Source organism: Kineothrix sp. MB12-C1 (assembly GCF_030863805.1).
Taxonomy (GTDB): domain Bacteria; phylum Bacillota; class Clostridia; order Lachnospirales; family Lachnospiraceae; genus Kineothrix.
In genome coordinates, this window is the sequence record NZ_CP132957.1 from 1,211,100 (window position 1) to 1,268,770 (window position 57,671).

57 protein-coding genes (1 of these 57 only partly in view) are annotated in these 57,671 nt (G+C 40.7%); 7 read left to right on the plus strand and 50 right to left on the minus strand.

Annotated features, from left to right (window positions below; translation table 11 throughout):
- Nucleotides 1–180: 180 nt before the first annotated feature.
- Genes RBB56_RS05640 through RBB56_RS05650 form a run of 3 tightly spaced genes read right to left on the minus strand, consistent with a single transcriptional unit; the run spans nt 181 to nt 3,127 of the window.
- The gene (locus tag RBB56_RS05640; RefSeq protein WP_306721406.1) at nt 181–1,770 is read right to left on the minus strand and encodes an ABC transporter permease; all 1,590 of its coding nucleotides are present in this window, start codon (nt 1,768–1,770) and stop codon (nt 181–183) included.
- Nucleotides 1,767–2,492 (minus strand): ABC transporter ATP-binding protein, encoded by a 726-nt coding sequence (locus tag RBB56_RS05645; protein ID WP_306721407.1) that lies wholly within the window; start codon nt 2,490–2,492, stop codon nt 1,767–1,769. The genes RBB56_RS05640 and RBB56_RS05645 overlap by 4 nt, the downstream gene beginning before the upstream one ends.
- 2 nt (nt 2,493–2,494) lie before the next feature.
- Nucleotides 2,495–3,127, minus strand: coding sequence for a TetR/AcrR family transcriptional regulator (locus tag RBB56_RS05650; protein WP_306721408.1), 633 nt, complete (start codon nt 3,125–3,127; stop codon nt 2,495–2,497).
- Between the two features lie 161 nt (nt 3,128–3,288).
- Between RBB56_RS05650 and RBB56_RS05655 the strand changes: the two genes are divergently transcribed.
- Both RBB56_RS05655 and RBB56_RS05660 read left to right on the plus strand, forming a co-directional pair.
- On the plus strand, nt 3,289–3,735 hold the full coding sequence (locus tag RBB56_RS05655; protein ID WP_306721409.1) for an RrF2 family transcriptional regulator: 447 nt from the start codon (nt 3,289–3,291) through the stop codon (nt 3,733–3,735).
- On the plus strand, nt 3,732–5,162 hold the full coding sequence (locus RBB56_RS05660; RefSeq protein ID WP_306721410.1) for a redoxin family protein: 1,431 nt from the start codon (nt 3,732–3,734) through the stop codon (nt 5,160–5,162). The genes RBB56_RS05655 and RBB56_RS05660 overlap by 4 nt, the downstream gene beginning before the upstream one ends.
- 24 nt (nt 5,163–5,186) lie before the next feature.
- Here the strand turns inward: RBB56_RS05660 and RBB56_RS05665 are convergent, their stop codons facing one another.
- The 11 genes from RBB56_RS05665 to RBB56_RS05715 all read right to left on the minus strand — a co-directional run bounded on the left by RBB56_RS05665 (nt 5,187) and on the right by RBB56_RS05715 (nt 17,257).
- Nucleotides 5,187–6,299: a glycoside hydrolase family 53 protein gene (locus tag RBB56_RS05665; protein ID WP_306721411.1), complete on the minus strand. Its 1,113-nt coding sequence runs from the start codon at nt 6,297–6,299 to the stop codon at nt 5,187–5,189.
- Between the two features lie 308 nt (nt 6,300–6,607).
- Entirely contained in the window at nt 6,608–8,617 is a 2,010-nt protein-coding gene (locus RBB56_RS05670) for a beta-galactosidase (protein WP_306721412.1), read from the minus strand.
- A gap of 32 nt (nt 8,618–8,649) precedes the next feature.
- A complete protein-coding gene (locus tag RBB56_RS05675; protein ID WP_306721413.1) occupies nt 8,650–8,874 on the minus strand; it encodes a hypothetical protein in 225 nt (74 codons plus the stop codon).
- The gene (locus RBB56_RS05680) at nt 8,847–10,685 is read right to left on the minus strand and encodes a hypothetical protein (RefSeq protein WP_306721414.1); all 1,839 of its coding nucleotides are present in this window, start codon (nt 10,683–10,685) and stop codon (nt 8,847–8,849) included. The genes RBB56_RS05675 and RBB56_RS05680 overlap by 28 nt, the downstream gene beginning before the upstream one ends.
- A 92-nt stretch (nt 10,686–10,777) precedes the next feature.
- The gene (locus tag RBB56_RS05685; protein ID WP_306722100.1) at nt 10,778–11,569 is read right to left on the minus strand and encodes a carbohydrate ABC transporter permease; all 792 of its coding nucleotides are present in this window, start codon (nt 11,567–11,569) and stop codon (nt 10,778–10,780) included.
- A 10-nt stretch (nt 11,570–11,579) separates the two neighbouring features.
- Entirely contained in the window at nt 11,580–12,464 is an 885-nt protein-coding gene (locus RBB56_RS05690; RefSeq protein ID WP_306721415.1) for a carbohydrate ABC transporter permease, read from the minus strand.
- Nucleotides 12,465–12,492: 28 nt separating this feature from the next.
- Complete coding sequence (locus RBB56_RS05695; RefSeq protein ID WP_306721416.1) at nt 12,493–13,218, minus strand: sulfite exporter TauE/SafE family protein; 726 nt, start codon at nt 13,216–13,218, stop codon at nt 12,493–12,495.
- 85 nt (nt 13,219–13,303) lie between these two features.
- Entirely contained in the window at nt 13,304–14,686 is a 1,383-nt protein-coding gene (locus tag RBB56_RS05700) for an ABC transporter substrate-binding protein (protein WP_306721417.1), read from the minus strand.
- A gap of 264 nt (nt 14,687–14,950) precedes the next feature.
- Nucleotides 14,951–16,003: a LacI family DNA-binding transcriptional regulator gene (locus tag RBB56_RS05705; protein WP_306721418.1), complete on the minus strand. Its 1,053-nt coding sequence runs from the start codon at nt 16,001–16,003 to the stop codon at nt 14,951–14,953.
- Nucleotides 15,939–16,139, minus strand: a complete 201-nt coding sequence (locus RBB56_RS05710; protein WP_306721419.1) for a hypothetical protein — start codon at nt 16,137–16,139, stop codon at nt 15,939–15,941. Before RBB56_RS05710 ends, RBB56_RS05705 begins: the two co-directional genes overlap by 65 nt.
- 80 nt (nt 16,140–16,219) lie before the next feature.
- A complete protein-coding gene (locus tag RBB56_RS05715; protein ID WP_306721420.1) occupies nt 16,220–17,257 on the minus strand; it encodes a LacI family DNA-binding transcriptional regulator in 1,038 nt (345 codons plus the stop codon).
- A gap of 216 nt (nt 17,258–17,473) precedes the next feature.
- On the opposite strand from RBB56_RS05715, the gene RBB56_RS05720 reads away from it, so the two are divergent.
- From RBB56_RS05720 to RBB56_RS05735, 4 genes are all read left to right on the plus strand, one after another.
- Nucleotides 17,474–17,626, plus strand: a complete 153-nt coding sequence (locus RBB56_RS05720) for a hypothetical protein (protein WP_306721421.1) — start codon at nt 17,474–17,476, stop codon at nt 17,624–17,626.
- A gap of 97 nt (nt 17,627–17,723) precedes the next feature.
- Nucleotides 17,724–18,170, plus strand: coding sequence for a cupin domain-containing protein (locus tag RBB56_RS05725; protein WP_306721422.1), 447 nt, complete (start codon nt 17,724–17,726; stop codon nt 18,168–18,170).
- A 298-nt stretch (nt 18,171–18,468) separates the two neighbouring features.
- On the plus strand, nt 18,469–18,825 hold the full coding sequence (locus RBB56_RS05730) for a cupin domain-containing protein (RefSeq protein ID WP_306721423.1): 357 nt from the start codon (nt 18,469–18,471) through the stop codon (nt 18,823–18,825).
- Nucleotides 18,826–18,908: 83 nt separating this feature from the next.
- Complete coding sequence (locus RBB56_RS05735; RefSeq protein ID WP_306721424.1) at nt 18,909–19,547, plus strand: DUF3298 and DUF4163 domain-containing protein; 639 nt, start codon at nt 18,909–18,911, stop codon at nt 19,545–19,547.
- 79 nt (nt 19,548–19,626) lie between these two features.
- Here the strand turns inward: RBB56_RS05735 and RBB56_RS05740 are convergent, their stop codons facing one another.
- From RBB56_RS05740 to RBB56_RS05910, 35 genes are all read right to left on the minus strand, one after another.
- Entirely contained in the window at nt 19,627–20,196 is a 570-nt protein-coding gene (locus RBB56_RS05740; RefSeq protein ID WP_306721425.1) for an N-acetylmuramoyl-L-alanine amidase family protein, read from the minus strand.
- A 129-nt stretch (nt 20,197–20,325) separates the two neighbouring features.
- Nucleotides 20,326–21,492, minus strand: a complete 1,167-nt coding sequence (locus RBB56_RS05745; RefSeq protein WP_306721426.1) for an amidohydrolase — start codon at nt 21,490–21,492, stop codon at nt 20,326–20,328.
- 70 nt (nt 21,493–21,562) lie between these two features.
- Nucleotides 21,563–21,766: a holin gene (locus tag RBB56_RS05750; protein ID WP_306722101.1), complete on the minus strand. Its 204-nt coding sequence runs from the start codon at nt 21,764–21,766 to the stop codon at nt 21,563–21,565.
- Nucleotides 21,767–21,990: 224 nt separating this feature from the next.
- Nucleotides 21,991–22,722, minus strand: a complete 732-nt coding sequence (locus RBB56_RS05755; protein ID WP_306721427.1) for a hypothetical protein — start codon at nt 22,720–22,722, stop codon at nt 21,991–21,993.
- Nucleotides 22,723–22,991: 269 nt separating this feature from the next.
- Nucleotides 22,992–24,101: a M23 family metallopeptidase gene (locus tag RBB56_RS05760; RefSeq protein WP_306721428.1), complete on the minus strand. Its 1,110-nt coding sequence runs from the start codon at nt 24,099–24,101 to the stop codon at nt 22,992–22,994.
- A 223-nt stretch (nt 24,102–24,324) separates the two neighbouring features.
- Entirely contained in the window at nt 24,325–24,852 is a 528-nt protein-coding gene (gene hpf / locus RBB56_RS05765; protein ID WP_306721429.1) for a ribosome hibernation-promoting factor, HPF/YfiA family, read from the minus strand.
- Between the two features lie 395 nt (nt 24,853–25,247).
- Nucleotides 25,248–25,694 (minus strand): cupin domain-containing protein, encoded by a 447-nt coding sequence (locus tag RBB56_RS05770; RefSeq protein ID WP_306721430.1) that lies wholly within the window; start codon nt 25,692–25,694, stop codon nt 25,248–25,250.
- A gap of 120 nt (nt 25,695–25,814) precedes the next feature.
- Complete coding sequence (locus tag RBB56_RS05775) at nt 25,815–27,140, minus strand: C40 family peptidase (RefSeq protein ID WP_306721431.1); 1,326 nt, start codon at nt 27,138–27,140, stop codon at nt 25,815–25,817.
- 120 nt (nt 27,141–27,260) lie between these two features.
- Nucleotides 27,261–28,487, minus strand: a complete 1,227-nt coding sequence (locus tag RBB56_RS05780; RefSeq protein WP_306721432.1) for a polysaccharide pyruvyl transferase family protein — start codon at nt 28,485–28,487, stop codon at nt 27,261–27,263.
- Nucleotides 28,488–28,688: 201 nt separating this feature from the next.
- The gene (locus tag RBB56_RS05785; RefSeq protein WP_306721433.1) at nt 28,689–29,741 is read right to left on the minus strand and encodes a glycosyltransferase; all 1,053 of its coding nucleotides are present in this window, start codon (nt 29,739–29,741) and stop codon (nt 28,689–28,691) included.
- 17 nt (nt 29,742–29,758) lie between these two features.
- Nucleotides 29,759–30,724 carry an NAD(P)/FAD-dependent oxidoreductase gene (locus RBB56_RS05790; RefSeq protein ID WP_306721434.1) on the minus strand — a complete coding sequence of 322 codons (966 nt, stop codon included), beginning with the start codon at nt 30,722–30,724 and terminating at the stop codon, nt 29,759–29,761.
- Between the two features lie 37 nt (nt 30,725–30,761).
- Nucleotides 30,762–31,481 carry an elongation factor P 5-aminopentanone reductase gene (gene ymfI / locus RBB56_RS05795; RefSeq protein WP_306721435.1) on the minus strand — a complete coding sequence of 240 codons (720 nt, stop codon included), beginning with the start codon at nt 31,479–31,481 and terminating at the stop codon, nt 30,762–30,764.
- Nucleotides 31,482–31,571: 90 nt separating this feature from the next.
- A complete protein-coding gene (locus RBB56_RS05800) occupies nt 31,572–33,500 on the minus strand; it encodes a PfkB family carbohydrate kinase (protein WP_306721436.1) in 1,929 nt (642 codons plus the stop codon).
- Between the two features lie 122 nt (nt 33,501–33,622).
- A complete protein-coding gene (locus tag RBB56_RS05805; RefSeq protein WP_306721437.1) occupies nt 33,623–34,624 on the minus strand; it encodes a nucleoside hydrolase in 1,002 nt (333 codons plus the stop codon).
- Nucleotides 34,625–34,665: 41 nt separating this feature from the next.
- Complete coding sequence (locus RBB56_RS05810; protein ID WP_306721438.1) at nt 34,666–35,310, minus strand: YczE/YyaS/YitT family protein; 645 nt, start codon at nt 35,308–35,310, stop codon at nt 34,666–34,668.
- Between the two features lie 77 nt (nt 35,311–35,387).
- The gene (locus tag RBB56_RS05815; RefSeq protein WP_306721439.1) at nt 35,388–36,347 is read right to left on the minus strand and encodes a nucleoside hydrolase; all 960 of its coding nucleotides are present in this window, start codon (nt 36,345–36,347) and stop codon (nt 35,388–35,390) included.
- Nucleotides 36,348–36,441: 94 nt separating this feature from the next.
- The gene (locus RBB56_RS05820; protein ID WP_306721440.1) at nt 36,442–37,380 is read right to left on the minus strand and encodes an ABC transporter permease; all 939 of its coding nucleotides are present in this window, start codon (nt 37,378–37,380) and stop codon (nt 36,442–36,444) included.
- Nucleotides 37,380–38,486 carry an ABC transporter permease gene (locus RBB56_RS05825; RefSeq protein ID WP_306721441.1) on the minus strand — a complete coding sequence of 369 codons (1,107 nt, stop codon included), beginning with the start codon at nt 38,484–38,486 and terminating at the stop codon, nt 37,380–37,382. Before RBB56_RS05825 ends, RBB56_RS05820 begins: the two co-directional genes overlap by 1 nt.
- Nucleotides 38,483–40,036, minus strand: coding sequence for an ABC transporter ATP-binding protein (locus RBB56_RS05830; protein WP_306721442.1), 1,554 nt, complete (start codon nt 40,034–40,036; stop codon nt 38,483–38,485). Before RBB56_RS05830 ends, RBB56_RS05825 begins: the two co-directional genes overlap by 4 nt.
- 80 nt (nt 40,037–40,116) lie before the next feature.
- Nucleotides 40,117–41,259 carry a BMP family ABC transporter substrate-binding protein gene (locus tag RBB56_RS05835; protein WP_306721443.1) on the minus strand — a complete coding sequence of 381 codons (1,143 nt, stop codon included), beginning with the start codon at nt 41,257–41,259 and terminating at the stop codon, nt 40,117–40,119.
- 71 nt (nt 41,260–41,330) lie between these two features.
- Nucleotides 41,331–42,260, minus strand: coding sequence for a ribokinase (rbsK, locus tag RBB56_RS05840; protein WP_306721444.1), 930 nt, complete (start codon nt 42,258–42,260; stop codon nt 41,331–41,333).
- Between the two features lie 266 nt (nt 42,261–42,526).
- The gene (locus RBB56_RS05845; RefSeq protein ID WP_306721445.1) at nt 42,527–43,030 is read right to left on the minus strand and encodes a GreA/GreB family elongation factor; all 504 of its coding nucleotides are present in this window, start codon (nt 43,028–43,030) and stop codon (nt 42,527–42,529) included.
- Between the two features lie 285 nt (nt 43,031–43,315).
- Nucleotides 43,316–44,254 (minus strand): tRNA dihydrouridine synthase, encoded by a 939-nt coding sequence (locus tag RBB56_RS05850; protein ID WP_306721446.1) that lies wholly within the window; start codon nt 44,252–44,254, stop codon nt 43,316–43,318.
- A gap of 24 nt (nt 44,255–44,278) precedes the next feature.
- Nucleotides 44,279–45,028 carry an alpha/beta fold hydrolase gene (locus RBB56_RS05855; protein WP_306721447.1) on the minus strand — a complete coding sequence of 250 codons (750 nt, stop codon included), beginning with the start codon at nt 45,026–45,028 and terminating at the stop codon, nt 44,279–44,281.
- Nucleotides 45,029–45,072: 44 nt separating this feature from the next.
- Complete coding sequence (locus RBB56_RS05860; protein ID WP_306721448.1) at nt 45,073–45,744, minus strand: LD-carboxypeptidase; 672 nt, start codon at nt 45,742–45,744, stop codon at nt 45,073–45,075.
- A gap of 356 nt (nt 45,745–46,100) precedes the next feature.
- On the minus strand, nt 46,101–48,104 hold the full coding sequence (locus tag RBB56_RS05865) for a methyl-accepting chemotaxis protein (protein WP_306721449.1): 2,004 nt from the start codon (nt 48,102–48,104) through the stop codon (nt 46,101–46,103).
- 209 nt (nt 48,105–48,313) lie between these two features.
- Complete coding sequence (locus RBB56_RS05870; RefSeq protein ID WP_306721450.1) at nt 48,314–49,795, minus strand: phytoene desaturase family protein; 1,482 nt, start codon at nt 49,793–49,795, stop codon at nt 48,314–48,316.
- A gap of 8 nt (nt 49,796–49,803) precedes the next feature.
- On the minus strand, nt 49,804–50,379 hold the full coding sequence (locus tag RBB56_RS05875) for a TetR/AcrR family transcriptional regulator (protein WP_306721451.1): 576 nt from the start codon (nt 50,377–50,379) through the stop codon (nt 49,804–49,806).
- A gap of 864 nt (nt 50,380–51,243) precedes the next feature.
- The gene (locus RBB56_RS05880) at nt 51,244–51,444 is read right to left on the minus strand and encodes a hypothetical protein (RefSeq protein WP_306721452.1); all 201 of its coding nucleotides are present in this window, start codon (nt 51,442–51,444) and stop codon (nt 51,244–51,246) included.
- A gap of 237 nt (nt 51,445–51,681) precedes the next feature.
- A complete protein-coding gene (gene rpsI, locus RBB56_RS05885) occupies nt 51,682–52,077 on the minus strand; it encodes a 30S ribosomal protein S9 (protein WP_306721453.1) in 396 nt (131 codons plus the stop codon).
- Nucleotides 52,078–52,105: 28 nt separating this feature from the next.
- On the minus strand, nt 52,106–52,534 hold the full coding sequence (rplM, locus tag RBB56_RS05890) for a 50S ribosomal protein L13 (protein ID WP_306721454.1): 429 nt from the start codon (nt 52,532–52,534) through the stop codon (nt 52,106–52,108).
- A gap of 464 nt (nt 52,535–52,998) precedes the next feature.
- Entirely contained in the window at nt 52,999–53,739 is a 741-nt protein-coding gene (gene truA / locus RBB56_RS05895; RefSeq protein ID WP_306721455.1) for a tRNA pseudouridine(38-40) synthase TruA, read from the minus strand.
- Nucleotides 53,736–54,542 carry an energy-coupling factor transporter transmembrane component T family protein gene (locus RBB56_RS05900; RefSeq protein WP_306721456.1) on the minus strand — a complete coding sequence of 269 codons (807 nt, stop codon included), beginning with the start codon at nt 54,540–54,542 and terminating at the stop codon, nt 53,736–53,738. Before RBB56_RS05900 ends, truA begins: the two co-directional genes overlap by 4 nt.
- Nucleotides 54,543–54,622: 80 nt before the next feature.
- Nucleotides 54,623–55,471, minus strand: a complete 849-nt coding sequence (locus tag RBB56_RS05905; protein ID WP_306721457.1) for an energy-coupling factor transporter ATPase — start codon at nt 55,469–55,471, stop codon at nt 54,623–54,625.
- A 118-nt stretch (nt 55,472–55,589) separates the two neighbouring features.
- Nucleotides 55,590–56,435 carry an energy-coupling factor transporter ATPase gene (locus RBB56_RS05910; RefSeq protein WP_306721458.1) on the minus strand — a complete coding sequence of 282 codons (846 nt, stop codon included), beginning with the start codon at nt 56,433–56,435 and terminating at the stop codon, nt 55,590–55,592.
- Nucleotides 56,436–56,694: 259 nt separating this feature from the next.
- Here RBB56_RS05910 and RBB56_RS05915 point away from each other — a divergent pair, with 259 nt between their 5' ends.
- Nucleotides 56,695–57,654, plus strand: coding sequence for a M15 family metallopeptidase (locus tag RBB56_RS05915; RefSeq protein WP_306721459.1), 960 nt, complete (start codon nt 56,695–56,697; stop codon nt 57,652–57,654).
- 2 nt (nt 57,655–57,656) lie between these two features.
- Here the strand turns inward: RBB56_RS05915 and RBB56_RS05920 are convergent, their stop codons facing one another.
- Nucleotides 57,657–57,671 carry the 3' portion of a DUF7916 family protein gene (locus RBB56_RS05920; RefSeq protein ID WP_306721460.1) on the minus strand. It continues 912 nt past the right edge of the window, so only the last 15 of its 927 coding nucleotides appear in the window; its start codon lies off the right edge, out of view; it ends in the stop codon at nt 57,657–57,659.

The window sequence follows — 57,671 nt, forward strand, 5'->3', positions numbered from 1 at the left end:
TTTCTTCCTCCATACAATAATGTGTCTGCCGAAGCAGGTGAGTCTTAATTCCAACGATTGTTAATTTTTTATCATTGTCAACATTCCTATTATATCATAGGGTTTTTTATTTTGCAACGGGAATATACCATCTAAATAAATTTCCTTTTTTGTAACAAAGTATTGTATTTATTATAGTGTCTAACCGATATCCCTTTGCCGATATCCCACAATACCGATAGCAAGAAACAAAATGGAAACTAATATCATAACAAGGAGAGGTGCTGCAGAGAATTCCTCTACCGGCAACTGCGGAATGTTTCCGAACGGCGAAAGCTTATGAACCCATTCCGGTATATCGAGCAGCCGTCCAAAATACATCATGATGAAAGAAAAGGAAAATACTGCCCAGACAAGAGAAGTTATCTTGGGGAATACTCCTATGAACAGAACACATAATCCAAGCATGATCCAAAGGGCCGGCAGATACACGAGAGCAGCCTTCATAAGTATCTTAAGTTCCACTGCTCCGCTACCCTGCGTTACTGTATAGAAGCCGAGCACCATAAGAACCGGAGCTGCTATGCTTTCCGCAAAGGCGAGAAAAATATAGGACAAATACATCCGTTCCCTGGGAACCGCTTTGGAAAACAACTGTTCCAACCGCTCATATTTTTCTTCGGAGTGGATTTTGCATGCCAGCATAATTACGGGTACCGTAGAAAGAAGCGCTCCGATTGCCAGTATGAGAACGATATAATTGCTCGCAATATCATAAGAGCCCGCCGCATTCAGAATCTTTTGGAACATTTCATTTTCATTAACAAATGTATCAATCTGGCCGAGCACCGAACCGTAGGTGAGACCCATCACAAACATTCCTATTCCCCAGGCAAATATCGTACCACGGGTAAGTCTCCACGCCAGCCCCAATTCCCCTTGTAAAAAGAAGGATGCATGCTCTCTTCCTTTTCGGGCCGGAAGTATCCCCTCCCCAAGGTCTCTTCCTGCACAGACGAAAAGTGCGATCAACCCGATAACAATTGCTTCCATGAGCAGAATCCACAACGGAACATAATCATTCTCATAAAAAGCCAATACCTTAAGCCCTAATCCCATCGGCGAAATATAACTAAGTATATTGTCCGCAATATCACCGGACATTCTCATAATATAAAATATCCCAAGAACCGTAAACGCACTGCCTGACACAGCTCTGGAAGTGGAGAACAACTGTGCCATCAATAAAGTAAGGGCGGCAAAAAGAAATCCTTGTACACCGATAGATAAAGCATAAACAAACGCTCCCGATACTGTTGTCCCATCCAGATTAATTCCAATCAGCCCCAAAGCAATGATAAGGGAAATTACCACATTTAATAGGAAGCTTCCGAACAGTGTCGCACAAGCTCCGGTCAATCGCCCAATGGGCAAAGCGCGCAGCATCTCGTGCCGCCCCAACTCTTCATCCATACGCGTATGGCGATTTACAAAGAAAATATTCATAATAGCAACTGCAATAGCAAACCATATCAAACATTCTTGTGCCATAATAATCGAGATATTGATTGACTCCAGACCATATACCGGCCCCATCAGCGCAACCATTGCCGGGGTATTCATCGTTGTCGCCATAATAAGGAGAGAATTCTCATCCGGAAAAAGTCCGGGATACATTCCCGCGAATAAAATTGCAGAACCGGCAACGCAAATCACCCATACCAAGCTCATCCTTCTCTCCCGGCGGGCAATAAAACGCAGATAACGCCCAAATCCATCGTTCAAAGTCATAGCTGTTTCCTCCCCTCATATTCATTGAGAAAGAACTCTTCCAATGTTTTCCCTTGCGCTTTCCTCGCTATTTGGGACATAGAACCGCTCTCCACTATCCTTCCTTCACGGATAATGCTAACTGTATCTGCTAATTTCTCGACCTCACTCATAATATGGCTGGATAATAATACTGTTTTCCCCTCCTTTTTAAGCTCTCCGATCCGATCCTGAAATACCTTTTCCATAAGAGGATCTAATCCGCTCGTCGGTTCATCGAGAACGAATAAGTCTGCACCGGAAGCGAGGGCTGAGATAAGTGCCACCTTCTGCCGGTTGCCTTTCGAGTATGTACGGCATTTTTTACTCGGGTCCAATTCAAATTGCTCTTTGAGCCGCTCAAGTTTGCTCTGATCTGCCTTTCTATCACGACGCATCGTCAGGAATAAATCTATCACTTCACCGCCTGTCAAATTCGGCCAGAGATTCACATCTCCCGGTACAAATGCAATTCGTTTATGCAACTCCACCGCATTCTTCCACGCGTCTTGCTCAAACAACATGACGCTTCCCGATGTGGCTTTTAAAATCGCGAGCAGGCAACGAATGGTTGTGGTCTTTCCTGAACCGTTAGGCCCGAGAAAGGCATGCACTTCTCCTTGTTCACCTACCATATTCACCCCATCTAATGCCGTAAACTTTCCGAACTTTTTTACCAGGTTAGTGATTTCAAACGTTGCCATAATTATATTTCCTCCTTATATAGAACATTTTTAAGCATTTCTATTACCTCATTGAACTCTCCCAGCAAAGCATCCATGGCGTCGATATCTTTACTGCGCCATTCATCTGCAAGACCCGAAGATACCCATGATAATAACTTCATAACGTTCTGCAAGTCTATCCCTTCTTTAAATCGGCTTGTGTCTATTCCTTTCATCATCTGCTCTTCCCGGAAAGGGACTGTATCCTTCAACCGTTGCTCTAATATCGGTCTAACATTCATATCTTGCTCATAATACATAGAAGTAAGAAAAGATAATATGGCCGGATATCGTTTCAGCATTGCAGTTTTTATTTCAGCAGAAAGGAGGATACGTTCAAAGAAATCGTCGGTAAGCAATTTGTGTGCGTGCACACGGAATTCCTCCCGCACGAGTTCTATCGAATACTCCGCAAGAAAGGTATAAAGTGCTGCCTTTGAACCGAAGTAAGTGAATATCATCGGTTTACTGACAGCAGCAGCTTTCGCTACATCAGCTATGGAAGTCTTCTTATAACCATTTGTTCCAAATGCGGATAATGCCGAATTGATAATACGCTCGCGTTTTTCTTCCGGAAGCCTGTCAAATATATCGCTCAGAAAATCACCCCACAATTAAATTTTACTTTATAAACCTTTTCGGTTTATAATTATGGTATATTACAAATTAATCGATTGTCAATAAAAATATGATTAAATCAAGAATATCGCTTGACAGATAAACTGAAACAATTATAATTACAGTATATAACTTCAGGCAAAGGAGGAACAATAGCATGAATAGCGAATTTTGTATTGCGGTACATTCCTTGGTTTTTCTAAATCGAAAAGCCTGTATGGTATCCAGTTCAGAGCTTGCCAAGAATGTATGTACAAATCCTGCACGAGTACGCATGGTTATGGCAAAGCTTAAAAAAGCAGGGATTGTGTCTACAAAGGAAGGACTGGAGGGAGGATACCACTTGGAGCTTAATCCGAAGGACCTTTCTTTATATGAAATTAGCGAAGCACTGAATTTTAAGTTCGTCTCTTCTTCCTGGAAAAGCGGGGGCATTGATATGGATTGTCTGATCGCTTCCGGTATGGGAAGTGTTCTGGAACATATTTATGAGGACTTGAACGATCTTTGTAAAGAACGTCTGAAACAGATTTATATCGATGATATTAATAATGAAATAACTGAAAACTATTTAAACAAGGAAACAATTGGAGGTAATATATGAATTTGAACATAGAAACAAGCATTCCGGCGATCACTGTCTTCATACAAGGCTTAGTAAGCTTCTTCTCTCCTTGTGTGCTGCCGCTGATTCCCTTATATATCGGATATCTGTCCGGCGGGGCAAAGACAATAGACGATGATGGAAATGTCCGCTATAAACGAAGCACAGTTATGCTCAATACATTCTTTTTCGTACTGGGTATCAGCTTCACCTTTTTCCTCTTGGGTCTCGGCTTTACCACCCTCGGACGCTTCTTCCAAAATTATCAGACATGGTTCACACGCATCGGTGGAATGATTGTCATCCTTTTCGGACTTTCCCAACTAGGAATTCTTGGCAGTTCCTCCATGGCAAAAGAACGGCGGTTCCATTTTCAACCGGAAAACCTTACGATGAATCCTCTTACCGCTCTTATCCTCGGATTCACCTTCAGTTTCGCATGGACACCCTGTGTCGGTCCGGCTCTTGCCAGCGTTCTTATTATGGCGGCCTCTTCAGCATCTTCAACAGCCGGATTTTTCTTAATCGGCGTCTATACTTTAGGCTTTGTCCTTCCTTTTATGGGAGTAGGTATTTTCACAGGAACCTTACTCGACTTCTTCAAGAAGCATAAGCAAGTAGTAAAATATACAGCTAAAATTGGTGGCATCCTTATGATATTAATCGGAATCATGATGTTTACCGGTTGGATGAACGGTTTTAGCAGCTATCTGTCCGGTATCGGAACCACTTCCCAGGGAAGCGGCATCAACTCTTCCGCTAACAATGCTGCAGATGATATAGAAGATACTTCAAATGACAATATCGATAGCAGCGATAACAGTGCGAATTCCGATAACGATACAAGTGTCAGCGATAGTACCAATGCTGATAATAAAAATAATACGGGCGAAAACAAAAGTGACGAAAGTGTTACAAACGAGACTGCAGGTAATACGGAAGCCGATACCCCTTCCACAGATGAGGAAGCAGCACCTGATACCATTGCTGCTCCGGACTTTACTCTTACCGATCAATTTGGGAATACACATACGCTCTCCGATTACAAAGGGAAAACTGTATTCCTCAATTTCTGGGCGACCTGGTGTCCTCCCTGCCGTGCGGAAATGCCGGAGATTCAAGAACTATATGAAGATTACGGAGAAAATGCCAATGACATTATTATTCTTGGCGTCGCCTCACCGGGTGTAGGACGCGAGGGAAGCGAGGAAGAAGTAGCTGCCTTCCTTGAGAATAACGGCTACTCCTATCCGGTCGCTATGGATACCGGTGGTACTATGGCAGCTACCTATGGCATCAGCGCTTACCCAACTACCTTTATGATCGACAAAGAAGGAAATGTCTTCGGTTATGTTTCCGGTCAGCTAACGAAGGATATCATGATTAGCATTATCGAGCAGACCGTAGCCGGCATTCGAGCGCAATAACTACAATAATGATAGGTAAGAATCTTACCGCAGATATGCCGACTTAATCACCTCCAGCGCAGGAAGCGCATTTCCATCATAATCAAACAGGCCCTGATTCGCCCATTCATTCCCACATGGACCAGGGTCCTGCATATACATAAGAGCTTCCTTTGTGGCCCAACTGCTTCCTTTCACCGGAAGCCACGCGGGTTCCCAATAGAAATATCCGGCACCCAGTCCATTTTCCACGGCTGCGATCCCTTCTATGAACTTTCTCATAAAAAGGACCTGCCCTTCTTCGGTTGCCGGATATTCTAGGCGCTTTAACAAGGCAGGTTTCGCTGCTGCCCCTTTTCTTTCTTCCGGTTTAAGGCCTTCATAGTCCGCATAATCCTCCATCGTAAAAGGCTGTGCTACTTCCGCTACGACAATGGGTTTCCCATAACGCTTAGCCAGTAGATTCATATTGTCGATCAGTCCTTTTAATTCTCCGTTCCAAACCGGGTAATACGATAGACCTATCACCTGAAATTCTTCACCTCTCTCCAGAAAATGATCGAACCAATCACAACACATTTCCCAATCATGCCCGTGGTCCAAATGGAGCATAATGGGGATATCTTCATCCACCGCCCGCACTCCGCGTATGCCTCTATTCACAAAACGAGCAATATTATCATAGTCAGGTTTCTTGGCATCAGGCCAAAGGAGTCCGTTTGTAATTTCATTTCCCACCTGTACCATATCCGGGAATATCCCTTTTCTCTTTAATAGCTTCAGCGTATCTTCCGTATGGGCGAACACCGCTTTCGCTAACTCTTCGTCCCCATATTTCTTCCACGCCTTTGGCTTAATCTGCTTTCCGGGATCTGCCCAGAAATCGCTGTAATGGAAGTCCAGCAGATACTTAAGCCCTGCTGCCTTCACTTCTTTTACTATCGCGATTGTCGTCTGTAAATCGCCGCCTCCGGCACCATAAGAAATCCCATCTTCCGAATAAGGATCTACCCAAAGCCTTAGACGTATGTAATTCACTCCATATTCTTTCAGAATATCCACAAGCCTCTTCTCCTGCCCCTTATGATAGAACTTCCCTCCCAGCCTTACGACCTCATCCATAGAAGAAATATCCATACCATGTATGAATTCATTCATCCCCATCGCCTCCCCCTTCTTTTTATTTCTTATTAGATGATTGCAAAACTCATCAACTTCTATAATTTCATACACAATTTATAATATCTGAATCAGAAAGAATAGTATGAAAGATTTTTCAAGCGATTTTAGGCCACGGAGCTGAGACATAGGAATCCTTAAAGCCTCTGCTGAAAAGGATTCCTTCTCTGACTCAGCGTAGTGCTTGGCATAACCAGAGGATGGAAAACTTTCATACTATCTTTCTTCACAATCTTTATTTATTGTGTATGAAATTTTCACAACTTGCCTGTTTTGCAATTGCATCTCTATTTCTCAACTAAAATCCGGCATTCGAAGGGCGAAAGTTTTATTTCTCCTTCTATTTGCTCACCGGTATCCGCATCCACCCATGCCTCGACATCATGAATCACTGCTTCTGCATCGTTAAAGTTCTGAAGGAAAACGAGATTCTCTTCCCCTTCCCGCACTGATACCGTCACGCCATAAGGAAGTTCACTCGCAAGCGGGTTGACAAGCTCTTTTTCCAGCATTCTTTCCTTATAGAAAAGATTCAAGAATTCCTGTCCGAACTCTGCCGCTAAATAATATGCATTTCCTTTACCAAAGTAGTTTCTCGTGATTGCGGGACTTCCTTTATAATATTCCTTTTCATACACAGTTAGTATTTCGGCTGTCTTCGCATGAACTACTTCGCACAGCCGTCCAACCGGATAAGCCTTGCCTTTATAATTAATTTCATTTCGGAACTCTTCTCCCGGGGCATCGATTTCTTCCTGCCGAATCCCCAACACCTCTTGCAGAGGATGCTTCTCCGTAAAACAAAGATCCGACTCGTTTACCACGCCGCTCCAATAGGTCGTAATATAGCTCCCGCCATTTCTCACGAAGTCTTCCACCTTCTGCGCATATTTTTCTTTATACAGATAGTTCACCGGTGCCGCTACGATTCGATATTCCTTCAAATCATCTTCCATATTGATCACATCCACATCAATACCGGCTTCCCAGAAGCTGCGAAAATGCATTAGAAACGTTTTTACATAATCGATATCGATTATCGGGCCGGTAGCATCCTCTACCGCCCACCAGTTTTCCCAGTCAAAAATGACCGCCACCTTTGGCCTGTTACATGTAGCAGCTATCTTCTCGCTCATTTTTGCAAGACGTTCCCCCACCTGTGTTACTTCCAGAAAAGTTCTCGTATTCTCTTTATTCTTATGATCCAGAACTGCTCCATGAAATTTTTCAAAAGCCCCTCTCCCCTTCCTCCACTGAAAGTACTGCACGGAATTAGAGCCATGAGCTACCGCTTGCATAGAGGAAAGCATATGCATATGAGGCCGCTTTACCGGATTAAACGCACGCCAATTAATACAGGAAGGAGTGCTTTCCATTAATAGAAATGGGGCTTTTTTCATACTTCTCATCATACTGTGAGCGGCTGCCGTCTTCACGGCAACCGGTACCTCATCTTTTCTCTTATGCCAGAACGGATAAGAATCCCAAGATACGATATCCACACATCGATGCAACTCATAATAATTCAAAGGTTTAAAAAAGTACATGAAATTAGTCGTTACCGGAAAGGATGAATATTCTCTGACGGAATCGATTTCCCATTTGCAAAAGCCCGTCATCTGGTGTGTCACGAATCGATGCCAATCCAGGTTCAAACCGTGGGTGAGTATCTCTCCATTCGGCATAGGGCTATGAATTTGTTCCCAATCCGTATAGCGATGGCTCCAGAAGGTCGTCCACCATGCCTGATTCAAACGATCTAAAGTCCTATACTTTTCCTGCAGCCATAAGCGGAATTCCAGGTTACACTCCTCACAGTGGCAGGAACCATCACCAAAGTTACCGCCAAGCTCATTGGAAATATGCCATAGCAATACAGCAGGATGTTTCCCAAAAGCTTCTGCCAGCTTGCTGTCTATTATTCTTGCCTTCTCCCTCATCTTCTTCGAGGTATAACAAAAGTTATGTCTTTTCCCCGGGAGATTCTTCTTTCCATCCGCATGAACCTGCATAATCTCAGGATATTTTGCCGTCATCCAATGAGGCATCGAAGCCGTAGGCGTTGCCAGCACTGTGAATATTCCATTACCATACAACTCATCTATGATATCCCTTAGCCAGTCAAAGCAAAAGCATCCTTCCTCCGGTTCCAGCACAGACCAGGAAAATACTCCGAGAGTCACACAGTTGATGTTGCCCTTTTTCATCAGTTCTATATCTTCCTGCAGCACCTCCGGACAGTCCAGCCACTGTTCCGGATTATAATCGCCGCCATGAAGTAAGTTAGCTAAATTCACTATACTTCCTCCTTCGTTTTTCTTCTGCTTTATTATCCGCCTTCAAATCCAAAACCTGTAAATCTTTTCCTCATATCTCCATAGCGGAATCTCGCCATCTGATTCTTCTCCAGCACATCTTCTTCGTTTCCTACATACTGGCATCTGATGCAATAATACTCTTCTTTCTCTTTATCATAGAACATATCCAAATCCAAGTCCCTCATAAAACAAGACGGACATCTGTAATTCAATCTGCCTTTTCCAGCTTGAGCCATGATACTAACCCCTCTTTCTCTTTCAACTTCGTCGTATAACCGAGCGTATACATCGGCGAGAACGCATAGCCTTCCTTCACATACCCTTCTGCATCCGCACGGTTCGTGCGCATGGAAACCCTTGTCTCTACCTGAGGAATGTGAGCTGCCACTTCTTCCGCACAAGACAGAGTTATCTCCCTGCACTTATATTCATAAGAAATGATTTCCGTACATTCCTGATTCCTGCAGCTAAGTGTAATTCCCTCCATAGGCTCCGAATATTCCGTCGTTCCATAACATCCGACCATATATTCATCAATCTCTACTTCCGCATCGGGATTACTCATATGCAATATATTTCTCTCAATTTTAATCTCCGAACTTCCTTCTTCAAATGAAATGACGGTCTGAAGGGTTATTGTCAAATCGTAGAACTCAATATCCACAGGGTCAAGCGTTAGGATTCTGACTGTTTCCTTTTCAGAGTAGTGTGCTTTGGTCCTGCACAAGCACAGATCCACTTCCTCTCCCCGATAGATCAACCTCGCACTTTTTACCGTTCCTTCTCCTGCATAATGGGTGAAATAACCTGCACGATATTTTTCCTGGATAAGAAAGGGATAAGAAGCATCGGTCACATGCTTCGTTCCAATTCCTACCGGCCATTCTTGTTTGGCCACATAAGGACGCAGATCAACGAGAGCACCGCCTTGATCCATATTAATACATGCGCGCATGTTCGGGTCACTATACCAGAATAACTGTTTCTCTGAGCCATACAGAATATCTCGCCAAAGCGCACATTCCGGCTCAGTATAAGTCTTCTTCTGACGATAATAGTCAGCAAATTCCGCCATCGTCATATCCGTCAGCTTTCCTTCTTCCTTCAGCTTACCATAGTAAGCCATCGCATCGTCATAACTCTTAGCGAGCAGTTCATAGGAGGCTTCCCACCTTCCCATTTTGTTCAGCCAGCCCGGACCCACGAACATCATATTATAAGAATATCCGTTATTATATTTCTCCAAGTCTCTATATTGATCGATCACATTATAAAGATAAGGATATTCCCATGTTTCGGTATCATATATCATTCCCCGAAGTACATTTTGCGGATGTGTTCCAAAATTCGAACCATTCCCGTCATAGCAGGCAATCAAGTCTCTGGACAAATGGGGAATTGCCACAATTCCGCTGTCTTCTTCCTTATTCGCTGCCGGTGCGTGGGTGTTTTGCTTGGACGGTATCCAGGGATTCCATGGACCGCCATCCATAAAGGTATACCATGAGTTATTGCATGTATGGTATGCTTTTGGCCCTTCTTCCCAACAAGTGGCCACCGCACATTTCACCATAGGGTAAGCCTCTTTTATATAGTTGGTCAGCTCTGCATCCATATAATAGGAACCGGTCGATTCCGGATAAAAACCGAATTTCTCATAAAACTTTTCGAATACATCATTGACGATTGACTTCTTATCCTCCATCGAAAACATCCAGATACAGAAATCTTTCGTCTTATATTTCTCCCGAAACTCCGTACACGGTAACCCTAAAAGAGACAGCGCAATTTCATCTCCATATTTTTCGTGGTGCTCTTTTGCAATCTGTACCGCCTCTTCATTGAATAATGACGCATATGTCATATGTATGGTAGTCTTCAATCCATATTTATGAGCGGTCTCCTGCTGGAATCTGAAAATATCGAGAGACTCCTGTAAAAGTGCCTTTCTTCCGATATCTTCTTCCTTCCCATGACCGGTTACTTTTTCCGCATATTCCGGAACCATTTCCGGTCTGTGAATAATATTTACAATAAAATCACTCATTTTTCTTTTTATTCCTCCATTACCCAACATATTTCATGTATTCAGAATTCCTTTTACACTCGTTTATTTATCAAATTTTTCTATTTTACTCTTTATTTGACCGCCCCGGTAATGCCTTCCGCAAAGCTCTTCTGTAACAGGAAGAAGATAATAACTGTGGGAATCGTACACAATAACACACCGAGCATTAGCATTCCATAGTCGGTAAAATATCCTTCTTTCAAATTTGCCACCAACATCGGCATCGTTATACTCTTATTATCCTGCATAATTACCTTCGGCCATAAGTAGTTGTTCCATGCATTCATAAAAGTAATCGTCATCGCTGCCGCATAAGTGGAACGCATAGTCGGTATGAACATCCGAAAGAAAATGGAAAGTTCGCTCAGTCCGTCAATTCTGGCAGCCTCGATAATATCATGAGGAAACGACCGGGCACTCTGGCGAAACATCATAATAAGGAATGGCGTAGATATCGTAGGCAGTACGAAGCCTAACGCTGTATTCAGCAGCCTTGCCTGGGCAAACATCTGAAACAGGGGGATCATAGTTGCCGCGAAAGGCACCATCATTGCCAGCAGAATAATCGACATCACCGTATCTTTTCCCTTATCATGGTAAATCTCAAACCCATATCCTGCCAAAGAACAAACAACCAAAGAAAGCAAGGTGAGCACAACAGAATAGCGGAAGGAATTAAGCATCGCCGTCCCCACATTCTGAGAGGCCAGGAGATTCTTCAAGTTCTCAATAAAATAAGTTCCCGGAAGTAATGTCCCCCGCACAACATCCACACTTTTATTCGTAGCAGCTATGACCATCCAGTAAAGCGGGAATATAGAAAACAACGACACAACTGTCAAAAATATGTAAGATACTGTCATTTTTGTCTTATTAGTCACGCTTATCACCTACTTTCATCTGTACGAATGCCAACACTGCCACCAATATGAGAATCAGATAAGACATGGATGCCGCATATCCGAAGTTCGGCACATATTTAAAGGATACGTTATAAATATAATGTGACATAGTAATCGTCGCATTAGCCGGTCCGCCGTTCGTTAAATTCATCGATTCGTCAAACAATTGTAAGGTGCCATTTGTAGACATAATTGCCGTAAGAAGAATGGTCGGCTTCAAAAGAGGAACCGTAATCTTACGAAAGCTCTGGAAAGGAGAAGCACCATCTATCTTGGCTGCTTCATAGATGGAATATTCAATATTCTGTAGTCCTGCCAGATAAAACACCATGTTGTATCCCGTCCATCTCCATACAAGGGCAATAATAATGATAATCCTTGCGCTAAAAGGATGCCCCAGAAAATTATAGCCTGTATGTAAAAAACCGAGATCGATCAAAACATTATTTACAAAACCATCCACCGCAAATAAAGAGCGGAATATAATCGCATAGGATACGAGGGATGTGGCGCAAGGGAGGAAAATCGCCGTACGGAACAACCCTTTAAATTTCAAATCCTTATTGTTGAGCATAGATGCCAGTACAAGTGCCAAAATGAGCATAATCGGCACTTGGATGATCAGGTAGAAAAAATTGTTCTTCAAGGACTGCATAAAAACTGCATCCTTAAACATCCGCATATAATTAGTAATTCCTGTATAGGACATATTTGCGCCTATACCAGTCTTAAAAGACAAAATGAGTGCTTGAACCATTGGAAGAAAGCTCATAATTACAATTAGAATTACCGCAGGTGTTAAGAAGGTCCATCCCGTTAAATTATGCTTTTGTCCTAAAGTCAATTTCTTTTTCATCTGTCTTCCTCCTCTCCTTTTGTTCTACCTATACCGAAATGTTTTTTATAACTAATGCTGCACCGGAAATAATGAGCATAATAATAACAAGCCGTTTTATTATCTTCTCAGGCATAAAACCCGATACCATTAAGCCTCCGGCCAGCCCCACCGCCATGAATGGCATAAGATAGGCCGCTTTTACAAAAACCTCTTTATTGATAATTCCGGACAATAGATAAATAATAATCCGGAAAGTATTTTCTATCATAAATACGATACAAATATTTCCTTTAAAGGCACCGCTATTTTTCGTTGTCCTGCTCATATAAGCAGCAAGAAGAGCACCGATTCCATATAAACCACTGATGAGGCCGGAAAGAGCGCCGATGAGAAAAAGTACCGCTTTGGAAGATTTGCCTCGTCCCGCATAATACTCTCTAACGAGCATCTCTGCTCCGAGAATCATAACTATCATTCCAAAAATCAGCTTTATGTGCTGTGCATTTGCATTCTTTAGAAACAACATTCCGGGAATACTTCCCAGGCATACGAGTATCGCCGGAAAGAGCCATATTTTTATATCCGTATTCTTCCTTTCCTTCCATGCAATAACGAGATTGGTCGGATATCCCACGATAAGCTCTACCGGCGTAATATCTATATTAGGGTATCGAAAGCTAGTCATCGTCGTAAATACAAGCGTATTGGCGAATCCACACATCCCTTTTACGAAAAAGGCACTTATTGCTGCAAATATCATAAGTTGGTCCATACGGTCATTACCAGGGAACGGCCTTTGTGACCGTCCCCTTTTCCTTTGTCTTAGTATTTCTTTCTTTAAACTTCAAGATAATTCTTTACCTTCCCATCGAGAAGTTAACGGTATCTTGAGCCATCTGCAATTCGCTTGCCACATCTGAGCCTGAAACGATATTGGTAATTGCTGTCGCAACCGCATCGCGAGCTTCATAGAAATAAACGCCTGTTTCACATTCGGGAATGTTTCCTGCAAATTCGATAATCTTCGCATATACGGCATCTCCACCGAAGAAATCATTCGCCTTTCCGTACATATCGCTTTCACCAGCCGGTAAGTAACATGCAATGGCTCCTGTATCCAAAATGGATTCATAGAATTCTACGCTTCCGCCGAATGTGGAACCCATAAAATCTACTGCAAGGTCAATGTTCTTGCAATTCGATGTAATTGCCCAGCTAGATCCACCTTGATTCGCATAATTTGTTGCCGTCGCTGCATTATCTAATCTCGGCATATTGGTTATTGCCCAATTTCCTGCCTGATCATCTGCCGCCTGGATAGAAGCCATAATCCAACATCCGGCCATTGTTCCGGCAACTGTTCCGCTGTTCAAAGTACCGATATAGGAATCCCAGTCATTCACTTCCACGAGAACACCGCTTTTTACCAATTCAGCATAGGTACTCATAACCTCTTCCAAAATTGCATTATCTACAATCTGTGCCAGGTTTTCATCGTTAAAGAAGCCGCCTCCTGCAGACTGAAGCATCATAACGATAATATCGGATTCTCCACCCACACAAGAAAGCATTGGTTTACCCGTCTTCTCAAGAACTACTTTTCCTTTTTCAATGAACTCGGACCATGTAATATTTTCAAAGTCAGAAATGGTGAAGCCTGCCTGTTCCAATAAATCCGTTCTGTAGGATGCAATTACCGCACCGTTATCGAAAGGAACACCGAAGTTCATTCCATCCACTGTGGAAAAACTCACCTTACCGGAAGAAAACTGACTGTAGTCCAATTTATCCGTTAAGTTCGTAAATGCATTGGGATAGCTGATAACATTCTTCTGGAAAGCGGCATCCTGCATTAACAGAATATCGGGCAGAGTATCGAGATTGCCCGAAGTTGCTGCTGTTGTCAACTTCGTCTGTACATCTTCCCACGGTGTCTCCAGCACTTCGAGAACAAAGTTCGGATGGTCTTTCTGATAAAGTTCTGCCGCCTTGTTCATCGCATTGATATTAAATGCCGGATCCCAGCACCATACCGTCAGTTTCTCTTCACCTGCCGCTTCCGCGGAAGCGTCTTGTGTGTCTTCGTTAGATGTTTCTACATCTGAAACTGCCTCTGTATTGCTTTCCTTTGTCGTAGCTGTGATTTCAGAATTTGCCGTCTCGGAGCTCCCCCCGCAGCCTGCCAATAAGGAAACGGATAATGCTGCCGTCAAAATGGCACTTACAAGTTTTTTCTTCATTTTCTTTCCTCCCAATTGATTATTTAATAGGTAATCTGCTTTGCATCATTAGAACTTTGCTACCGTTTGCGCAATTGCTTGTTCTGAAATTAATCATACTAAATTCTATAATTATTGTCTATTGACAGAATATACTTTTGTTTATGCTTATTTTTTTACCTTTTGCATATAAATTTTATTTTTTTATGCGCTCATTTGCGCACTATTGCGCAACCTTATTTTCTTTATGCGCACTCTCCTTTCTTTATTCCTACTTTCCCCATCCTACTTTGTCGAATCTCTGAAAATAATCTCATATCCCAAAAGCGTCCTAATATCCACACGGTTACCCTGAATCAAATCCAATAAAACCTTACATGCTACGCTGCCAAGCTCAATCGCATCAAAGCGAATGGATGTAATAGAAGGCGTATAATCTTCCAATACTTCACTATCATAGCAAGAAGCAACCTTCACCTGCCCCGGTACTCGCATATGTTCCCGCCGCAGCTTCGTTAAAATCCACCTGCATAACGTATCATCCATACAGAGTATACCATCAATCTTTTTCATAATGATCTCATCCACTATTTTCTCCGCCTTGAGCTTATTATGCACATCTAAAAATACATAATCAGGATTTACTCCGATATGGTTGTCCTCCAGCCCCGAGCAATAGCCATTGAATCTTGCATTCGTAACCATATGGCTTCTGTTATTGCCAATCATCGCAATCTTGCGCATTCCCCTTAGAACCATTGTAGAGACCATATCCCTGCACGCCTCTTCGTGATCATTATCGATTTGTATGACCTCAGGATCATCAATACTTCCAATGGTCACAAAGGGAACTTTAGCTTCTTTTAAGTATTTCACAAACACGTCATCCACGTAGGTTCTGGCAAGCACATAGCCGTCTGCCTTATGATTATTTACAATCCTTTCAAGGCTTCCCACATCCCTGTCTCCGGCCATGACAATGATTGTGTCATAATTATTCAACATGGCAATCTCCGTAATCCCTATCATGCACCTCTGAAAGAAGGGCAAATCAATAAGCCGCCAGTTACTGGGGATGACCAGCGCAATATTATTCGTCATATCCTTTTTTTCTTCGAAGAACAGGTCCGGATAACCACAAACATTAACTGCATATTCCCGTATCATCTTTTTTGTTTCTTTGCCGATACGCCCTTTTCCCGACATAGCCCGAGAAACAGTCGTTCTTGACACACCCAACTTCTGCGCAATCTCCGCATAACTCATCTTCTTATTATCCATAATGCTGCGCTCCTTTCCGGTCGTCTGATCGATATCTCCCGCCTGTATCTTCTTCATTTCCTGCTTTTATCGTACAAAAAACAGAGGTGCGCATGGACACCCCTGCTATTTTTTTACTATCCTTTTCTAAAGAATTCTTCTTTAGGAAACTTTTCTTTATTAACTCGTATTTTATAATTCCAGATGTTATCATATTTTCCCTCTTCATGTTTATTTATCGCTCAAACAACATGAACAGGCAACTGCGCAAACAATTTATAATGATACACTATTTTAATTACTCTTCGTTGATTCCTTTAAGCCAATCTCATAACCTAGCAGATTCTTCGTCTCGACCGCCTTGCCTTCCATATAATCGATCAATATTTTCCCGGCATTCCTCCCAAGCTCTCTGGCATCAAATTCAATAGAACTAACCGCGGGAATATGGCTTTCCAGCAAATTGCTATTATAAAAGGAGCTCACCTTCATATGGCGAGGCACCTCTATCATCTCCTTATGCAATTTATTAAGAACATAGAGACAAATCGCATCGTCCATGCAAAGAATGCATTCCACTTCTTTGCGAAGCAACTCTTCTACAGCGATTTCTGCCGCCACATAGTTCTCCACATCCATATAAATCAAACTGGAATTAGGTACTTTGCCAACCTTGGTCAGCGCATCCGCATAGCCTTGGTAACGATTTAGATTTACAATCAACTTCCTGCTGCCGCCAATTAGCCCAACTCTCTGATACCCCTTAAGAAGCAACATAGAAGTCAGTTCTTCGCAGGCCGATCGATGATCATGGTCAATTTGAATTACTTCATTGTCATCATAACTTCCTATCGTAAGAAAAGGAATTCCTTTTTCCTTAAGAAATTTAATAGCCAGGTCATCCACATTCGTTCTCGCCAGCACAACCCCATCCACCTTACGGTTATTCACCAAATGTTCCAGGTGAGATATATCACTCCAGCCGCTTACCGTAACGATAAGGTGATAGGAGAAAGTTTCCACTACCTCCAAAAGGCCCAGCATACAATGTTGAAAAAAGGGAATCTCTACCGTGTCACAATCCCCGGGCATTACCCACGCAATATTATGAGTTCTTCCGGAAATCAATCCATTTGAATTAATTCCCGGCATATAATTATGCTTTTCGATATAGTCAAATACCTTTTTTCTTGTGGCTTCACCGATTCGCCCCTTACCCGAAATCGCTCTGGATACAGTGCTTTCGCTAACTCCCAAGCTTTCTGCCACATCTTTAATTGTTAACTTCCCGGTAATTTCTTCTCGTTTCGCTATACCCACACTTTTGTCCACGCTATTCCTTATTATACAACTGTAGTGAAATGCCATATGTTCATATTAGCAATTGATACGCAGCTTCGTCAATACACCAATTCACTAAGAAACAAAGGGGGAAATTGGTGAAATTACTCATTTTTCATCGTCTCCAATGGAGATGCATTACCTTAAGGGTACATCTATAGTAAATAAATTTCAAATTATTACGCATACTATCTGTGAGGTGATAATATGGCATCCTATGTGTCCCCGGAACTCCGGGAAAAATTCGAAACACTGTCTATTGATTTAAAGAACAATATTTTAAAACGTAATGTAAGTTTGAATTCTGTTTATGACTTGATAAACATTCTTGAAGTGATTTCAAAAGAGAAGGAAGAATAAATCACAGTCTGCAAAGCCTTAAATTTCGTCAAAATTTTTCACTTTTCAACATGAAATGCATATAATATTACTGCAAGAAATTTCAAGGAGTAATAACATGGATTTTAACACGGATGAATCCTCCGACTATTCCGGCTTTGCGAGCGAGGCATCTAGTATCTTTGTAACTAACTTGGCATTAGATGCCATAAATAACAATCTCTTCTTTGCTACAAAGTGGACCAGCAGGAATATACAATTTGCACTCATGTCTGTTCTTGTCCGTTCTGAAACCGGATTGGATATGCATCAAAACTCAGATCGGTTTTTTTATGTTACTCAGGGCAGTGGGCTGGTAACTATGGGCAACTGGCAGGAATGCCTTAATTTTCAAGCACTTGTGCATACCGGTTTCGGAATATTTATCCCTGCAGGAGCCTGGTATAACGTAGTAAACGTAGGACAGGTGGATTTGAAAATGGTTACGGTGTATGCCCCTACTTTTCATTCCTATAATACCACATACACAACGAAAGAAGAATGGCTTTCACACCATGAACCTTAATCAAAAACTTATATCAAGATCAATATTTAATCTAACCCCATATTTCTCATAGGAAGGCAGCACAAGGAATATCCTGCATTGCGCTGCCTCTTTTGTGTGGATGATAAAAGTAAAAAGCGATAGATATAAAATAATATCTATTAAAGCAATTAATATCTTATACAACTTAGTGCAACCGGTTCATATAATACTATTATCTAATCTCACAAGGAGTAACAATATGGATATATTTCCCGGCCGCTCAAGCAACGTCAATCAGCCCTCCATTCCCTTTGTAACAAATTTAAGACGAGACGTCATGACCAATACCAACTTTTTTACTGCCCATTGGACTGGTCTCTATATGCAGCTGGGGCTTATGACAATTCCGGTCAATGGTAACGCAGGAGTAGATATGCGTATAAATACAGATCAGTCTTATTACATTGAGCAGGGAACTGCTTTAGTTATGATGGGTACGAGTCAGGAACACCTTAATTTTCAAGCTCAAGCTCATACCGGATTTTCTATATTGGTCCCATCCAGAACCTGGCACGATATTTTTAATATCGGGAATGTTGATTTGAAAATGTCCCTGACCATTGCACCCCCATTTCTTCCATACAATACTAATTTTGAAAGAACCGAGGATTGGATACCTACAAGATATTATTGATGCATCAATATAAGAATAAGATTCCTTTGTCATTCTGATCATTTATGCATATATTAAAACAACTACTAAGTTATGGTGTTATTATGCAAAATATTTATCGAAAATCTCTTGAAGCTACTATGTATTATGATGATATACCTGTATTAAAATATAAAATTTATTATCCGTGCATTGTATCCAGATCAGAATCCGCAAAAAACATAAATAATTTTTATTATCTCAATGCAAAAGCCAGTGAAGATTATTGCCGCACGGTCTTATACCAAATGGCTCGAGAAAATGCAAAGGATTCCACAGATAGACCATTCAATAACTATGAATTTATGGTTGATTTTACAGTAACATATAATCAGTGCTGCATTATTAGTCTCTATATGGACACTTACACTTATACCGGCGGTGCACACGGCAATACAATACGTAAATCGAATACATGGAATCTTAAAACCGGAAAATTAATGCAACTGGGCGATGTATATCCCCTCACACCGGACTCTTTGATCGATTTGCAAGAATGCATTCAGCAACAGATATCAGAAAGATTACAGGGAGATCCAGGCATATACTTCGATAATTATAAATTTTTATTGAGGGATAACTTTAATGCAAGTAACTTTTTCTTGCAGCCCTTGAATGGCATTATTTATTACCAACAGTATGATATTGCTCCATATTCAACCGGTATACCGGAATTTTATTTCCCTATATGCAATGTCTGTTGAACGTCTTAGTTACACTAAGACGTTCATTCACATTTGAAATCATCAACTTATCCAAAATAAATCTCATTGCCATTACCCATCAAGCAAAACCAAAGTACCGAAGCAATCCTATATAAATGCCATAAGCAAATCCGTATTGGTTATTACGCAATTTTTCTGCATCGGAAGGATTGCTCAAATATGCCAATTCCACAAGATTTGATGTCATATTTGTATTTCTTAAAACATACAGAGAAGAGTTTTCCCTTATTCCATTATTTCTCGTTCCGGTCACCTGAGTTATTCCATCCATTATCTGTTCTGCAAGCCATTGGGCCTGAGTACCATATTGGTAAATGTACACTTCTGTCCCATTGTAGATAGGATTAGGGTTATAATTGCAGTGAATACTGATAAAGTAGTCTGCCGGCCACTCATTGGCCATACGGACTCTCTCTGCCAGGCTGGTGGTGTTGTTTGTCCCCAAAACAGTATCTGGTTCCGGCCTGGATACACGTGCTTCGAACCGCGAATCATTATTTAACATATTCTGTAAATATAATCCCACTTGATAATTTATCTCCGATTCTGTCAAGCCGTTTGCTTCTGCACCACTGTTAAAATATCCGCTGGGATTATGTCCTTGATCAATAAATATTCTAATAGCCATACGTGTATTTCCCTTCATTATTAGCTATTATAAATATATTCCGGGTTCTCTAGCTTGCTACACTTTTCGGTTTTTATAAATGCCGGCGAGACATACAAAAAGTAGTCATTTGATTATCTGACTACCTTTCTAACTGTTTACCTGGAATACTATTTCTCCGTTCACTATCGTATAGACGGTTTCTGTTGAAATTTCCATCGGATTACCTGTGAAGATAGCTATATCTGCATCTTTTCCCACTTCTAAGCTTCCGACTCTGTCTGCAACTCCACAAATAATTGCAGGATTTATTGTAATCGCTTTAAGCCCTTCTATAACTCCTAATCCTTTTTTAGCTGCCAGACCGGCGTATAAAGGCAAATATTGAATAAGCGTAACAGGGTGATCCGATATAATTGCCACTTTCACCCCTGCTTTTGTTAGAACTCCGGGGGTTTTAAAATCAGCATTCTGTACTTCAAGCTTACTTCTGGAAGACAAATCAGGACCGACTATTGCATAAAACCCGCTTTGTTTTATTTCATCCGCAATAATGTGACCTTCGGTGCAGTGATCTAATGTCATATCGAGATCAAACTCTTTTGCTATTCGTATCGCCGTTAATATATCATCAGTACGATGGACATGAGCCTTTAATGGTATCTGTTTATTCAGAACAGGCATCCATGATTCCAATTTAAAATCTTCCTCAAAGTATTCATTATTATTTATTGCTTTTTCCTTTTTCAGCTTATACTGTGATGCTCTGAACAACTCCTGTCTTAGCAATGCCGCTATAGACATTCTTGTTATCGGACTCATATTACTTTCTTTAAAATTATTCTTCGGATTCTCTCCAAAGGCTACTTTCATTGCAGCGGGTGCCAAAACGACCATTTTATCAACTACTCTTCCATGTGTTTTCAAAAAGGCAAACTGGCCGCCTACAACATTTGAGCTTCCCGGTCCGGCCATAACGGAAGTTATGCCTGCCTGTAAAGCATTATGAAAGGCCGGGTCAAAGGGATTGATGGCATCTATGGCTCTCAAGTAAGGAGTTACCGGAGTGGTCGCTTCATTGCAATCATCTCCTTCTATTCCATCCTTCTCTTCCGTTATTCCTATATGACAATGGGCATCGATTATGCCTGGCATTACCCATAAGTCACTCGCATCAATAACAAAAGTATCCGGTTTTAAAGTTGTTCTAATTTCCTTACCTACTTCTATTATTTTACCATTTTCTATCAGTACATTTCCCGGATCAATTAAATCACCCGCCATTGTGTATACGATACCATTCTTAATTAAAAGCATAAAATACCTCCAATATAAAAAACAATTGCAATATTATTTGCAGAATTGAAAATATTATGCTTTTCACTCCTTATTCTTTCAATTCCGGTAGTCCCGCTGTCGATGTGAGCAAAGATAATATCCCAGCCAGTGCCGATGCGGATGCCACTATTACCCAATTTACCTCCGACATAACGGCTGCCGTTCCTATTGTGGCTACTGCCGTCTGTGCCACTGTTTTAATCGCTCTGATTCCTGCTGCCTTCGCCCATTTTGCAAATTCATTATTTTTCATAAAATATTTCCTTTCCTCGGCAATTTCATCGATATTGTGATGTGCCGATTTCGTAGACTGCTCTACTACTATCATACGTTCACACAAGCTATTGTGTTCCTTCAAATCCCTTTTTTCTATAAATTTTAGAGCCGATAAAGATTTCTCTCTATCAGCTCTTAGGTTATAAATTTTTATTTATTAAAGTTTTTAAAGATTTAGTAATCTGGTATTATCACACCAACTTATTTGACACAATACACAAGCACACCTCTATATTGTCCGACGGCAGGAAATGAAATTCTTAAACCAGTATCCGGTTTTATCGACATTGTACCAACAGTACCATCCGGTATATCGTTGACAAAATGTGACAAACAGCAATGGTAATCGTGTTCGGGGAATCCGAATGTTGCATTAATGCTGTTGTCTGAAAATAGAATAGTTTCATTTTTAATGACAATAGGCGTTGATAATGACGCAGTTACTATTACAATGGAACCGTATTTTATTAGAGATACACTTCCTGTTATTCCATGGTTAAATGACTGGACGGATGTATGTTTCACCGGGCGGATATCTGCTTTATTTTTTAAACCATTGTTTAGATCTTTTATCTTATCATCTAATACCTTGCCCATTGTAGCATCCAAGGCCTCTCCCGGAACTACTGTGGTTAAATTTTCTGCCAGTGAAGGAGTTAAACCTATCTCCCCCTGGGGACCGGTATCCCCCTTGTCCCCTTTATCGCCCTTTTCACCTTGAGGGCCCTGAGAACCTGTTGCACCGGTATCTCCCGTTAGACCTTGAGGCCCTCTGTCACCGGTTTCACCCATAGGGCCAATTTCACCTTGAGGGCCTACCGGTCCCTGATGTCCGATGGGTCCCCGAGCCTTTACTCCGGTATCTTCATTATCTACATACCAATTTCCATTCGCTCCGATATAGGGAGCATATACACTATTTAAAGTTTCCATTATTTTTTCCTCCTGAATAATTAGTTAATAGTTACTTCGCATGCGGCATTGGCAATATAGAACATTGGTTCGTATTATGCAATAGTAAATATTACTAAAATTATTCAGTAAAACTCTACACATATGCTAATTTCTTTAAGCTACTCTTCTGTACCAGACCTCCATAACTTCGGCGTATCCTCAATTATAATCTCTCCAGCCTTAATACATTCTCCGTAAAATATTCCCCAATAAATAGATTATAATAACAAAGGAGGAAATGAGTAATTTTACCCATTTCCTCTCTTTACATATGCATCCACTGCCGGATCCTTCATCTCATAAATCCGATACCATTCTTTCGTTTCCTCGTTTTTCATTGTTTCCGAACGATTCTTATACAAGAATTTCGTCAACTGATAACAATCGATCCAGATTTCGTTATTTCCCTCTTTTTGTGATTCGTCGAAGATAAGTTGTAATCCCCAGTGCAGATGCGTCACTTTAATGTTATTCACATTTTCCTTCGTACTATATCCCGTGTGCCCCATATAGCCGATAACCTGGCCGGCAGTCACTACACTTCCCTCCTCCAACTCCTTGAAATAAGGGAAATTCTGTCTAAGATGAGCATAATAATAATACCGCTTCCCATCGAAGCTTCGGATGCCCAGACGCCAGCCCCCGTACTGATTCCAACCAATGGCTTCTACATAACCGGACTCGATTGCGATAATTGGTGTTCCCGTCTGTCCCATCATGTCATGCCCAAGGTGCGGTCTGGAATATCCATAGCTTCTGGAGGTTCCAAAGTCATCATAATCGTTATAAGCAAATCCCTTTGCTACAGGCGAAAAGGCCTTTAATCCGTAACATTTCTGCCATTCCACGGCTCCGCTCTCCGTAGCCTTCTGAATCTCATATTCTCCCACGAAGCCATCGAGTACTGCTGTATATGCTTCCAAATAATAGGCATAATACTCCATGTCCTTAGTCAGTTCTTTTATGGTCGCTTCCTTTGTTTTTAATTTTTCTGCTGTTTTCCTAATCTCAGCTACGCTGCCGGAGGGAAAACTCCCCCCATGCTTTGTTCCTACATAGGCAAGGAGTTCAATCCAATCAACATGTACTACAGACTTATCCTCCAACGATTCCTGATAAGTCTCCACATCCCACTTATACGCTTCACACAAAGCTTCATAAGTGATATTGAAATCCACCCATTTAATGAATTTTTTCTCCGCAAACACTTCCACTTCTATCGCCTGGTCCTCATGATCCGGCACATCCTTTTCATAAATACCTTCTCGTAGATATCCGGAAGCCCAGACAATAGCAAAACCAAAAAGAAGAATTCCCTCGATTATGATTGCCTTTTTTATTCTTTTTAAATATTGCATACTTCACCGTCCGGTACACTTCATTGCAATATATGTAAAAAACAAGGCTTCTATGCCCTATAAGCAGATCAGAATAGCTTTTCGTATAAATAATTCTGCATATTAAAGTAACTTTACTCTCCTTCATAGTTATCCAAAAGAGAAAAAGGGACTGTGTCCCATCGATGATAACTCATCCATTTTACCACAGCCCTTTTATATTCTTCTATAAGTTTTCCGAATTCTATAATTCAGGTTCAATCAAACCGTAGGTATTACCCTTTCTCTTATATACAACATTTACCTGATCAGTCTCCGCATTGCAGAATACGAAGAAGCTATGTCCTAACAGTTCCATCTGAATGCATGCATCTTCCGGATACATCGGCTTAATATCGAATTTCTTCGTACGGATAATTCTGATTTCTTCTTCATCCATATAGTCATTCTCAATGAATTCCTTCTTGAAAAATCCCACCGATTGCTTCTGATCTACCAGCTTATTCTTATATTTCTTAAGCTGTCTTTCGATAATCTCTTCCACCAGGTCAATGGAAACGTACATATCATTGCTTACCTGCTCCGAACGAATAATACTTCCTTTCACCGGTATTGTCACTTCAATCTTCTGTCTATCTTTTTCTACACTCAATGTTACATGTACTTCAGTTTCCGGGTTAAAATATTTCCCCAATTTACCTATTTTATCCTCGACTGCTGTCCGTAATCCTTCTGTAACCTCAATATTTTTACCTGCTATAATAAACTTCATATCACTCATCCTTTCGTTGGATTATTGTACAAGCATTATACCATATTTTTACTCCCTTGTACAACAATTTACCCAATTTGTTTTACCTTTAAGACTTTAATAAAGTCAATAGTTTTTTCGACATTTTCTGACAGAAAATACATTTTTATTAGAACTATACAAAACGCTCGTTCGCAAGGTTAGCATAAAAATTAGCTTTCTTTATGCTGAAAACATGTGGATAATGTGTATAACTCCGTGCATAAGTCATTAATGCCCTATTTTAGCTCTTTTCCTATGTGGATAACTTGTGCACTTTATTACACTTATTATATAACTAAATTGTGTCATTTGTATATCTTGTACAAGTTAGAAATTGTCAAGTTGCTTTTTCAAAATTATTCTTTGGATGGTTATCAAAATTCATAATGATCGAACCATTCTTCTTTTGTCCTGAAAACAGTATTATAGGAGTGCATAGCCGGAGCATACATACTATACATTTTTAAATCCAAGCTTCCGATATTCACCACATTATGCCATACACCTGCCGGAACGATTATAGAATAACCTTCAAATACTCGATGCTGAATGTTAATGCAGTCATAGCAAGAACCCATGAAAACAAATGCCTCTCCCTGTTCAATATATAAAAACTGATCCGAATTATAGTGTACATCCAAACCTGTTTCTGTATTGACGGGTACAGACATAAGCGCGAATTGCATATTCTTACTGGTCCACCTCGTCGTATAGAAAAGTGTATTATCAATTGCCTCTTGCCTTGAGTCAGTAATATAAGGAATAGCGCCTTCCCCTATCTCGATTTGATTATCGGCAGATTCTCCGATATAATAATCCATATGATTACTCCTTGAAACTTTTATAGTACTTATTATATGATACCAAGGTCAAAAGGGCATGCGTTTCATAAAAGAGAGGATGTCTCAAATCCAGACATCCTCTTCGTATTAATCATATTATTAAAAAATTCTTCTTACAGAAAGCGGTGTTCTATAGTTCGCATTTGACACGATAATACCTGTTTTAGAGGTAGACGCATGAACAATCTGACCATTTCCTATATACAGACCCACATGACCTGAATAACATACAAGGTCACCTGGCTGTGCATTCTCCAAACCATTTACTGCAGAACCTACATTTCTATCTGCTGCTGATGAATGAGGCAGGCTCACACCAAAGTTCGCATAGACACTCATAACGAATCCGGAACAATCCGCTCCATTCGTAAGGCTCGTACCACCATATACATAAGGATTGCCAACGAACTGAAGGGCATAATCAGCAACCGAACGTCCTGTACTGCTGCCACCGCTGGACGCATATGTAATCGTCTCTTTAGAAGAGGAATTATTAGACTGCGATGCTCTCGCTGCCGCTGCCTGTGCTGCTCTTCTTTCCGCTTCTTCCTTAGCAAGCCTTGCTGCTTCTTCTTCCTTGGATTCCGCCTTTACGAATTCGGTAGAAAGATTCACATAATCGGTAGAAACATAGCCATCGCCTTCTTCAATATTTACTTCGATCCAGCCTTCCATTTCTTCCGTTACTATTAATTGATCTTCAATCGGTATCAAACCAAGTACTGCAGCATCCATACCCGGTTGCTCCCGTACCTTTAATGTCGTTGTTGTTACTGTTGCAATTCTCGTTCCGACTTCTTTCGCTAACTCGATTGCCGCATCACCTGTCACACAATATTCCGCTTTCACATAGCCTGTCACAGAACCGGAACTAATTTCATACCATCCATTGGATTCAGAGATGAATGCTCCTACTGATTTGTCATAAAGCTTTCCAAGTATTTCACCGTCCTCACTCGGAGTACTTCTTACATTAACATAATCATTTACTTTCGCAATAACGAGGCTCTTGAAGCTTTCTTCCTCAGCTTTTTTATCTAATTTTTTCTCTACACTTTTTAAGATATGTTCATCGACTTTGGATGTATCTACATTTTTTGTCTCTTCGATGACTTTTTTCTCTGCACTAGCTGTTTCATCTGCGGAGGCCTTTGTAACGCTTGCTCCCGTTGTCTGTGCATCTGTTTTAGATCCATTGCTCGATACACTTGTACTCGTTGTACTTCCTGATACTACTTTTTCTGTCTCCGCTACATCCTTTATTGTCTTCAAGGACGTTGCATTTGATGCCAATGTATAATCAATACCTACAGACGGCAATACCGTCGTCACATCCGCCGCTGCATTTATCTTCATGTCAATACTTGAAAATGTAAGAACTGCTGTCACGGCACACATTACAATTTTCACGTTCTTCTGTCTCATACAGGAAATACCCTCCGCTAATTATTAACACTAGTGTTAAAATTGTTACAAATTTATTACATCTGTAAAATAATATAGCATTTTTGTAATACTTTGTCAACGACAGGATATATTTTCCAGTTACTTTTTAACTATACAATTCCATATCCTTTCTATTTCTTCTCCTGTTTTCAACGCCTTATTTATATAATCCGGCATAACTTCCTCCAAATGCTTTTTCATATCCTCTTCATAGTCAGACATCCATTCATAGGCATCGATTAAGGCATCTACGCTCTGTAACTGCTGCACCGGTATAACATAGTTGTCATATGTACCGAACAGGTCTTTAGCAATTCCTTTTGCTTTCACAGAATACCCTACCACCAGTGTGGGGACACATGACGAATAAGCAGCAATTGTTGCATGAGTTCTCGCCCCGATAAACATACGGCATCTTGCAATATATCCTTTCAACTCTTCACAAGTCGCATCTTCAATTACAATCACTCTACCCGTATCCTTAAAAGCCTCATATAGCTCCGCAATTGGTTTCCTATCATCATTTCTCTCCCATACCACATGAGGAATCAAGGCAATCTGCATATCTGTAGTCTTAATAATATGACGAAGCAGCGCCTGATAACTAGACATTGTAATCCCTTTTGTGCTCTCATTATCTTGTATCATAGGACTGACATTAATACCTATTGTATTCCCCGGCGCAAAACCTTCCGGGAGAGGAAGTTCCTTTTTTCCTAATGTAAACGCCGGATCCGGAAAAAGAAAAAGTTTCTCTTCCGGTACTACCTGCTTCAGCGCAGCATAAGTCATAGACTCCCTCGCAATAATCGCATGGTAACGGTTCATATCCTCCGTGAGCATGTCCTTCCATTCCTTCTTATTAAAAAGCTCCGGCTCAATAGAGCATCCCAGGAGCACCGTTTTCGTTCCTCGTGCATTAAATGCTTTATTTGACAGAACCAAATCTTTGATCATCGTATCATAGCAATAATTATCGCCGCCAATCGAAATAGCGAGCGGATAAATTTTCTGTCCAAACGCAGCACGATATCGATAACGAAGAAAAGATTCCGGATCCTTCTTCACTTTCCTCCATATATAATACAGTACATGAGCGATTCTATGCTTTGAAAAATGCCTTTCCTGCACTAATTCACATAGGGGCGCCTCCTTCACGCAGGCCAACGAATACTTTCGATCCTCCGCTTCACTATTGGTCAATACTACAAGCGCTTTCTTCGACATATGACACACGCTGTTTACAATCGCTTCACAGCCATGATTACCACTTCCTGCATGCATATATAGTAATATTTTATTTTCCCTGGTTTCATTTTCTGTCATTGCTTCATTCTTCTCCCCTGTATTCTTCCCAAACTAATAAAATTGCTCCTTACTAACACTAACGCCGTATATAACAGTTCAGATACCTTCACTGTTACATGCAAAAATCCATGAGAATCGCCTACGGCGATGGGATTTTTGCCAGCAGCATTTACGTTTTCTTACGGTCAGCGCAGTAAATGCGCAGACCTATCTGAACTGTTACCGTCGCATATCATATAAGATAAACAATAATCGCGCCGCCTTAACAGAAAAAAAGCACGGCCTTCTCAATATAGCATATAAAAATCTGTTCACTTTATTTTCCACAATAACCGGAGTTTTTTCTACAATCTCCCGATTCTGCCTGCAAATTTCACGTACTTTAAGAAGATAGTCTTTCCTTCCACCTCTAATTTCATTTTTTAACGCAAGGAGCAAGAGATAAACATACTCCTTCCTACTTTGCAGTTCCCCATTTTTTCTCTTTTTATCCTTAAAGATATCTTGTATGACAGAATACAACATGCGTATTCCTTCATACATCTTCTTATCATACTTATGAACCATAGATTCATTATTATAAAAATAATGATAAAATAATGCGTCCTCCATGATAACCAACCGCCGACAATCGAGCAATGCCGGTAAAACAATATTAACATCTTCCCCCATCGTAATCTTAGGATTACAATACTTCATATTATCTTCTATCAAACTTCTGGAAAAAAGCTTCATACATCTGGACATAGAAATTTTGCGGTTTTCATGCCCGAGCAAATGGTTCTTTATATCTTTTTCCAACAACTCTCCTTCATATACCCCCGGAGCGAGATCATGGTAATGCTTCGTCTCTACTCCATTTCTCCCAGCTTTGGCATCCTCTTCGTTAAGGCGGTTAATTACAAAATTGCAGCAAATAATTTCTTTTCTATTCACATCCCCTTGTGCTGCAGCAACAAGAGGAATCATTTTTGAAAGCATATCCGGTTCTACCCAATCATCACTATCCACAAAACAGAGATACTTCCCCTCGCTCACCTTTACACCGGCTTGCCAAGCAGAGACCAATCCTCCATTTTCCTTGTGGATCACCTTCACTCGCTTATCCTCTCTCGCATATTGCTCACATATAGCTGGCGAATTATCCGGGGAGCCATCGTTTACAAGTATAATCTCTATATTTTCATATCTCTGGTTTACCAGGCTATTCACACATCGCCTTAGATAGGCTTCTACATTATAAACAGGAACAATAATGCTTATTTTATGCATTGCTTCACTCCGCTCTTCTATAGAAAATAACTTTGAATGCTCGTTATCGCATTGGCACCGTCGGCTACGGCCGTAATAATCTGTCTGAGTTTCTTCGTTCTGGCATCCCCTGCAACAAAGATTCCGGGAGTTCCCGTCGCACAATCCTCATCCGCAACGATATAGCCTCTCTCGTCACGCTCTACAACGTCTTCGAAGCTTTCCGTATTAGGATGGATACCTACCGCAATGAATACTCCATCTACCGCGAGTTCCTTTTGTTCCTCCGTCTTTAAATCACGAAGGAGGATACTCTGTACCTGGTCTTCTCCCTTTATCTCTTCTACTACTGTATCCCAAATTACCTCTATATTCTCAATCCGCTTCATGCTTTCCTGTAAAATATTGGCCGCCCGAAGCTCATTTCGTCTATGAATTAAATATACCTTCTTACTCGTTCTCGCTAAGAAAATAGCATCTTCTACCGCAACATCACCACCACCCACAACGGCAACTGTACGGTTCCTAAAGAAAGCCCCATCACAGGTAGCACAATAAGAAACACCCATTCCGGAAAACTTTTCTTCTCCCTCCACTCCTAACTTAGCGTGAGATGCTCCCGTAGCGATTAAAATTGTCTTCGCTTCATAATTTCCCTGACTCGTTTCTATTAAATGTGCACTTTTCTTCTCACAAGCAGCAAGTTCCATACCGGCTGCCTTCATATCCTTTGTTGAGCACTCATCAACGCCCTTAATACCGAGCACCTCTGCCTCAACAAATTCAATTTCCATATTATCCGCATGTTCTCTGAACTTCAGCCCCATATCAAAACCATTGATTCCGGGAAGTCCCAGGTAATTATCCACTTCATAAGTGGTAAGCACCTGTCCTCCGCTCATGGTACTTTTTTCTAAGACCAAAGTTTTAAGCCCTGCTCTTTTCGCATATATCGCCGCTGACAATCCTGCCGGTCCTGAACCGATAATTATTAAATCATACATAAACATTACCTCTTTCTTTCTAATTTTCACTTTTACTTCAATACCACCCGCCATCTATGGTAATTATCTGCCCTGTCATATATTCCGGAGCATCCACAAGCTGCATAATCATCTTCGCTACTTCCTCAGGGCTTCCAAAACGGTCCGCCGGTATTTCCTCTGCCAAAGCCCTCTTTTCTTCCTCATCAAAGCACTGGTTCATCTTAGTATCAATTATCCCGCAAGCAATTCCATTTACGCAAATATGGCTCGGCGCAAGTTCCTTGGCGAGAGCCTTTGTCAAACTGTTCACCCCGCCTTTTGAGGCGGAATAGGCTACCTCCATAGAAGCTCCTACATTCCCCCAAACGGAGGATATATTGATAATTCTTCCCGCTTTCTTCTTAAGCATAAGGGGAATCGCACATTTACAAGTATAAAAAATAGAATTCAAATTGGTGTCCATAACTTCCTGCCACTGGGCGATTTCCATTTCCGATAATAAACCGATATAGGAAACACCCGCATTATTTACTAGTACCTCTAAAGAAGAAATCGATTCAAATACGCGATTTACCTCTTCATAGTTGCCCATATTGCAAGTATATGCCATACAGCGGATTCCATAATTCATTTCCAGCTCCTTTTTCACTTCCAGAAGCTGCTGCATGGACTTCCTGCATGTTATATGCAAATCATATCCTGCCTGTGCCAGACTCTTTGCTGCCGCCCGGCCGATTCCGCGGGAAGCCCCACTGACAAATGCTGTCTTATTCATATAATATGATACACCTCATCGTTACGTCCAATTACGACCTTTCTAATTCCTCATTATACTTTATATATCCATTTTTTTCTACTTTTTCAGCTATTTTGTATTCTTTAAGGTATTTTTACCACAAAAGCTATCTATTTCTTCTTTATATAAAGAAAGTCCTCTCCGATCCACCATGGCAGGCTGTACTCCTTGTCTGGCAACGCTTATACCCGCCGCATAAGTAGCAAAACCGATTGCCCGTAAGATACCATTTCCTTCACTTAGGGAAACTGCCAGAGCACTGATAAAGGCATCGGCTGCACCGGTAGTATCCACCGGATGAAAGTCTGCTGCCGGGAAATAGCCTTCATAATGATCATTTTTCAAGTAACAACCTTTGTGCCCTAAAGTGATAATGACATTTTTCACTCCCTTTTTAACGAGAATATCTGCCTTCTCCTCAATTGTTGCTGCTTCCGGAATCAATTGCTTTACTTCCTTTTCATTGGGAACAAAATAATCGATATTTTCAAATAGGCTTTCTTTCATTTTCTCCACAGAGGAAGGTTTTAAAATGACCTTTACCTTTTTCTTCTTACACTTTTGTATCGTATATTCCACTGTTTCTTCCGAAATCTCCAATGTCAGCAAGCAATACTTCGCATCATCCAGAAGCTGTTCATATTGCCGCACCTGACTGCGGTCAAGCTTTTCATTAGCACCGGGATAGATTACAATAGTACTTTCGCCATCAGCTGCAACATTGATATATGCTTTACCGGTAGGGATAGCATCATCGAAAACGACTCCGTCCGTTTTCACACCGCTATTCACCAGGCTATTATATATCTCTTTCCCGTCGCTGTCGTTTCCAAGCCTTCCTATCATATAAACGAGCCCTCCCAGCTTGCCCGCTCCTACCGCCTGATTCGCCCCTTTTCCTCCGGGCAGGGAAATAATATTCCGAGATCTTACCGTTTCTCCTCCGGTAGGTATATGGCTAACATTTATCATGCAGTCCATATTCATGCTGCCTACTACAACAATCTTCCCTCCCTGTTCATGCCCGGTGGGAACCATAACGCTGTTTCTCTCACAAATATCAGGCTCTATTTTTTCCCTGCATTCATAAACAGGCTTTCTGCCCTCCATTATCTGAATCAGAGCATTTACTGCAGCATTGCCAACTTTTAGTGCTGACACATGGACCGCCGTCATCTTCGGATATGACTTTTCTGCAAAAGAGCTGTCCCTCACACTGATTACCGATATTTTATCAGGAACAATATCTCCCCGTTCCCTTATTTTCTCGTAAACAACATTTCCAATCTCCGCATTTGCACATATTACAGCCGTTATATCCTCATTCAGACATTTGGATATCCCTATGCTTATAATATCTTCTTCTGTTCCAAGAAATATCCATTCCTTATTCGGCGAAACAAATCTCTCCTTATATGCTTTGAGATAACCGGCCATTATCTCTTCATCCCCCGCTTCCAGCAGACATGCAATTTTATTATGTCCCTTTTCAAGCAGGTAATTAGCCGCAAGATAGCCTACATCCCGCATATCGAAATAGATATCCGCTGCTTTATTTTTTCCTGTTCTACTCTTTTTATCTAGAATCTGTACGGCAGGTATCTTCATATCTTCAGGCAGTTCTCCCGCCTGGCAAACAGAAATAATACCATCCACCCCTTTATTCTTCATTATCTGATAATACTTCTCTTCCTTATCTTTGTCACCTGCCGTATTACATAGCATAATACTGTATCCATTTTCAATGGCGGCAGCTTCTATGCGATACAATATATCCTGCACACCATAGGTACTATCGGACAAAAGGACGCCTATTATATTCGTTTTAGGGGCCATACTGTTTATGACCTTGGAATAAGGCACATATTGGTATTCCTTAATGACTTCCAGAACCTTTTTTCTCGTCAGTGCACTTATATCCTCATCTTTATTATGAAGAATCTTGGATACGGTAGACGGCGACACACCGCACAGCTTAGCAATGTCTTTAATGTTCATACGGGATTCCCCTTTCCTATGTAAAATATAGAAATTACTTAAACAAGTATATCACATTTTGCAGATATTCGTAATGCGAAAAAAGCATGAAGATTCCCCCATGCTTTTCATGATATGTAAAACTATTGTTCGATAATTGTTTTCACAAAGAGGTTCATGAATTTCTTTCCATCGATGCTTCTGGCAATTCTCGTATTTTTATGCTCCTTTTTCGGATTTCTGACAATCTGTCTGCCAAAATAAGCGACCGTCTGTCCTCTGGCTATCTCACCCTCCAGCTCCACGTCCACAAACACTTCTTCCGTATATTCGCAAAGCTCCGGGTTCGCTGCCAGTGCCAGAGTGATTACGTCATCCATAGGGAAGCCTCCAAGCTGAAAGAACTCTCTCCAGATATCGATATATATAGGAAACTTGTCCGCAATATAGTCCACTACGGCACCCTTGCCCTCATATACCATTTCTGCAAGATGATCTCTTGTCATCATCCCATCCGCAAATTGGTTATTTTCACATACATCCAGCGGAACGAGAGTTATCTTCATATCGGAGTTAAGTACAATTTTCGCTGCTTCCGGGTCTGCCCAAATATTATATTCCGTCACCGGAGTAATATTCCCGGATATTTTAAAGGCACCACCCAAAACATATGCTTCCTTTATTTTCTCCGCTATGGAAGGATCCTTTTGCAACGCCAGAGCAATATTGGTTACCGGTCCGGTAGTCACCAGTACAATTTCACCCGGTCTTTCATTAAATGCATGAATCAAATAATCCACAGCATTTATTTTCTCCGCTTCCTTTTCCGACTTCTTGGCTGTCTCGTTGAACTTGTCCAAACGTGCGCCGAACTTCCACCTGAGCTCTTCATCGAAGTTGACTGGATCACCATCCACTCCCACCGCCTTAGGTGCGAGCATCTTCGCAGCCCCCGCATAAACCGGAATATCTTTTCCCGTAAGAGCTACCGTATTGAGCGCTACATTTACCGCCTGCTCAATACTCCCACAGGCACCATTCACCGCAGTGATTCCGAGAAGATTAATATCCTTACTAAGTGCTCCGTAGAGAACTGCCAATATATCGTCCCCAACAGAATCAATATCCAAAATAACATCCACCATACAAACACCGCCTTTCACAGTGTGAAAATCTTATTTTCACACTATCCTCTACTATCTCTCAACACCTTATCCGTCACCTTATATACGTATGGTCTGACAAACTGTACCGCAGGCCCAGTCATAAAAGCCGCCACTACTGTTCCTACCCCGACAATTCCACCGAGTAGGTAACCAACAACTACAAACGTGATATCACATACTACCCTGACTATGCGGTAAGAAAATTTAAGCTTGTTACTGATCACCTCAGACACCATATCAATGGCTCCGACACCGAGGCCCGCCCGTATATATGTGGCAATGCCAACAGCCATAATAAGACAGCCTATTAAAATCATCAATATTCTAATTGCGATCCCCGGCTCTCCTTTAATAAAGAAGTCCAGCAAAAAGCTGACAAAATCTGCCGTATAGCCGATTCCGAAGATAGCAAGCAGGGATGATAAATTAATATAAGATTTATCCACTATAAAAACGATGAACAAAATCACTATGTTGCTCAGAGCCGAGGCCGTCCCATAACTTACATGAAAGACATTGCCAAGTCCAAGCTGTAATACGCTGGCAGGATCTACCCCCAACTGGCTATAAAGGAATATACCAACACCCACACCGCATATCATAAGCCCCACAATTGCTACTAAAATCTGTAAAACCAGCTTCTTTTGAAATATTTTTCCTTTCACAGCATTATTATCTCCTTATTCTTTAACTTCTCTACCTTTACATACATCCACAAAAGTTTTAATCTAAAGCGTAATAATTAATCCAAAGCTTTCATTGCTGCAAAAAAGGCTTTCACATATTTCTCCCGGTCCACATTAAGCAATACAGTCGTATTTTTATCCGCTTTTTCACCGAATATTTTTTCTTTATATCCTATCGTATCCACTACGGTCATCCCCGTTGTCAGTTCTCCTGTCGTTTCCACATCCACATTACAAGTTACACTGGTAAACATCTCCGGATAAAGCAGTGCCGCAACAGCGGTAGGGTCATGCATCGTACATCCCGGGAAGCCTTCTACCTCATAATGATAGCGGCTGAAATAATCAATCAATTCTGCCGCAAAAACAGAAATTTCATTTCCCTGAGCGCGCAGAACTTCGTTCTCTTCTCTCGTAATATAAGCTTTATGCGTCACATCCAGCCCAGCCATAATAATAGGAAGCCCGGAATTAAACACAACCTTTGCAGCTTCAGGATCCGCCCATATGTTGTATTCTGCCGCAGGCGTCCAGTTACCCATATAAGCACCGCCGCCCATGATGGATAACCGTTCTATCTTCTCCTTTAAATCAGGCCTTAAAATGAATAAAGCAGCGATATTTGTCAACGGCCCGATAGGAACAAGCGTTATCTTTTCCGGGGACTCTTCTATCGTCTTAATCAGAAGCTCAAGTGCTGTCAGTTTAGACGGTTCAAATCCGCATTCCGGCAAAATCGGTCCTTCCAGTCCCGACTCTCCATGCACTACTTCGCCTCCTACTACCAGCTTTCTGATAAGTGGCTGTTTCGCTCCCATAGCCACAGGAATATCCAGCCTGCGTGCTTTCGTCAATACTTTAATGGTATTAGCCGTTACCTTTTCAATGGTCTGATTCCCAGCCACCGTTGTTACCGCCCGTACTTCTAACTGCGGCGATGCCAACGCCCATAAAATTGCCATCGCATCATCGTGACCCGGATCACAGTCTATAATAATAGGTATTTTTTTACTCATTTTATCACCTTATTCCTTCTTGAATATTTCCGCTTCGGTAACTGTTCAGTACCTTCACAGTTATGTGTTTCGTTCATAACATAAGTCTGATTAACTATTTTTCTGCCAATTTTTCACGTTTTTTCTTATCTAAAGAGCTCCTTCTCGCCGCGTATACCACGAGTCCTACAATCGTTACGAGATAAGGGAGCATCTGAACCAACTCCGGTGGAATCATCGTAATCTGAAGGGAGTAAGACAGTGCTTCCGCCGCTGCGAATAAAAGGGAGGATAATGCCGCTCCTATGGGAGTGGAGTTCCCCATAGCATCTGCCGCCAAGGCGATAAATCCACGTCCTGCCGTCATGTTCTTGGAAAACCATGTCACATATCCCATGGACATGAATGCACCTGCCATACCACCCAGAATACCGCTGATTCCAAGTGCAATATATCTTGTTTTCAAAAGACTCACACCTACGGAAGACAAAGCACCCGGCGCTTTTCCCGCCGACCGTATCCTAAGCCCCAGAGGTGTCTTATACAGAAGGATATATACTGCAATAATCATTAGAAAAGCAATATAGGATACTACATTATGATTGGATAGAACATCACCCAGAACCGGTATGTCTTTGACAATCGGTATTTCCACAGAAGGAAGCTTTCCTGAATTGAGCGCAATGGTCGTCCCTTTATCCCTCACTACCGCATACATGAAATAAACCGTTCCTCCAATCGCCATGGTATTGAAGGCGATACAGGTAAGTACGCTATCGGCTTTCAAGCTCATGGATACATAACCGATAGCCAGAGAACAGATAACCCCCGTAAGGATAGCCATCAGAAAACCGAACCAGGGACCAAAACCGAAGGCACTGGAAAAGACACCGACAAGAGCAGATACAAGCATGACTCCTTCGATACCTATATTGGTAATCCCTGCATTCGATGTGATAACCGCCCCCATAGACGCCAGTATCAACGGTGTCGCCACTCGAATTACAGAAAACAAAAAGGTGGTACTGAAAATAGCTTCTAATACACTCGACATTATTTCGCACCTCCTGCTTCTAATAGATTTCTGGATACCTTCGTTGTCATTTTGTGTCTGAATCCGGAAAGGAAAGCTGCCGCTGCCACCAATACGATAACCAGACCTTCAATGATTGCCACGATCTCCGCCGCGACATCTGACTGCTTATACATATAATCCGCACCTATTCTTAGATAGGCTACGAAAAAGGCTGCTACCGGAATATAAGCCGGATTTTCTTTCGCCAAAATATTCAAGATAACACCATCAAAGCCATATCCCGGCAGAGAAGACCACTGAAAACGAGAATACATGCCAAGCATTTCGGTGCTGCCGCCCACTCCGGCAATAAATCCCCCGATAAGCTGAGAACTCATAATCACACTCGCTACGCTGATACCGGCACATTTAGCAAAGTGAAGATTGCTTCCCGTCATACGCAGCTTATAACCCCACTTTGTTTTAAACATGAAAATATATGTGAGAATGACGAATACTGCTACAATAAATATACCTGCATGAAGTCGGGTTCTCGGAATAATATTGCCGAGATTTACTCCCTCTCTAAAGCTGTAAGAAGCCTTATAAGCGGAATCAGGATCTCTTGCCACCTGATTGAATATATATGTGCTCAAATAGAGAATCACATAGTTCAACATAAGGGATACTACCATTTCGCTGCAATTCCACTTGATTTTTAATATACCGGGAATCGCACAAACCAATGCACCCGCTATTCCTGCCACCACCATACCTGTTATAATCACCAGAATAGGAGGGCCAGGCATATAGATAGCCAGAATCGCCGACATAAGAGCACCCATGAACAATGCTCCCTCCGCTGACAAGTTAAACTGATTTGCCTTGAACATCACATTTACCGCAAGTCCAGCAAACGTGAGCGGAATCATCGTTTCCAAAACTGTACTGAACCGCCTTACAGAGGTCAAAGGGCCAACAAACAGATTACCGATTGCCGCAAACGGAGCTTCTGTCGAAAAAGACATAATAACAAAAGAAATAGCAAATGCAATAAAAATAGCCAAAGCAAAACGGAGCATCTCAAACCATGTATTAAATTGTTCTACTGTCATTTTTTTCATCGATCTATCTTTTGCCTTCATAATATTGCACTCACCTCTTTTTCTGTCTGTTTCTTTACACCCAGCATATAATAGCCGAGCTCTTCTTCCGTCAATTTAGATGTATCTTGAAAATAAGCATTGATCTTTCCATTATGCATTACCACTGTGCTGTCACTAAGTTCCAGCACCTCATTTAAATCGGCAGAAACGAGCAAGATGGCTGCTCCTCTGTCTCTAAACTCCACGATTTTTCTTCGTATTAACTCCGATGCACCCGCATCAATACCTCGGGTAGGCTGTTCCGCAATGATAATTTCAGCTTCCTGTGTCAGTTCTCTGGCTGCGACGACCTTCTGGATATTACCGCCGGACAGCATCTGTACCTGATGTTGGATAGATCCGCACAGAATATTAAAATCCTTTACGAGAAACTCCGCCTGTTCTTTCATTTTCTTTTTATCCAGGAAGATACCGTTCTTTTTCAAGAAGCTTTCTATTTTATCCGTAAACATATTGTCTACGATGCTCAGCTTCGCCGCACATCCGTTAGTCATACGATCCTCCGGTATATAAGTCAGCTTATTCTCACGGAATACGGCAGGTTCAAATTCCTCAATTTCTTTTCCGCGTACTTTTACGCTTCCGCTTACCGGCTTTTTCATCCCTGTCAAAACTGCTGCCAGCTCAGATTGCCCGTTGCCCTCCACACCGGCGACGCTTAATATCTCTCCCTTTCTCAATTTCAAGCTGACACCATCGAGTGCCTTCTTGCCGATGCCGTTAACATAGACCAGATCTTTTGCTTCCAAGCATACCTCTCCGCGTTTTGCCGGTTTCTTGTCCACATGGAGAACGATTTCCCTCCCCACCATTTTATTCGATATATCCTGTGGACTTGTATCCTCAATGAAACAAGTATCCACCGTCGTTCCATGCCGCATAATGGTCACTCTGTCGCATATCTCCATAATTTCATTCAATTTATGGGAAATGAATATAATGGTATGTCCCTGCTTTTTCAGCGTATTCAGCTCTACAAAAAGTTCTTTCGTTTCCTGGGGAGTCAAAACCGCCGTAGGCTCATCTAAAATCAGAACTTTTGCTCCGCGTACCAGAGCCTTTAGAATCTCTGTCTTCTGCTTTACTCCTACGCTGACATCTTCTATTTTGTCGCTGACATCTATATTAAAGTTATATTTTTCCGAGCATTCTTTCGCCTGCTTGATCATCTGTGCTTTGTTCATGAACAGGCCGTATTTTTTTGGTTCATTACCGAGGACAATATTCTCTGCAATCGTCAATGAATCTACAAGCATAAAATGCTGATGTACCATACCGATTCCGAGGCTGATTGCCTTTTTCGAATTTTCTATCTTCACTTCATCTCCGTTCAGTATGATCCTACCCTCTTCCGGTGTCTCAATACCGAACAATATCTTCATCAAAGTGGATTTTCCCGCTCCATTTTCTCCAATCAACGCATGAATTTCACCTTCATGGACTTCAAAATTTACATTTTTATTAGCTACAATACCATTCGGATATACCTTCCAAATGTTTTCAACCTTCAAAATTACTTTTTCATTCATCCCTATACCCCGCGTTCTTTGTATGATGCGAGGGCGTCCGGCATAACAAGTGCGGATGCCCTCAACAATCATAATTCTTTTTACGGTGCAACGCTGCTTCTTAGTTTGTCAAGCTCTTCTGTTGTCATACCGATTGCTGTGCTTACCTTTAATTCGCCTGAAATTAATCTAACTTCAATATCTTCAATTGCTTTTTTTTCTTCATCGGTCAATGTGCTGTTATAAACCTCATTCTTCGCAAGACCTATACCACCTTCCACGATACCGAGGCTTTCAGATTGTCCCAATGCAAGCTCTCCCTTTAAGTCGAGGTCAATCGCTCTGAAAATAGCATCACCTACATTTTTCATCATAGAGGTTACAATCTGGTTTGCTGTCTCCTGATCGCCGTTTGCAGCATATCCTGCCGACTGGTCGGAGTCAACACCTATAATATATTTATCCGCTTCTACCGCTGCTTCAATAACACCAAGACCTGTGGGGCCTGCCGCAGCAAACATAACTTCTGCACCCTGATTGCTTAAAACGATGCCATGCTCTTTTCCTTTTGCAGGATCATAATAATCCCCGGGATACGTTGCAATTACCTTAACATCAGGATTTACTGCAAGTGCTCCTTCTATGTAGCCAACTAAAAAGTCATTAATAGGAGGAATATCCATACCACCTACAAATCCCAACATTCCCGTATCCTTCGCAAGTATTGCCCCAACCGCTCCTGCCAGGAAGGAACCTTCATTTTGCTTGAAGGTAGCACAATATACGTTGCTGTAATCTCCGCTCGCAAAATCAACTGTATTGTCCATCATAAGGAATTTCTTTTCCGGATAAAGCGGTGCTATATTCTGCATCGGTTCCACCATGGAAGGGGATACCGCAATAACATAATCCACATCTTCTTCCGCCGCGTCGGCTAGTGCCGGTTCCCATTTGGATTCTTCATCGCCGGTTTCTATTACTTGTACACTGAGTCCCAATTCATTTTTCAATCTCTGCATTCCTGCATTCGCTGAGTCAAAGAACCCTAAATCGCCCAGATTTCCGTTGACAATTAAAATTGCACTTTTCCCGGAATCTTCTCCATCCTCTGCAGGCGCATTATTCTCAGCCGGAGTTTCTGCTGCCGTCTGCCCCCCACTGCTTTGCTCCGTTTTCTGTGCTCCGCAAGCCGTCATGCCAAATACCATAACCCCTGCCATTAACAATGCTGTTAACCTTTTCATACACAATACCTCTCTTTCTTTTCTTCTCCCATTAGTCTGTTTCTTTATACAAACAAAGTTCCGCAAGCGTTTTACACGCCCGTACTAGTCAAAACTTCGTCCGCTTCTTCTCTATCCGGAATAGAAGTTTGTGCTCCATTCCTCGTCACTGCAATAGAGGATGCTGCATTGGCAAATATCACAGCTTCCCTTGGCCCTTTATCCTCCGCAAGTGCTACCGTAAAAGCGCCGTTAAAACAATCACCTGCTGCCGTTGTATCTACGGAAACCACCTTTCTGGTCGGAAATATCTCGGCACCTTCTTCGCTTACAAGAAGTGCGCCCCTCTCCCCCAAAGTAACCAGTACATTTTTTACTCCTTTTTGCAAAAGAACTTTCGCTCCTTCTGTAAAATCTTCTATTGTCTCTCCGTCTCTTTTGCACAGTTTCATCAATTCTGTCTCGTTGGGAGTTATGTAATCAAGCTGTTCCAAAATCCCATCCGGTAGCTCATCCGGCGCCGGTGCAGGGTTAAGTATCACCACCTTGCCCAGTTCCTTTGCCCTTTTTACTGCATATGAGATCGCATCATATGGTATTTCCATCTGCAAGATAACATAATCACAAGCTTTCATTACATCATCATACTCCTGTAAATATGTAATATCACATTCCTGATTGGCCCCTGCTACCACAACAATGCTATTATTTCCGCATTCATCCACATATATGCTGGCCGTTCCGGTGCCCTTCTTCTTGCTTCTTTTAAAATACCTTGTATCCACACCACAGGCAGAAAGATTACTTTTCTGAATATCTCCAAATTCATCCTCTCCCACACAGCCAAGCATTACTACATCTCCTCCCAATTTGGCTGCTGCACATGCCTGATTGGCTCCTTTACCTCCAGGGATATAAGTAAGTTTTGTTCCAAGAACTGTTTCTCCTACAACCGGCATATTCTTCATCTCAATTACCATATCTACATTTAAGCTACCGATTATCAATATTTTCTTTTTCACCTAATCTTTCTCCCCTCCTTTATTTTTGTTTAAGAAACACATTTCCGAAATAGTTTTCTTTATATATTTATCATACATTTTTTCTCGAATTTGTCAACACATTTTATTATGTTTGTGCATATTATACTTTTTATATAAAGTATTTTTGTGCATTATTTCCCACCTCGAGAATTGAAAATCACTTTCCTATTACATAAAAAGGCCCTCTCCTATGAATCTTAAAATCATAGGGAAGGGCCTCCATCCTAAAATGTCGCTTATTTACTTTAGAAGCTCCTAATCTTATCGCTTCCGTCATCTATAGTCTTTTCTATCTTTTTCACCACAATATCATATCCAAAAGAATCATTTACCTGCACATGCACCCGATCCCCTGCCCTGTGCCCAAGAAGCGCCTTTCCTATGGGCGATTCCGTACTAATTAACCCTTCCAACGAATTCCCTCTGACGGTAGTTACAATTTTATAAACTTCTGTGGATCCATCCTCTTCAAATATAACTTCCACTGTATTATTTACTCCGATTTCATCCACCTTCGATTCATCGGAAATAATTTCTGCCGTCTTGATCATCCGCTCTAAGAAACGGATGCGGCTCTCATTTTTATTCTTTTCACGCTTCGCCGCATAATACTCGAAGTTTTCACTCAGATCCCCATGGGCTCTCGCTTCCTTTACCGCTTCCAGCGCTTCCTTACGAACCACTATCTTACGATATTCTATCTCTTCTTCCATCCTTTTAATATCATTTTGTGTCAATTGGTTATTCATAAGCCCCACCTTTTCTGTCTGAGTTCAAGCTCATATTCCCGAACTTTTCTTCCACTATTTTATCTCAAGTTGGGGGAAATAGCAAAGAAAACAACCACATAGTCAATGACTACGTGGCTGCCTCCTTCAAAAGAAAATGCGATTTTAAAAACCATACCCCCACCCAAGTTAGTTAGTATAATTACAAACAAACAGAGGATTTACATTACTTCTATAATATATCTAAATCATAAAGATTTGTACATGTAATTTCCTGCCATTTTTTGTATATTTATGTTGTTATAATTATATCAATTCTATTTCACTAAAAAGGTCGTCTATCACAACCTTATAATCGCACAACCGAGAGACCTTTCTTATTTTTTTCATGTACTTTTCGGAGTCCCGAAATATACGAATCATATAAAACCACAGTTCCTTCATTTTAAATAAAAGGGGGGTATCACCCGAAAGCATTATTTTATAATCCTCATATAACTTATCATGAAATGCTCTCAACACTCTTTTATCAAGCGCCTTTCCTGTTTTAATCTTTTGAATCAATGATGGATTGATAAGTAATCCCCTCCCCAGCATTACGGTATCTATTTGTGGAAACTCCTGGCAAAATTCCCTGTAGTCCTGTTCTTCAAAAAGATCCCCATTATAACAGAGGGAGCTTTGTGCTGACCGAACCGCATATGCAAACATTTCCTTATTCGGTGTATTTCTATAATAATCCGTCTGAAGCCTGGGGTGCACAACCAACTCATGCAATGGATATTGATTGAAAAGTTGCATCAATTCATAAAACTCTTCCGTACTCTCCTTCCCAATTCTTGTCTTTATCGAGATTTTACAATCTAATTCTTCAAATACTTTGCATAAAAAACAATCCAGCTCTTCTTTCTTTGCAAGAAATCCTGCACCTTTTCCTTTTGATACCACAGTCCCCGACGGACAACCAAGGTTTAGATTCACTTCATCATATCCATATTTCTCTTTAAGCTCTTTCGAAGCCCGAATAAAATGCTCTGCATTATTTGTCAGAATCTGAGGCACTACATACATACCTTTATTGTTTTCCGGCAAAATATCTCTCTCTTCTTTCGGACTTAGAGCACGATTTTGGTTCGGCGAGAGAAATGGAGTGAAATATTTATCAATATGAGGAAAAAATTGCTGATAGGCATTTCTATATATGTATCCTGTAATCCCCTCCATCGGGGCAAAATAAAAATTCATAAGTCTTCCTTTATCTCCTATCTTCTATCTCAAAAATTGCTTTAGCGTATCCACATATTTCTCCGGATTCCCCAGACTGCATCCACAATGCCCATATCCTTCAAATACAGCCATACTGCTGCCTGCTATTCGAGAAGCCGCATATTGAGCATCCTGCTTTATCATTTTGCTCTCTTTACTACCATATATGACAAGAACCTTTGCATTCGTCCTGCATATGCTTTCAGGCAATTTATAATTAAAATAAGTCCGATACAAGTTATAGTTGCTCTCTACACTCACCTCCATAACATCCTCTACTAGTTTATAGGCAAGTTCTTGAGGCCATCCACTATATTTACACTGCAGCCGCACGAGCCATTTCCACCGATACATTTTCTCCATAAAGGCCAACAGCCACTTTTGTGCCATTAGCTTTGCCATCACCTTCTTCGGACGGCTGATTCCACTCTCTAAGAAGGCATATTCCGCCACATATGGTCTTCTGCTCAAAACTTCCATCGCTATCTGGCTCCCAAGAGAGGCCCCTGCAATGCAAAAAAGCCTTCCCCCCAGCTCCTTATCGATATATTCGATTATCTTATCGCCTTCCGCGTTGGCCGATTCATAGGTAATCGCATTTTCTTCTCCATGCCCGTCCAATTCAGGCACAATGACACGATATTCATTTTCCATAAGCTTGGCCGCTCGCTCAAACATCCATTTTGAGTTACCTCCGCCATGGATAAGCATAATAACAGGAAGGCCTATTGACCCGTAACTATAGAATTTCATAGAATATTCCTCTCCTTTAACAAATCAATCGATATCTATACAGATCATTTATTTCTCTTTAAATAAATTTCTTCTCCTATTACAATACCTTTGGAATTAGCCCCATGACCGATTTCATTCGTTTTAGCAATCGGTAGGTCTGTTCCTACATATTGCCTTACTAAATCTATTATCATCTGAGAACCACTTTCTTCTTCCATCTTAGAAAAGGTCCCTAAAAGAATTCCGTTAATTCTATCAAATACATCAATTTGCTTTAATTGGTTTAAATATGTAACCATTTGCGGAATAGCTCCACCTAGCGCCTCCAGTAATAAAACCTTTCCATTCATATCAGGCCAAAACTGCGTACCGGCAAGCTTTAGCAGACATCTTATATTACCCCCGACTACAACTCCCTTTACTTCTTCCTTCTGCACAAGTTCATAGTTAAAGGAAAATAAATCCATTCGATCGTTAAGTATAGTATTTGTAAAGTTGGCTAGTTGATTTTCGGCATCTGCACTAATTATATTTCTCACCTGATATAATACAGATTTCTTACCGGTTTTAGCAAAAATCGCATTGATAACAGTCGTTAAATCACTATATCCCCAAAAACTCTTTTTACATTTTGCAATCGTTTGAAAATTCAAGAATGGAAGAATCTCATTTGCAATATCTCCACCGGAAATATCAAAAATTGCTTTTATCTCATCATCTTTATAAAAGTTCATCAAGCTTTCAGCCCTCTCTTGCCCTGAGCCACTGAAAACAGAGTTATTCTCATAAATATAATCGCTACTTTATCTTCCTTTTCCATATAAAGTCAATTCCTTTCATTTACAATTATAATATATTTCAAGTGATTTGAATTGCTTTCTCACAAGTATTTTCATTTTTGTAATTTCCTTCGTTACCATAACCTTGCCTTCTGTTATTCTACTACAAAATATAAACAAAAAACAGGTTAGAAAGTCTGTAAATATAGGACTCTTCTAACCTGTAATAACAACAAATAAATATTACCCGGAAAGTTATGCTACGGCTCACAAAAACCAGACCGCACATCTTCATAGAAATATAATTACTATTATATTTTAAATTTCTCAATTTCCTGATTAAGCTGGCTGGAAATCTGATTTAAATCTTGTGCTGCTTTTGCAACCTCTTCCACTGCATATGCCTGCTGGTCCATGGTAGCTGTAACCTCTTCGGAAGCAGCGGCAGTTTCCTCAGAAACAGCAGAAATACTTTCAATGCTTTCCAAGATATGCTCTTTATCTTCATTAACTTTAAGAACAGAATCACTGATTTGGCTAATATTTTCCGAAATAATATCATAAGAACTTTTTATCACTTCAAAAGAATCCACTACCTGAAGAACTGCTTCACTTTGTTTCTGAGAAATCGTCTTTAAGGAACTCATACGCTCTACCGAATTAGCGCTGTCACTTTGAATATTAATAACGATATCCCTCACTTCATTCGTTGAAGCGGCTGACTGTTCGGCAAGCTTTCTGATTTCTTCTGCTACCACCGAGAAACCTCTTCCATGCTCCCCTGCTCTTGCAGCTTCGATAGAAGCATTCAAAGCTAGCAGATTGGTCTGTTCTGAAATATTAGAAATACTATCCAATATAACGCCAATTTCAATCGTACGGTCATTTAATTGGCGAATCACCTCTTCTATACTATTATTTGCCGTCATAGACTCTGCGTTTCTATTCTGCAATGTGTTAATAGACTCAATGCCATCCGAGTAAGCAGATGCTGTTTCCTTGGCCGATTGTACCATATGGTTTGTATAATCATTCAATTCATTCAATCTTTCGGATAAAGACATTCCAATATTCACGCTTTTTTCGGCATCCTGTGCCTGATCTTGTGCACCTACCGCAATATCTTCCACCGTCTTCGTAATCTCATCAAAGGAAGCACTCACTTCTTCACTGGTAGCTGCTAAGCTATGAGCAGAAGTCGTTAAAAGTGAAGATGCATTAAGAATATTACCAACTAATTTACTTAAATCCAAAAGGGTTTCATCAAAGTAAGCACTCAATACACCAATTTCATCCTTTGATTTTACTTTGGACAAAAATCCTAATTCACCGGTTCTCGCTCTTTGCATAGACTCAATCAATTTTTTAATATTCCGATTGAACCTTTTGGTGAATAGTAAAACAAGTACAGACCCGGCAGCAATTGCAATCGCGGATGCAACAACTAAAAGTATGATGATTCTATTACTCTCCGCTTGAATTTCATCCAAATAGAACGTGGATACAACAGACCAATCAATATTGTTCATATAATAAACAGATCCGTATTTGGTCTTAGTAACACCGTTTTCTTCATATGTATAGACTAAATCTTCCTGCTTATTTGCTATCGTATCTTTGATCGCCTGTGTTACCAGCTCTGTGCCGACTTTGCTTTCATCTGCATGCGTCATAATAATGTTATTTTTATCAATAACCATAGGATATCCTTTTTCCCCAATTTTGATATCCTTAGTCTGAGCATTCATCACTTTCAAATTAATATCTGCAGCAATAACACCTATAAATTGATTCGAAGCATTGTATACCGGATGAACCGCTGTAACTACCATTTCATTTATTGTCGTATCGAAATAAGGATCAATCCATACAAAATCACCTGCATTTTTTGCTGCGATATACCACTCTTTATCCCTGGGATCAACATCGCCCAAATCATCTCTCGCAGGCCTCATAAGAACACGGCCGTCCTCCAACGCTGCATAAATAGCTGTGATATTCGGGTTTGCTTCTACATAGCTTTCCAGTACCTGTAATAAAACATCTTCTTGTGAGCTATTATCCATAACTTTTTTTAGTGCATTTTGTCCAGCCAATGAGCGAATCACAACCTCATAGCCGGATAAATAGTTCTCGATGGAGAAACCGATCTGTTTGTTTAGATTCTTTACCGATTCCTTTTCTGTCTTTGAAAATGTGTCAGAAACTCTGAATGCAATTAAGCTCCCCACAACAACTTGCGTAATTACCATGGCTGCAATAAAAATGGTGAGAATAAATTGCCCCAAACTCCTTTTCGCTTTAATTGTTTCCATATGTACCCCTCCCTACTTCCTCCTGTGTATAAAATATAATTGTAAATGCATAAAAATTATATGTTGATAGTATTATAGTGCTTTTCTATTACATACACAAGCGAAATTGTGCCTAAAGATACATATTTTGCGATATATTTACACATTATCTGTTTATGCCGCTATTTGTCTGATAATCTAAGGGTATATTCACACTATTTTCAATCTATTTAATAGTCTGACTTTTTTATAATTCTCCATGCAGCAAATTTCCCCATTGCAGCTGCTACCGGAAGTCCTCCGGGTCCCATGAGCCATTGACTCGCAAGCAAAACATTATCTATTCCATTAATAATTCCTGGTGTTGTAATACTCTTTGCAGCTTTAGTTGTCACAAAGCTCATATAAGCTCCTTTATATGAATTACAATAGCGAACATATGTCATTGGTGTCCACACATCAAGTACATGTATTTTCCCCTTTAAAAAAGGATATTCTACAATTATTCTTTCCATAGCTTGTTGTGCAATTTCTTTTTTCTTCCGCTCATACAATTCTTTATTTGAATAAAGCTTCTCCCAATACTTATAATCTACTTCTGACTGAACAAAATTAGATTGAATGATCATTTTACCTTCCGGTGCAAAATCCGGTTCATAGTCATAGGAATAAATACTCATAGTTCTCACTGAATGATTACCTACTTCAATCTCATCACATGAAAAAAATCTTGTTCCGGTCAGCTCCGAAAACACTCCATTAACGGCATACGCAATTTGAAATCCACTGCTTACCGGATATTTTCTTCGCTCTCCATATTGCTTCTTTAAACGTTTGGGCACATATGCGCCAGGTAATAGTTTCCGAAATGTATAGTCGGTATCGCAAGAACATACTATATAATCGGCATTGACTTTTCTTCCATCCTGTAGCAAAATCCCTTCTGCTTTTTTTCCATTCAACAGAATACGTTCTACAGCTGCATTCGTATGTAATACTCCACCGCTTACTTTATACTTATTAGCAATGCGCATCGCCATTTCAAGCGATCCACCCTTGGGAATATCTCCATTCCCACCAATCACCGTCGCATAAGAAACAAGGAACGCAAATGCCAGATATCCCGGCGGCATATAATCCATAATAGATCGTTGAATTAATGGATGCTTAAAACGAAAAGCAAGCTCCTTGATATCAATAGCTCCGTACTCTTTCATTACTTTTCCCATTGCCTTCATGGACATTCCAAGCTTTATAAATTCTAACAAATTCATGGAATCAAAAGGTTTCTCTACCGGAATCTCCAAACTCTCAGCAAGTTTCACATGATCTATCAACTTATGAATTTCTTTTTCATCTTGCGGAGAAAGTTCTAACATTTCCTTTCTTGTCCTATCTGCATCTCTCCAATAAGTAAGCGTCTGCCCATTCAATTTAGATGAAAAAAACATTTCTTTTTGATGTACCTCTATATTATCACCTAGTGCTCCAATTTCCTTCCATAATTCGTGAAGATCACTCCCCTCTTTAGTTCCTGTTAACCAGTGAATACAATTGTCAATAACATAGCCTTCTCTTTTCCATCCCGTACATTGTCCGCCTACTACTGCATTCTTTTCAAAAATTTCCGTCTGATATCCTTCTTTTTGCAACATTACTCCTGCTGTCATCCCCGCAATTCCGCCACCTATTATTACAACTTTTTTCATCATAATCCCCATCATCTCTTTCTTACTATATCAACAATCCACTCTGCATCAGGCAACTCAATCTCCTGATTAACTGCATACCTCTCAACAATCCCTTGAAGACTACACCAAAATGCATTAGAAAGTACTCTGGGATCGCCTTCTCTTATCGTTCCTTCCTTCTGCCCCCACTCAATAATAGAGACAAACTGTTCAATCGTTTCTACTTTCATCGCTATTTCTCTGATATGCATTGGTGTACCTTCATTTCTTTGTGCTTCTGCCATAAGAACAAATAGTTTTGCCATTACAGGGTTTTGTTTCATATACTCGAATAACTGTGCCGTAAATTGTGAGAAAAAATCAATTGCATGATCACACTTCTGTTCTTTAGGATAGTTCGTTCCTTCCAACCCAATCCGAACCAGTTCCTCATACAATTTTTCTTTTGATTCAAAATAATGGAACAGTAACCCTGTACTCATATTTGCCCGTTTTGCAATATCTGACACTTTTGTTAAAGCATAGCCCTTACTCACAAATAATTCTAACGCCGCATAAATTATTTCTTGCCTTCGCCTCTCTTTTTGTTCTTTCCTAGTCTCCATTTTATCTCTCCATTATTACTGTATGTATTTCTATTAAATATCAATTCATTGAATCTATATTCAATAATATTACAATAAATTATTGCTGTAAATATAAATAATTTTCATTTAAGAACAGCCTTGTAGTTTACAAATAATGTGAGGCGGTCTTATCTATTTTCACGAATATAAGTCTTTCCTCTTCTATGCCATTTTCCAGTTTGAAAGAATTCATCCGATAATAGTAACACTCATCTTTATTTCCATTGTATTTTCCATTGAACTCTCTGAACGCTTATGCTATATTTTAGATATTAAAGGAGCAATCTCCCATAAGGTGGTTTGACCGATTATATGAGTAGAACTACCACCCTAAACCTTCCAAAGTATCAGGGTGGTGGTTCTATATAGCTACTTACAAAACGTAAAAACGAATGTAAGTAATGTTAAAAGGAATATACCGAAAGCCATTATATCTCTTCGGTAACTTTAAGTCCTGATTCTATGGCATTTTAGGACCTTTTGTCAGTTACTTGTTAGTTACCCATAGATTACTCCGGTAATCCCCCATACTACCTATTACTCAAATTTCTGTTGAATTAAATAAATTCTTATGATATATTATAGATAGAAAAGGAGCAACCGCCCACAAGGGGTTGACCCATAAGTTTGGTTAAAGAACCGCCCTTACTCGCCAAAGTACAAGGGCGGTTTTGCTATGTAGAACTACTTACAAAACGTAAAAACGAATGTAAGTAATGCCAAAAGGAATAGACCAAAGGTCATTATATCCTTAAAATCAAAATGACTTTTCATAAGCATCACCCCCATTCTTTTAGAATGAGGTCAACACACCCTGCAACACGATTGTTCCATGCTAAAATTCTAACATACTCTCTCATCGATAGCAATTGACGTAATTGCAAAATCTATGATATCCAATGTTATCTGCGAACGCAAGAAGGAACCTCGATTCCGCCTTGCTTCATCTCTTTGATAACTTTCCGTTATCTGCGAACGCAGGAAGGAACCTCGATTCCGCTTCGCTTCATCTCGGTCATTCTTGCGTTCCAATGAACCAGCCACATATAAAAAAGCCCCATGAATGCAAGCATTCCGGGGCTTTGTATATGCGTCTGATTCGCAGATAACTGCTTATCTCTTTGAAAACTTATGGGATTATCTGCGGATGCAGAACAACCTCGAATTTGCTTTGCAAATCCTCGGTCATTTCTGCATTCCTATGGACAAAAGCGCATATAAAAAAGCCCTTGAATGCAAGCATTCCGGGCTTTCTGATATGCGTTTTGTCCGCAGATAATCCTAACGTTTTGAAAACTGGGGTGCGCGTCTTGCGGCTTTGAGACCGTATTTCTTTCTTTCCTTCATACGAGGATCTCTTGTTAAATATCCTGCTTTTTTAAGTACCGGTCTGAAATCAGCATCAGCCTGAAGTAATGCTCTTGCAATACCATGTCTGATAGCGCCTGCCTGGCCTGTATATCCGCCACCGCGTACAGTAATCTTTACATCGAATTTGTCCAATGTATCTGTAGCAGTAAGGGGCTGACGAACGATAACTTTTAATGTCTCTAATCCAAAGTAATCATCGATCTCTCTTTTATTTATAACGATATTACCTTTGCCGGGTACTAAATATACTCTTGCAATCGATTTCTTTCTTCTGCCTGTTCCATAGCAATTTGCTGTCTTAGCCATTTTAATTTTCTCCTTTCAGTCCTCTTAATTAAAATGTTAATACTTCAGGTTTCTGAGCGATGTGTTTGTGCTCTGCGCCTGCGTATACATGAAGTTTTTTGTACATTTCTCTTCCTAAAGGTCCCTTCGGAAGCATGCCTTTCACAGCAAGTTCTATAACTTTTTCAGGCTTTTTAGCCATCATTTCCTTTAATGTAGTCTCTTTCATACCGCCTACATAATCAGAGTGGTGATAGTAAATCTTCTGATCCATTTTCTTGCCGGTTACTTTAATCTTTTCTGCATTAATTACAACTACATAATCACCTGTATCAATATGAGGTGTAAAAATCGCTTTATTCTTGCCTCTTAATACTTTAGCAACTTCAGATGCCAAACGTCCGAGTGTCATATCAGTAGCGTCAACTACATACCATTTTCTCTCGATAGTAGCCGGACTAGCCATAAAAGTTTTCATTATGTTACCTCCAACCTTAATTCAATTTTCTCCGTTTGATTTCGCTAATCAAACAATGTTTTCCTAGTTTCTGTCAATAACCTCACTCAGATGCGGATGTCCGGCCACATCTTAAGCTGCTCACTGACATGCTTTCTTTTCATAGGAAACATGCTTTGCTGCTTCCCTCATCAATATATTTATAATGCACTACCGGGGCTTTGGTATTACATTATGAACCATTGTCACATTGAATTATTATATTATACGCTTCCGCGTGTGTCAACCTTAATTTTAACAAATTTTGTGACTGTTCAGTACCCCACCTTCACAGTTACATGTGAAAATCTATTAAAATCACTTTCGGTGATGGGATTTTCACTTACTATTCCACATATTCTTACGGTCAGCGCAGAGTAAATGCGCAGATCTGTTGAATAGTTATTAATTTTTTCTTGTTTTCTGCTGTTTTTAAGTTTATCCCCTTATCCTAGGAACTCGTACTTCGTTAGCATCAATCCGCAAGCCGGTGCTGTCGGTCCTGCTGCTTCTCTGTCCTTGGCTGACAGGATATCCGCTATAGCTTCCGGCTCCCATCTTCCTTTTCCGACCTCCATAAGAGTACCGGCAATAATTCTTACCATATTATATAGGAAGCCATTGCCTTTCACGCGGATAATGATTTCCTCATCCTCTTTCTCTACCTGTAGGGAATATATAGTTCTTACCGTCGTTTCCGCCTGGGTAGCTATGCTGCAGAAGCTTTTGAAATCGTGTTCCCCAATAAGATAAGATGCTGCCCGTTGCATCCGGGATATGTCCAGAGGCCTATAAGTAAAATAAGTATAGAGCCTTTTCGTCGGCAAGGGGAACTGGGCATTCATAATTCTATATTCATACGTCTTGTGACTTTCCAGTCGGCGGGGATGAAAATCTATCGGCACTTCTTTGGATTCACGAATGCGAATATCCTCAGGCAGCCGTTGATTTAAGGCATAAGACATTTTCTCAGCAGGCATTCTGACATTCGTATCGAACACGGCTACGTTACAAAGCGCATGAACACCCGCATCCGTTCGGCTCGCTCCGATAACCTTAACCTCTTCCCCAAATAATTCGGACAGGCATCTGTTCAACTCTCCTTCAATTGTTCTGGCGTTATCCTGCACCTGGAAACCGCTGTATGCGGTACCGTCATAAGCAACCGTTAACATCACACGCTTCATAATGTAAATATTCTCCCAAAATAAATACAGAAAGCCACATATATCCATGCCACAGCGTACGCTATCGCATCCTGCCTGCTATATACAAGAGGTTTCATCTTCGTCCGATTATCCCCTCCTCTGTAACATCTGGCTTCCATTGCCATCGCCAAATCGTTAGCACGCCTGAATGCAGAAAGAAAGAGTGGTACGAGAAGCGGGACGAGACTTTTTGCCTTTTTAATCAAATTTCCGCTTTCAAAGTCTGCACCTCTGGCAATCTGCGCCTTCATGATCTTATCAGTTTCCTCCAATAAAATAGGTATGAACCGAAGCGCAATTGCCATCATCATCGAGATTTCATGCACCGGTACGTGCAGTTTCTTTAATGGGGCCAGCAGCTTTTCCATACCATCTGTCAGCTGGTTCGGCGTGGTCGTAAGCGTCATTAGTGATGAACCGATAATTAAAAAAGTCAGTCTAATTGCCATAAATACCGCCAATCGTAAGCCTTCCTTCGTTATCGTCAGCTTCCAGACGCTAATCAATGCCTCACCCGGAGTTAGAAAAAGATTAAATACTACTGCTAAAATGAGCAAAAATACAATCGCTTTCATTCCTCTGACAATAAACCGAAACGGAACCTTAGATACTTTTATAAGACATATAAGGAATGCTCCCGCAATGGCATATCCAACAAAATTATTCACTATAAACAGGGATATAATAAACAGCATCGTAGTCACCAACTTCACTCGTGGATCGAGCTGATGTATGACTGAATCTGCATGATAATATTGTCCCAATGTAATATCTCTTAACATCTTTTCTCCTATTTAGGCAGTTCTAAAGCCCTATCTTGTGAACCATAACTTTACATGCCTGCTTACATCATCTATTCTGCCTACCCTTTTATTACCTTCAGAATTTCATCCCTGGCTTCTTCAATGTTAATCACATCTTCATTCACCGAGTAACCTCTTTCCTTAAACGCCTGCATAATATAGGTTACCTGGGGGGCTGCAAGCCCTACTTCTTCCAACTCCTTATAATGGCGGAATACTTTTCTCGGCTCATCATCATACATAACACTTCCCTGATTCATAACAATGATACGGTCTACATACTTTGCCACATCCTCCATACTATGAGAAACGAGAACTACTGTAATTCCTGTTTCCTCACGAAGCTTCGCGATTTGGCTTAGAATCTCGTCTCGCCCTTTTGGATCAAGACCTGCCGTAGGCTCATCCAGAATAAGCACCTCCGGCTTCATGGCAAGCACTCCGGCAATGGCGACTCTTCTCTTCTGTCCGCCCGATAAATCAAACGGTGACTGATAGAAATACTCATCTTCCAATCCTACCTGCTTTAAAGCCTCATAAGCACGAAGCTGCACTTCTTTTTCTGAAAGTCCCATATTCTTAGGACCGAAGCATACATCAGAGAAAACATCGATTTCAAAAAGCTGATGTTCAGGATATTGAAATACTAATCCTACATTGCTTCTTAGCTCCTTCTTATTAAAACCCGCTTCCCCTATATCCTCACCGTTATAATAAATATGTCCCGATGTAGGTTTCATCAGTCCATTCAAGTGCTGTACAAGCGTCGATTTACCGGAACCTGTATGGCCTATAAGCCCGATAAACTGCCCATCCGGTATTACAAGATTAATATCTTTTAAGGCCGCTATCTCCATTGTGGTTCCTTCTTCATATATATAACTTACATGGTCAAGAATTATTGCCATCTATTTCTACCTCATACGCATATCTTGTTACTATTCACAGTCTCATCGTGAATATGTTCACAGCTTCATCATGAACAGCGACAGAAGGCACACAGAATGCAAAAATGCATTTTGGCGCTTACATTTTAAGTTCCTGCATAAGTTCTTCACAAGTCAAGATTCCATCCGGAAGATCGATTCCGCTTTTTCTCAACTCATAAGCGAGCAAAGTAACTTGCGGCACATCCAGGCGCAATTCCTTTAACTTTTCCACCTGTGAGAAAATTTCCCTCGGGGTTCCCTGCATGGCGATGCGCCCTTTATCCATAACGACCGCCCTGTCTGCATGAATGATTTCTTCCATATAGTGGGTAATGAGTATTACTGTAATACCCTCTGCATGATTCAGCGCACGAACCGCACGTATGACCTCCTTGCGTCCATTGGGATCCAACATCGCAGTCGGTTCATCCAATATAATGCATTTAGGATGCATTGCAATTACCCCTGCAATCGATACTCTTTGCTTCTGTCCTCCTGACAACTTGTTGGGAGAATGCTTTCTGTATTTATACATTCCCACCGCTTTCAGGCTCTCTTCTACTCGTTCCCATATTTCTTTCGTAGGAACACCCATATTTTCCGGTCCGAAACCCACATCCTCTTCTACCACTTGTCCGATAATTTGATTATCCGGATTCTGGAAAACCATTCCGGCGTTCTGTCTGATATCCCAAAGATATTTTTCATCTGTTGTATCTTTGCCATCCACCCAGACAGATCCTTCCGTGGGATAGAGAATTGCATTCAAATGCTTGGCAAGAGTGGATTTACCGGAGCCGTTATGCCCGAGAATCGCAATGAAATCCCCTTGCTTCACATCCAAACTTACCTCATCCACTGCGCGAGTGATTCCTTCTACATTGCCTTCCTCATCCCGTCTGATATATTCAAAAATCAACTTTTTCGTTTCTATAATTCCCATTTGTTATCCTAAACCCTCAGATTAGTTACCATTTAGTCACGTTTTTAATTGTACTAGAAAATACTAACAATTACAATAGAGCGTATTCATTATTTCATACCTTGTCCGCAGGCGGCCATGATATATTTTTGCACACTCGCTTTGCTCGGCGCAGTATAATATTGCTAAAATATTATACTTGTAACGCGACATTCCCCGTAAAATATGATATACTTTTTTTGCTCAGTTTTATGCCAAATCAAAGCAAAAGGAAAATGTTATGGACTTAAAGAAAATTATAAAACCCCTCTTTGTACTGCTGTCTCTTATTATCTTCTGTTCTCTGTTTATAAGAGTATGTGCTCATTCGGAAACTCTTACAGAATATGCTGCCAATAATCCCGACCTTGCCTATCCTCAAACTACAGATTATACAGCACAGAAAGAAACAGAACCGATGATTGAAGACTCTTCAAGAAATGACAAGAAAAGCAGTTCTGAAAAAGAAGATATAACTCATATAGATAATACGAAAGAAACAGACGGAATAATGGAGGATACAATGGATATTTATCCCGAACGAGTAGAATACATGCCGGACTTTTATTACGAACCACTTTCTGATGATATTAAAAAGAGAATTACAGGAATCTCCTATCCGGTAAGCGAGGAAAATAAGGATACAACTTTAGTTACCGCTATGAATATCGTATCCTCTCCGGACGAAATTCAAATCAGTTATGATGATCTTCGCTATGTTAGGGTTCTCTATTATAATTTCAAGGGGATTGTTCGCACCGGCGAATTAATTTGCAATGAGGCAATTGCCCAAGATCTCGTTGAAATTTTCTATGAATTATATGAAAATGAATACCAGATAGAGCAAATATCCCTTATCGATGAATACGGCGGAGATGACGTCTTATCTATGCTGGATAATAACACCTCCTGCTTCAATTACCGTGTAGTTGATGGTACCACTAGCCTTTCGAAACATGCACTCGGGCTTGCCATCGATATCAACCCTTTCTTCAACCCTTATGTCGTATATAAAAACGACGGTACTACATACATCTCACCACAAGGCAGTGAGACATATGCAGACCGCTCAAAAGAATTCGCTTATAAAATTGATGAAAATGATCTATGCTACAAACTCTTTACAGAGCATGGTTTCACATGGGGCGGTAATTGGAACTCCCTCAAGGACTACCAACATTTCCAAAAGGTTCCGAAATAAATCTATCGGTTCACCGA

Excerpts from the sequence above, each read along its gene's own strand:
- RBB56_RS05640 (WP_306721406.1), bottom strand. The coding sequence starts at position 1,770 with ATGACTTTGAACGATGGATTTGGGCGTTATCTGCGTTTTATTGCCCGC.
- RBB56_RS05645 (WP_306721407.1), bottom strand. The coding sequence starts at position 2,492 with ATGGCAACGTTTGAAATCACTAACCTGGTAAAAAAGTTCGGAAAGTTT.
- RBB56_RS05655 (WP_306721409.1), top strand. The coding sequence starts at position 3,289 with ATGAATAGCGAATTTTGTATTGCGGTACATTCCTTGGTTTTTCTAAAT.
- RBB56_RS05660 (WP_306721410.1), top strand. The coding sequence starts at position 3,732 with ATGAATTTGAACATAGAAACAAGCATTCCGGCGATCACTGTCTTCATA.
- RBB56_RS05665 (WP_306721411.1), bottom strand. The coding sequence starts at position 6,299 with ATGAATGAATTCATACATGGTATGGATATTTCTTCTATGGATGAGGTC.
- RBB56_RS05675 (WP_306721413.1), bottom strand. The coding sequence starts at position 8,874 with ATGGCTCAAGCTGGAAAAGGCAGATTGAATTACAGATGTCCGTCTTGT.
- RBB56_RS05680 (WP_306721414.1), bottom strand. The coding sequence starts at position 10,685 with ATGAGTGATTTTATTGTAAATATTATTCACAGACCGGAAATGGTTCCG.
- RBB56_RS05685 (WP_306722100.1), bottom strand. The coding sequence starts at position 11,569 with ATGACAGTATCTTACATATTTTTGACAGTTGTGTCGTTGTTTTCTATA.
- RBB56_RS05690 (WP_306721415.1), bottom strand. The coding sequence starts at position 12,464 with ATGAAAAAGAAATTGACTTTAGGACAAAAGCATAATTTAACGGGATGG.
- RBB56_RS05695 (WP_306721416.1), bottom strand. The coding sequence starts at position 13,218 with ATGGACCAACTTATGATATTTGCAGCAATAAGTGCCTTTTTCGTAAAA.
- RBB56_RS05700 (WP_306721417.1), bottom strand. The coding sequence starts at position 14,686 with ATGAAGAAAAAACTTGTAAGTGCCATTTTGACGGCAGCATTATCCGTT.
- RBB56_RS05705 (WP_306721418.1), bottom strand. The coding sequence starts at position 16,003 with ATGAAGAAGATACAGGCGGGAGATATCGATCAGACGACCGGAAAGGAG.
- RBB56_RS05710 (WP_306721419.1), bottom strand. The coding sequence starts at position 16,139 with ATGATAACATCTGGAATTATAAAATACGAGTTAATAAAGAAAAGTTTC.
- RBB56_RS05720 (WP_306721421.1), top strand. The coding sequence starts at position 17,474 with ATGGCATCCTATGTGTCCCCGGAACTCCGGGAAAAATTCGAAACACTG.
- RBB56_RS05725 (WP_306721422.1), top strand. The coding sequence starts at position 17,724 with ATGGATTTTAACACGGATGAATCCTCCGACTATTCCGGCTTTGCGAGC.
- RBB56_RS05730 (WP_306721423.1), top strand. The coding sequence starts at position 18,469 with ATGACCAATACCAACTTTTTTACTGCCCATTGGACTGGTCTCTATATG.
- RBB56_RS05735 (WP_306721424.1), top strand. The coding sequence starts at position 18,909 with ATGCAAAATATTTATCGAAAATCTCTTGAAGCTACTATGTATTATGAT.
- RBB56_RS05740 (WP_306721425.1), bottom strand. The coding sequence starts at position 20,196 with ATGGCTATTAGAATATTTATTGATCAAGGACATAATCCCAGCGGATAT.
- RBB56_RS05745 (WP_306721426.1), bottom strand. The coding sequence starts at position 21,492 with ATGCTTTTAATTAAGAATGGTATCGTATACACAATGGCGGGTGATTTA.
- RBB56_RS05750 (WP_306722101.1), bottom strand. The coding sequence starts at position 21,766 with ATGAAAAATAATGAATTTGCAAAATGGGCGAAGGCAGCAGGAATCAGA.
- RBB56_RS05755 (WP_306721427.1), bottom strand. The coding sequence starts at position 22,722 with ATGGAAACTTTAAATAGTGTATATGCTCCCTATATCGGAGCGAATGGA.
- RBB56_RS05760 (WP_306721428.1), bottom strand. The coding sequence starts at position 24,101 with ATGCAATATTTAAAAAGAATAAAAAAGGCAATCATAATCGAGGGAATT.
- hpf (WP_306721429.1), bottom strand. The coding sequence starts at position 24,852 with ATGAAGTTTATTATAGCAGGTAAAAATATTGAGGTTACAGAAGGATTA.
- RBB56_RS05770 (WP_306721430.1), bottom strand. The coding sequence starts at position 25,694 with ATGGATTATTATATCGGAGAATCTGCCGATAATCAAATCGAGATAGGG.
- RBB56_RS05775 (WP_306721431.1), bottom strand. The coding sequence starts at position 27,140 with ATGAGACAGAAGAACGTGAAAATTGTAATGTGTGCCGTGACAGCAGTT.
- RBB56_RS05780 (WP_306721432.1), bottom strand. The coding sequence starts at position 28,487 with ATGACAGAAAATGAAACCAGGGAAAATAAAATATTACTATATATGCAT.
- RBB56_RS05785 (WP_306721433.1), bottom strand. The coding sequence starts at position 29,741 with ATGCATAAAATAAGCATTATTGTTCCTGTTTATAATGTAGAAGCCTAT.
- RBB56_RS05790 (WP_306721434.1), bottom strand. The coding sequence starts at position 30,724 with ATGTATGATTTAATAATTATCGGTTCAGGACCGGCAGGATTGTCAGCG.
- ymfI (WP_306721435.1), bottom strand. The coding sequence starts at position 31,481 with ATGAATAAGACAGCATTTGTCAGTGGGGCTTCCCGCGGAATCGGCCGG.
- RBB56_RS05800 (WP_306721436.1), bottom strand. The coding sequence starts at position 33,500 with ATGAACATTAAAGACATTGCTAAGCTGTGCGGTGTGTCGCCGTCTACC.
- RBB56_RS05805 (WP_306721437.1), bottom strand. The coding sequence starts at position 34,624 with ATGGTGGATGTTATTTTGGATATTGATTCTGTTGGGGACGATATATTG.
- RBB56_RS05815 (WP_306721439.1), bottom strand. The coding sequence starts at position 36,347 with ATGAGTAAAAAAATACCTATTATTATAGACTGTGATCCGGGTCACGAT.
- RBB56_RS05820 (WP_306721440.1), bottom strand. The coding sequence starts at position 37,380 with ATGTCGAGTGTATTAGAAGCTATTTTCAGTACCACCTTTTTGTTTTCT.
- RBB56_RS05825 (WP_306721441.1), bottom strand. The coding sequence starts at position 38,486 with ATGAAGGCAAAAGATAGATCGATGAAAAAAATGACAGTAGAACAATTT.
- RBB56_RS05830 (WP_306721442.1), bottom strand. The coding sequence starts at position 40,036 with ATGAATGAAAAAGTAATTTTGAAGGTTGAAAACATTTGGAAGGTATAT.
- RBB56_RS05835 (WP_306721443.1), bottom strand. The coding sequence starts at position 41,259 with ATGAAAAGGTTAACAGCATTGTTAATGGCAGGGGTTATGGTATTTGGC.
- RBB56_RS05845 (WP_306721445.1), bottom strand. The coding sequence starts at position 43,030 with ATGAATAACCAATTGACACAAAATGATATTAAAAGGATGGAAGAAGAG.
- RBB56_RS05850 (WP_306721446.1), bottom strand. The coding sequence starts at position 44,254 with ATGAATTTTTATTTTGCCCCGATGGAGGGGATTACAGGATACATATAT.
- RBB56_RS05855 (WP_306721447.1), bottom strand. The coding sequence starts at position 45,028 with ATGAAATTCTATAGTTACGGGTCAATAGGCCTTCCTGTTATTATGCTT.
- RBB56_RS05860 (WP_306721448.1), bottom strand. The coding sequence starts at position 45,744 with ATGAACTTTTATAAAGATGATGAGATAAAAGCAATTTTTGATATTTCC.
- RBB56_RS05865 (WP_306721449.1), bottom strand. The coding sequence starts at position 48,104 with ATGGAAACAATTAAAGCGAAAAGGAGTTTGGGGCAATTTATTCTCACC.
- RBB56_RS05870 (WP_306721450.1), bottom strand. The coding sequence starts at position 49,795 with ATGATGAAAAAAGTTGTAATAATAGGTGGCGGAATTGCGGGGATGACA.
- RBB56_RS05875 (WP_306721451.1), bottom strand. The coding sequence starts at position 50,379 with ATGGAGACTAGGAAAGAACAAAAAGAGAGGCGAAGGCAAGAAATAATT.
- rpsI (WP_306721453.1), bottom strand. The coding sequence starts at position 52,077 with ATGGCTAAGACAGCAAATTGCTATGGAACAGGCAGAAGAAAGAAATCG.
- rplM (WP_306721454.1), bottom strand. The coding sequence starts at position 52,534 with ATGAAAACTTTTATGGCTAGTCCGGCTACTATCGAGAGAAAATGGTAT.
- truA (WP_306721455.1), bottom strand. The coding sequence starts at position 53,739 with ATGAAGCGTGTGATGTTAACGGTTGCTTATGACGGTACCGCATACAGC.
- RBB56_RS05900 (WP_306721456.1), bottom strand. The coding sequence starts at position 54,542 with ATGTTAAGAGATATTACATTGGGACAATATTATCATGCAGATTCAGTC.
- RBB56_RS05905 (WP_306721457.1), bottom strand. The coding sequence starts at position 55,471 with ATGGCAATAATTCTTGACCATGTAAGTTATATATATGAAGAAGGAACC.
- RBB56_RS05910 (WP_306721458.1), bottom strand. The coding sequence starts at position 56,435 with ATGGGAATTATAGAAACGAAAAAGTTGATTTTTGAATATATCAGACGG.
- RBB56_RS05915 (WP_306721459.1), top strand. The coding sequence starts at position 56,695 with ATGGACTTAAAGAAAATTATAAAACCCCTCTTTGTACTGCTGTCTCTT.